Annotated in this window: 47 protein-coding genes (1 of these 47 running past the window's edge); 20 read left to right on the top strand and 27 right to left on the bottom strand. The window is 34.3% G+C overall.

The genetic code is table 11. The features are described from left to right. Window positions 1–2,007 (top strand): T9SS type A sorting domain-containing protein (locus RB618_RS09800; protein WP_308068577.1); only part of this gene is annotated, 2,007 nt, incomplete at its 5' end. A 219-nt stretch (window positions 2,008–2,226) separates the two neighbouring features. After that, window positions 2,227–2,748: a hypothetical protein gene (locus tag RB618_RS09795; protein WP_308068576.1), complete on the top strand. Its 522-nt coding sequence runs from the start codon at window positions 2,227–2,229 to the stop codon at window positions 2,746–2,748. Between the two features lie 81 nt (window positions 2,749–2,829). On the opposite strand, the gene RB618_RS09790 is transcribed toward RB618_RS09795, so the two are convergent. Continuing rightward, a complete protein-coding gene (locus RB618_RS09790; protein ID WP_308068575.1) occupies window positions 2,830–3,801 on the bottom strand; it encodes a TerC family protein in 972 nt (323 codons plus the stop codon). A gap of 217 nt (window positions 3,802–4,018) precedes the next feature. Next, complete coding sequence (locus tag RB618_RS09785) at window positions 4,019–5,035, bottom strand: glutamine synthetase beta-grasp domain-containing protein (protein ID WP_308068574.1); 1,017 nt, start codon at window positions 5,033–5,035, stop codon at window positions 4,019–4,021. A 429-nt stretch (window positions 5,036–5,464) separates the two neighbouring features. Here RB618_RS09785 and RB618_RS09780 point away from each other — a divergent pair, with 429 nt between their 5' ends. The 10 genes from RB618_RS09780 to RB618_RS09735 all read left to right on the top strand — a co-directional run bounded on the left by RB618_RS09780 (window position 5,465) and on the right by RB618_RS09735 (window position 15,419). Beyond that, window positions 5,465–7,654: a glutamine synthetase III gene (locus RB618_RS09780; RefSeq protein ID WP_308068573.1), complete on the top strand. Its 2,190-nt coding sequence runs from the start codon at window positions 5,465–5,467 to the stop codon at window positions 7,652–7,654. 419 nt (window positions 7,655–8,073) lie between these two features. Continuing rightward, window positions 8,074–8,919 (top strand): hypothetical protein, encoded by an 846-nt coding sequence (locus RB618_RS09775; RefSeq protein WP_308068572.1) that lies wholly within the window; start codon window positions 8,074–8,076, stop codon window positions 8,917–8,919. A gap of 68 nt (window positions 8,920–8,987) precedes the next feature. Next, complete coding sequence (locus RB618_RS09770) at window positions 8,988–9,509, top strand: hypothetical protein (protein ID WP_308068571.1); 522 nt, start codon at window positions 8,988–8,990, stop codon at window positions 9,507–9,509. 4 nt (window positions 9,510–9,513) lie between these two features. Next, window positions 9,514–9,918 carry a curli-like amyloid fiber formation chaperone CsgH gene (gene csgH, locus RB618_RS09765; RefSeq protein WP_308068570.1) on the top strand — a complete coding sequence of 135 codons (405 nt, stop codon included), beginning with the start codon at window positions 9,514–9,516 and terminating at the stop codon, window positions 9,916–9,918. After that, complete coding sequence (locus RB618_RS09760) at window positions 9,918–10,244, top strand: CsgE family curli-type amyloid fiber assembly protein (RefSeq protein WP_308068582.1); 327 nt, start codon at window positions 9,918–9,920, stop codon at window positions 10,242–10,244. Before csgH ends, RB618_RS09760 begins: the two co-directional genes overlap by 1 nt. A 17-nt stretch (window positions 10,245–10,261) precedes the next feature. Beyond that, on the top strand, window positions 10,262–10,666 hold the full coding sequence (locus RB618_RS09755; RefSeq protein WP_308068569.1) for a curli assembly protein CsgF: 405 nt from the start codon (window positions 10,262–10,264) through the stop codon (window positions 10,664–10,666). Window position 10,667: 1 nt separating this feature from the next. After that, a complete protein-coding gene (locus tag RB618_RS09750) occupies window positions 10,668–12,029 on the top strand; it encodes a CsgG/HfaB family protein (protein WP_308068568.1) in 1,362 nt (453 codons plus the stop codon). Between the two features lie 56 nt (window positions 12,030–12,085). Further along, complete coding sequence (locus RB618_RS09745) at window positions 12,086–13,570, top strand: carboxypeptidase regulatory-like domain-containing protein (protein WP_308068567.1); 1,485 nt, start codon at window positions 12,086–12,088, stop codon at window positions 13,568–13,570. Window positions 13,571–13,724: 154 nt separating this feature from the next. Further along, window positions 13,725–14,903, top strand: a complete 1,179-nt coding sequence (locus tag RB618_RS09740) for an AIR synthase related protein (RefSeq protein ID WP_308068566.1) — start codon at window positions 13,725–13,727, stop codon at window positions 14,901–14,903. Between the two features lie 159 nt (window positions 14,904–15,062). Further along, complete coding sequence (locus tag RB618_RS09735; protein WP_111378699.1) at window positions 15,063–15,419, top strand: hypothetical protein; 357 nt, start codon at window positions 15,063–15,065, stop codon at window positions 15,417–15,419. Window positions 15,420–15,533: 114 nt separating this feature from the next. Here RB618_RS09735 and RB618_RS09730 read toward each other — a convergent pair whose 3' ends face one another. Then, complete coding sequence (locus RB618_RS09730) at window positions 15,534–16,157, bottom strand: M949_RS01915 family surface polysaccharide biosynthesis protein (protein ID WP_308068565.1); 624 nt, start codon at window positions 16,155–16,157, stop codon at window positions 15,534–15,536. 136 nt (window positions 16,158–16,293) lie between these two features. Here RB618_RS09730 and RB618_RS09725 point away from each other — a divergent pair, with 136 nt between their 5' ends. The 3 genes from RB618_RS09725 (at window position 16,294) to RB618_RS09715 (ending at window position 19,534) form a co-directional block, all read left to right on the top strand. Next, window positions 16,294–18,633, top strand: coding sequence for a GH92 family glycosyl hydrolase (locus RB618_RS09725; protein ID WP_308068564.1), 2,340 nt, complete (start codon window positions 16,294–16,296; stop codon window positions 18,631–18,633). 6 nt (window positions 18,634–18,639) lie between these two features. Then, window positions 18,640–19,008 (top strand): hypothetical protein, encoded by a 369-nt coding sequence (locus RB618_RS09720; RefSeq protein ID WP_008462442.1) that lies wholly within the window; start codon window positions 18,640–18,642, stop codon window positions 19,006–19,008. An 82-nt stretch (window positions 19,009–19,090) separates the two neighbouring features. Then, a complete protein-coding gene (locus RB618_RS09715) occupies window positions 19,091–19,534 on the top strand; it encodes a hypothetical protein (protein WP_308068563.1) in 444 nt (147 codons plus the stop codon). 324 nt (window positions 19,535–19,858) lie between these two features. Here the strand turns inward: RB618_RS09715 and RB618_RS09710 are convergent, their stop codons facing one another. From RB618_RS09710 to RB618_RS09640, 15 genes are all read right to left on the bottom strand, one after another. Next, on the bottom strand, window positions 19,859–21,715 hold the full coding sequence (locus RB618_RS09710) for a peptidase M61 (protein ID WP_308068562.1): 1,857 nt from the start codon (window positions 21,713–21,715) through the stop codon (window positions 19,859–19,861). A gap of 110 nt (window positions 21,716–21,825) precedes the next feature. After that, window positions 21,826–22,104 (bottom strand): DUF2805 domain-containing protein, encoded by a 279-nt coding sequence (locus tag RB618_RS09705; RefSeq protein WP_308068561.1) that lies wholly within the window; start codon window positions 22,102–22,104, stop codon window positions 21,826–21,828. A gap of 122 nt (window positions 22,105–22,226) precedes the next feature. Then, window positions 22,227–23,054, bottom strand: a complete 828-nt coding sequence (locus RB618_RS09700; protein WP_274255947.1) for a sterol desaturase family protein — start codon at window positions 23,052–23,054, stop codon at window positions 22,227–22,229. Window positions 23,055–23,179: 125 nt separating this feature from the next. Next, window positions 23,180–23,419: a GlsB/YeaQ/YmgE family stress response membrane protein gene (locus RB618_RS09695; protein WP_129748455.1), complete on the bottom strand. Its 240-nt coding sequence runs from the start codon at window positions 23,417–23,419 to the stop codon at window positions 23,180–23,182. A gap of 40 nt (window positions 23,420–23,459) precedes the next feature. Next, on the bottom strand, window positions 23,460–24,167 hold the full coding sequence (gene aqpZ, locus RB618_RS09690; protein WP_160782335.1) for an aquaporin Z: 708 nt from the start codon (window positions 24,165–24,167) through the stop codon (window positions 23,460–23,462). A 25-nt stretch (window positions 24,168–24,192) separates the two neighbouring features. Continuing rightward, window positions 24,193–24,549, bottom strand: coding sequence for a DoxX family membrane protein (locus RB618_RS09685; protein WP_308068560.1), 357 nt, complete (start codon window positions 24,547–24,549; stop codon window positions 24,193–24,195). A gap of 87 nt (window positions 24,550–24,636) precedes the next feature. After that, window positions 24,637–25,536 (bottom strand): DMT family transporter, encoded by a 900-nt coding sequence (locus RB618_RS09680; RefSeq protein WP_308068559.1) that lies wholly within the window; start codon window positions 25,534–25,536, stop codon window positions 24,637–24,639. A 223-nt stretch (window positions 25,537–25,759) separates the two neighbouring features. Then, window positions 25,760–26,884: a peptidylprolyl isomerase gene (locus tag RB618_RS09675; RefSeq protein WP_308068558.1), complete on the bottom strand. Its 1,125-nt coding sequence runs from the start codon at window positions 26,882–26,884 to the stop codon at window positions 25,760–25,762. Window positions 26,885–26,913: 29 nt separating this feature from the next. Then, complete coding sequence (locus RB618_RS09670; RefSeq protein ID WP_308068557.1) at window positions 26,914–27,990, bottom strand: peptidylprolyl isomerase; 1,077 nt, start codon at window positions 27,988–27,990, stop codon at window positions 26,914–26,916. A 16-nt stretch (window positions 27,991–28,006) separates the two neighbouring features. Next, a complete protein-coding gene (gene gldI, locus RB618_RS09665; RefSeq protein ID WP_308068556.1) occupies window positions 28,007–28,663 on the bottom strand; it encodes a gliding motility-associated peptidyl-prolyl isomerase GldI in 657 nt (218 codons plus the stop codon). Between the two features lie 8 nt (window positions 28,664–28,671). Then, window positions 28,672–29,676, bottom strand: coding sequence for a bifunctional oligoribonuclease/PAP phosphatase NrnA (locus tag RB618_RS09660; RefSeq protein WP_308068555.1), 1,005 nt, complete (start codon window positions 29,674–29,676; stop codon window positions 28,672–28,674). 100 nt (window positions 29,677–29,776) lie between these two features. Then, on the bottom strand, window positions 29,777–31,033 hold the full coding sequence (locus RB618_RS09655) for a voltage-gated chloride channel family protein (protein WP_308068554.1): 1,257 nt from the start codon (window positions 31,031–31,033) through the stop codon (window positions 29,777–29,779). A 134-nt stretch (window positions 31,034–31,167) separates the two neighbouring features. Beyond that, window positions 31,168–31,551, bottom strand: a complete 384-nt coding sequence (locus tag RB618_RS09650; RefSeq protein ID WP_308068553.1) for a RidA family protein — start codon at window positions 31,549–31,551, stop codon at window positions 31,168–31,170. Between the two features lie 150 nt (window positions 31,552–31,701). Next, window positions 31,702–32,007: a chaperone modulator CbpM gene (locus RB618_RS09645; protein ID WP_308068552.1), complete on the bottom strand. Its 306-nt coding sequence runs from the start codon at window positions 32,005–32,007 to the stop codon at window positions 31,702–31,704. Then, the gene (locus RB618_RS09640; protein WP_308068551.1) at window positions 32,004–32,921 is read right to left on the bottom strand and encodes a J domain-containing protein; all 918 of its coding nucleotides are present in this window, start codon (window positions 32,919–32,921) and stop codon (window positions 32,004–32,006) included. The genes RB618_RS09645 and RB618_RS09640 overlap by 4 nt, the downstream gene beginning before the upstream one ends. A 282-nt stretch (window positions 32,922–33,203) precedes the next feature. Between RB618_RS09640 and RB618_RS09635 the strand changes: the two genes are divergently transcribed. After that, on the top strand, window positions 33,204–33,917 hold the full coding sequence (locus RB618_RS09635; protein ID WP_308068550.1) for a hypothetical protein: 714 nt from the start codon (window positions 33,204–33,206) through the stop codon (window positions 33,915–33,917). Window positions 33,918–34,021: 104 nt separating this feature from the next. Here the strand turns inward: RB618_RS09635 and RB618_RS09630 are convergent, their stop codons facing one another. Continuing rightward, window positions 34,022–34,549, bottom strand: coding sequence for a hypothetical protein (locus tag RB618_RS09630; RefSeq protein WP_308068549.1), 528 nt, complete (start codon window positions 34,547–34,549; stop codon window positions 34,022–34,024). A 219-nt stretch (window positions 34,550–34,768) separates the two neighbouring features. Between RB618_RS09630 and guaA the strand changes: the two genes are divergently transcribed. The 4 genes from guaA (at window position 34,769) to RB618_RS09610 (ending at window position 40,842) form a co-directional block, all read left to right on the top strand. Next, on the top strand, window positions 34,769–36,298 hold the full coding sequence (gene guaA / locus RB618_RS09625; protein ID WP_026729125.1) for a glutamine-hydrolyzing GMP synthase: 1,530 nt from the start codon (window positions 34,769–34,771) through the stop codon (window positions 36,296–36,298). Window positions 36,299–36,361: 63 nt separating this feature from the next. Then, window positions 36,362–38,275 carry a LysM peptidoglycan-binding domain-containing protein gene (locus tag RB618_RS09620; protein WP_308068548.1) on the top strand — a complete coding sequence of 638 codons (1,914 nt, stop codon included), beginning with the start codon at window positions 36,362–36,364 and terminating at the stop codon, window positions 38,273–38,275. A gap of 93 nt (window positions 38,276–38,368) precedes the next feature. Continuing rightward, window positions 38,369–40,441: a LysM peptidoglycan-binding domain-containing protein gene (locus RB618_RS09615; protein WP_308068547.1), complete on the top strand. Its 2,073-nt coding sequence runs from the start codon at window positions 38,369–38,371 to the stop codon at window positions 40,439–40,441. Then, window positions 40,441–40,842, top strand: coding sequence for an OsmC family protein (locus RB618_RS09610; RefSeq protein ID WP_111378679.1), 402 nt, complete (start codon window positions 40,441–40,443; stop codon window positions 40,840–40,842). Before RB618_RS09615 ends, RB618_RS09610 begins: the two co-directional genes overlap by 1 nt. A gap of 482 nt (window positions 40,843–41,324) precedes the next feature. On the opposite strand, the gene RB618_RS09605 is transcribed toward RB618_RS09610, so the two are convergent. The 8 genes from RB618_RS09605 to RB618_RS09570 all read right to left on the bottom strand — a co-directional run. After that, window positions 41,325–42,704: a Gfo/Idh/MocA family oxidoreductase gene (locus RB618_RS09605; protein ID WP_308068546.1), complete on the bottom strand. Its 1,380-nt coding sequence runs from the start codon at window positions 42,702–42,704 to the stop codon at window positions 41,325–41,327. 41 nt (window positions 42,705–42,745) lie between these two features. Next, a complete protein-coding gene (locus RB618_RS09600) occupies window positions 42,746–44,065 on the bottom strand; it encodes a DUF3472 domain-containing protein (RefSeq protein WP_308068545.1) in 1,320 nt (439 codons plus the stop codon). 345 nt (window positions 44,066–44,410) lie between these two features. Then, window positions 44,411–46,270, bottom strand: a complete 1,860-nt coding sequence (locus RB618_RS09595) for a hypothetical protein (RefSeq protein WP_308068544.1) — start codon at window positions 46,268–46,270, stop codon at window positions 44,411–44,413. Between the two features lie 93 nt (window positions 46,271–46,363). Beyond that, window positions 46,364–48,547, bottom strand: a complete 2,184-nt coding sequence (locus RB618_RS09590; protein WP_308068543.1) for a M1 family metallopeptidase — start codon at window positions 48,545–48,547, stop codon at window positions 46,364–46,366. A 21-nt stretch (window positions 48,548–48,568) separates the two neighbouring features. Next, the gene (locus tag RB618_RS09585) at window positions 48,569–51,664 is read right to left on the bottom strand and encodes a DUF5107 domain-containing protein (RefSeq protein WP_308068542.1); all 3,096 of its coding nucleotides are present in this window, start codon (window positions 51,662–51,664) and stop codon (window positions 48,569–48,571) included. Window positions 51,665–51,926: 262 nt separating this feature from the next. Further along, window positions 51,927–54,974, bottom strand: a complete 3,048-nt coding sequence (locus RB618_RS09580) for a glycoside hydrolase domain-containing protein (RefSeq protein WP_308068541.1) — start codon at window positions 54,972–54,974, stop codon at window positions 51,927–51,929. Between the two features lie 80 nt (window positions 54,975–55,054). Then, window positions 55,055–56,392, bottom strand: a complete 1,338-nt coding sequence (locus RB618_RS09575; protein ID WP_308068581.1) for a Gfo/Idh/MocA family oxidoreductase — start codon at window positions 56,390–56,392, stop codon at window positions 55,055–55,057. Window positions 56,393–56,509: 117 nt separating this feature from the next. Next, on the bottom strand, window positions 56,510–57,197 hold the 3' portion of the coding sequence (locus tag RB618_RS09570; RefSeq protein ID WP_308068540.1) for a DUF3472 domain-containing protein. 635 nt of this gene lie beyond the right edge of the window; only the last 688 of its 1,323 coding nucleotides appear in the window; its start codon lies off the right edge, out of view — the gene reads right to left on this strand; the stop codon is at window positions 56,510–56,512.

Genomic DNA, 57,197 nt, shown 5'->3' with positions numbered 1-57,197 from the left:
GCGTGCGCCTATGCCGATCAGGCCGCATTGGATGCCGCATTTGAGACATTCAAATCAGGCTTTAAAGTGAGCGGAGGATGCGATGCGAAAGGGGAGATCCAAGGAAATCCTGAAGCTCCAAAATTATGCGATGGAGGAACAGTGACAGTGACCTATAAAGTGACCGACAAATGCTACGAGACCACCATCAGCAGAGACTTCACCATTACCGCTCCAGCAGCTGTAGTTCCTGTGTCACCGAATCCGTTTAGTGCCTCGGCTTGCGCTTACGCCGATCAGGCTGCAATAAATATTGCTTTTGAAATCTTCAAACAAGGATTTAGTGTAAGTGGCGGTTGTGATGCAAAAGGTGCATTTGTAGGTAATCCAGTAGCGCCAAACTTATGTCAGGGTGGAACTACTAGTGTAAGTTATATGATCACTGATAAATGTTACACCACTACAATAAGTAGAGACTTCACGATTACCGCTCCTGCAGCCGTAACGCCAGAGGCTCCTGCAGCAGTAAACGCTTCTGCTTGTGCCTATGCCGATCAGGCTGCATTAGATGCTGCTTTTGAAATTTTCAAAGCAGGCTTTAAGGTAAGTGGCGGTTGTGATGCTAAAGGAATTATCCAGGGCAGTCCGGTTGCGCCAAAATTGTGCGAGGGAGGAACAACAACAGTTACCTATAAAGTGACCGATAAATGTTACGAAACTACAATCAGCAGAGACTTTACCATTACTAAAGTTGACTTGCTTAATGTTTTAAGTCCGCCAAATAAAACAGTTGTTTGTGGTGAAGATGCAGATGCAGCATTTGTAGCATGGATTGCTGGATTTAAATTCACAGGAGGATGCGCTGGAAATGTTCAGGCTACAGATTTATCTCAATTTGTGAAACCTCAGATTGGAACGGCATTAGTTATAGAATATGTTGTTTCAAACAATTGTGAAACGATTAAAAAAGTTTCAACATTTTTGATTACTCCATGTACGACTCCTATTTGTACTTATACTCAAGGTGCTTACGGAAATGTTGGAGGTATGGCCTGTGTTGGAGGACAATCTTACACAACCAAAGCTCTTATTGCGAAAGCATTAAGTGCTTATCCAGGCGGAACAATGACAATTGGTTTAGTTGGTAAATCTGTATTAGTATCTAATAATCAGGCTGATATTAATGGTGTGATAGCGGTTTTACCAGGAGGGGGAGCAAGTAAAGTGCTAGCAAATGGAAATCCTCATATTAGTGCATTGCCTGCGTCATACCTTAAAAAAGGGAAACTTGATAATACCTTATTGGCTCAAACTATTACTTTAGGACTTAATTTAGGTATTGATAGTGAGTTGAGTAAATTCAAATTGCAGGCAGGTGTATTAGCAATTGCTCGACCTGAAGGCGGTTGCGGATCTAAAACTCCAAAAGTACGCTCTTGTAATCTTGACGGAACAGTAAGTAATGAATACAAATATTACACTATTCCGAACAATGTGGTTAGTAAACTAGCTGGCGATAAAACTGTCGGTGGTCTGTTTAACTTGGCTAATCAAGCATTAGGAGGCGGAAACACTTATGGACTTTCTCTTTCTGATATTGCAAGCTTGGTAGATTTGATAAACAATGCATTTGATGAATGTAGAATCGCAATAGGATACAATATTCAGCCACTTGCTTGTGGAACTACTCAACAATCAATAGTTACTCAGACACCTACTACTCAGGAAACAACTGTAGTGGAAAGCAGTGCAAAAGAAAGTAAAAAACCTGGTTTTGATGCTTATCCTGTTCCATTCAAAAGTTATATTACCATTCGTTATAACTTTGATTATGCGACCGATGTTAAAATTGAATTGTTTGATATATCTGGAAAATTGTTATCTTCAGAAACAGATACAAATTCTTATTTAGGAAAAGAATATAACTTTAATATTGATTTCTACGTAGGTAAATTCCAAGTTTACATTTTACAAATTACGACTAATAAAGGCAGTAGCACTAAAAAAGTTATTTCTGCCGGTAATTAAATTAATTTATAAATCTTATTTAAAGCATCCGTTAAAAGCGGATGCTTTTTTTTTGAAAATTATTTTTTTTGTTTATCCTTTAATTACGAGTATTTTACGGCTATAATTATTTAGTAAAAGGAAATGAGATTTAAAAAAATAGAGGGAAAATCATGTTTTTCTTTTTTTTGGTTTAATTTTTGGAATACCTTTATAGTATAATCCTTAAAAAAAATAATTATGAAAAAGATACTTACCTTATTTGCAGTTATCGGTTTAATTGCATTCTCTAGCTGTGAAGGACCAGAAGGGCCTCCGGGACCTCCGGGGGAATCAGTAGCTGCTGAAGTTATTGATGTAAATAATGTTTCATTTGATGCCAATGGAAATGGTGGTGTTAGATCTTTTGGTTTTACACTTTTTCCAGGTGATGTAGTTTTGGCTTACAGAGCAGATGGAGTAAGTGCGGGACGTACTGTTTGGGTGCAAATTCCAGAATCACATTATTATAATGATGGGACTTTATTTTTTACATACAAATTTAATTTTACTCTAGTTGATTATGAACTTTATTTGCAAGGTTTTGAATTAAATGAAGTGCCCGCTGATTTAAGAACTGGACAAAAATTTCGTATAGTAGTTGTTCCAGGTAATGATCCTGTAAACACTAATAAATCTGTTAATAAGCCAGATTATTCAGATTACTATGCTGTAATTAAAAAATATAACATTGATGATAGTAATGTTAAACAAGTAAATTAATTTTTGAAGTTGATTTAAAATATAAAAAAAAAGGAAATCTTACGATTTCCTTTTTTTTATGAATATATGTTTTGTATCTAATTATTCTTCGCTTGACGAATCATTTAAAACCTTTTCTGGCCCAAATTTAAGAGAAACTAAAATTCCTACTAGAAGAGATAAAGCAATAAATCCTAAAGAAGCCCATTCTGGAACATGGAAGAAATCGTGTAAAAGCATTTTTAATCCCACAAAAGCTAAAATTGCTACTAAACTGTATTCTAAATAACTGAATTTTGCCAGCATATTTGCTAAGAAGAAATACATAGAACGTAAACCAAGAATAGCAAAAATGTTCGAACTGAATACTAAAAATGGATCTTTGGTGATAGCAAGAATCGCTGGAACACTATCTACAGCAAACAAAACATCCATAACTTCAATAACAATTAAGGCTACAAATAATGGAGTCGCCGCTTTTTTTGCAGTTTTGGTTGAAATGAAAAATCTTTCCCCATCCATTTCAGATGTAATTGGCATAATTTTACCTAATGTTTTGTAAACAAATGAATCTTTTGGGTGAAAATCTTCTTCCTCGCCAGAAAAAAGCATTTTTATTGCAGTAAATATTAAGAAAACTCCAAATACGTAAGTTGTCCAAGCAAATTTATTGATTAGCATTACTCCGAAGAAAATCATTAATCCGCGGAAAACAATAGCCCCTAAGATTCCCCAGAACAAAACACGGTGCTGGTATTTTTGAGGAATTTTGAATGAAGCAAAAATAATAGCAATAACAAAGATGTTGTCGACACTCAGCGAAAGCTCGATCAAATAACCTGTTATAAATTTCATCGAAGCGACTGATGGTTTTAAATCATCTGGGTTTGCGATATAATCTGTGGTGTACAGCCAATAAATTACTCCCGAAAAAAGGAAAGATAAAGTAACCCAAACCAAAGTCCATTTGCTGGCTTCTTTAGTGCTTATGATATGGGGTGTTTTATTAAAGACACCTAAATCTAAAGCAAGAATAAAAACTACAGCAAGTAAAAAGAGTGACCAGACTATCATAATGATTTTTTTTAATGATTTACAAAGATAAGTTTTGATGTTTAACTTAAAAATTAAATTTATCAGAAACTTACTTTTAAAATTATAAGTTATGAATTATGAGTGAACTTTGTCAAAGTTTGAAACTTTGACAAAGTTGAATTTGCGAAGATTGTTTCAAAAAAAAGTGCCATCAAACAAATGATGGCACTTTTTAGAATATATTGTAAGCTTTAAATTATATTGCTGAGTTAACAGTTTTGATAATTCTAGCAGCAATTTTGTAAGGGTCTCCGTTTGAAGCTGGTCTTCTGTCTTCTAACCAACCTTTCCATCCTTTTTGAACAGTCATTAAAGGAATTCTGATAGAACATCCTCTGTCTGAAACTCCATAAGAGAAATCGTTGATAGAAGCAGTTTCGTGTTTACCAGTTAAACGCTGATCGTTGTAAGCTCCGTAAACCGCGATATGTTCAGCAGTAACAGGACGGAAAGCTTCGCAGATTTTTTCGTAAACTTCTTGAGAACCACAAGTTCTAAGAACTGTGTTAGAGAAGTTAGCGTGCATACCAGAACCATTCCAGTCTGTATCTCCTAGAGGTTTTGGGTGATATTCGATATAGTAACCATATTTCTCAGTTAAACGGTCTAATAGGTAACGAGCAACCCAGATTTCGTCTCCAGCTTTTTTAGCTCCTTTAGCGAATAATTGGAACTCCCATTGTCCGCAAGCAACCTCTTGGTTGATTCCTTCAAAGTTGATTCCAGCAGCGATACATAAGTCAGCGTGCTCTTCAACTAATTTTCTACCGTGTGTGTTTTTTCCACCTACTGAACAGTAGTACATCCCTTGTGGAGCAGGGTATCCTCCAACTGGGAAACCAAGTGGAAGTTGTGTTTTAGTATCCATGATGAAATACTCTTGTTCGAAACCAAACCAAAAATCATCATTATCATCATCAATTGTAGCTCTACCGTTAGAAGGGTGTGGTGTTCCGTCAGCGTACATAACTTCGCACATTACTAACCATCCGTTGATACGAGTTGGATCTGGATAAATTGCAACAGGAACTAATAAACAGTCAGAAGATCCTCCTTCAGCTTGTCTTGTTGATGAACCATCAAATGACCAATTTCCAAGTTCTTCTAATGTTCCTTTGAAGTTTTCGTGCTCTTCAACTTTAGTTTTACTTCTAAGATTTTGAGTTGGTTCATATCCGTCTAACCAAATGTACTCTAACTTAATTTTAGCCATAATAATATAAATTAATTTTTTTGTTTTTTTTCGTTGGGTCAAATATAGATTTATTTTTTCAGTCCCAAAAATTAGGGGGCTATTTTGTTTTATGAAGTATAATTTTTTGGATAAGCATAATTTTGATAGGGGTATATTTAAAAAAAAGCAATTTTGGTAACCTTTAAAAAACAAATTCGTAATAATTACGGCACATTTTTGAATTTCTGAGTTAAGGAATTATGAAAAAATGTTTATTTAATCAATATTGTCGTACAGTTTTGTTATATTTCTGTGATTTGAATTCATTATTCTTTGAAAAAAGCATTTTATATTGAGAAATTCTATTTCAAAAATCTAAAATTTATATTCCAAATAGGTTTTTTAATTGTTTATATTTGCTGATCATTTTTTAATGAAAATTATTACGAATTTAAAATATATATAACCATGTCAACATTACGTTTCCAAGCTTTACAAGAAGCTTCTAACAGAAAGCCGGTGCACTTTGAAGAAATTGGCCGAAAATCTAATCTTTTTGGTTCAAATGTGTTTAATGAGAAAGCAATGAAGCAATATTTAACTTCGGATGCTTTTAGAGGAGTAAGAGATGCTATTCAGCACGGTACAAAAATAGACAGAAAGCTAGCCGATTATATTGCCATGGGAATGAAAGAATGGGCTTTGGCAAAAGGTGTGACACATTATACACACTGGTTTCAGCCTCTTACAGGAACTACTGCAGAAAAGCACGATGCTTTTTTTGAGATTTCTTATGATGGAAGCGATCCTGTTGAAAAATTTGGCGGCGCGCAATTAGTACAGCAAGAGCCAGATGCATCTAGTTTTCCGAACGGGGGAATCAGAAATACATTTGAAGCAAGAGGTTACACGGCTTGGGATCCAACTTCACCTGCTTTTATATATGGTACAACTTTATGTATCCCGACAGTATTTATTGCTTATACAGGTGAAGCTTTAGATAATAAGATTCCTTTATTAAGAGCATTATCTGCTATTGATGAAGCGGCTACAGAGGTTTGTAAATATTTTGACAAAAACGTAAAAAAGGTAACAGCAACTTTAGGATGGGAGCAAGAATATTTTTTGATTGATAAAGCGCTGGCAAATTCTCGTCCTGACTTAATGATGACAGGAAGAACATTATTAGGACATACATCTGCAAAAGGACAGCAGTTAGACGATCACTATTTCGGATCTATTCCAACTCGTGCTCTTACTTATATGAGAGATTTAGAGCAGGAATGTATGTTATTAGGTATTCCGGTAAAAACGCGTCACAATGAGGTAGCACCAAATCAGTTTGAATTGGCTCCGATTTTTGAAGAAACCAATTTAGCAGTTGACCACAACTCTTTATTAATGGATGTAATGCAGAGAGTGGCTGAGCGTCATGATTTTAAAGTGTTATTTCACGAAAAACCATTTAAAGGAGTAAATGGTTCAGGAAAGCACAACAACTGGTCATTGGCTACAGATACAGGAGTTAATTTGTTGAGTCCGAGCAAGACGCCAATGAGCAATTTACAGTTTTTGACTTTCTTTATTAATACAATAAAAGCGGTAAACGATAACGAAACTTTGTTAAGAGCTTCTATTGCAACAGCAAGTAACGACCACAGGTTAGGAGCAAACGAAGCGCCGCCAGCGATTATGTCGGTATTTATTGGAGCTCAATTGACAAAAGTTTTATCTGAGTTGGAAAGCGTAACAACAGGAAAACTTTCGCCAGAAGAAAAAACAGATTTGAAATTGAATGTTGTTGGCAAAATTCCAGATGTATTACTTGATAATACAGATCGTAACAGAACTTCGCCTTTTGCCTTTACAGGGAATAAATTTGAATTTAGAGCGGTAGGCTCAAATTCAAACTGTTCAAATGCAATGACAACTTTAAATGCAATTGTGGCAAAACAGTTAATTGACTTTAAAAACGAAGTAGAGAATTTGATTGAAAATAAAGACATGAAAAAAGACGATGCGATCTTTAATGTCTTAAGAGAATACATCAAACAATCTAAAAAGATTCTTTTTGAAGGAGACGGTTATAGCGAAGCTTGGGAAAAAGAAGCTGCAAAAAGAGGTTTGAGCAATTTTAAAACAACTCCAGAAGCTATAAAAGCTAAAGTTTCTAAACAAGCGTTAGACTTATTTGAGCAATTAGGAATCTTTAATCATGTTGAAGCTGAAGCACGTTACGAAATTGAATTGGAAGAATACACTAAAAAAATCCAAATTGAAGGACGTGTTTTAGGTGATATTGCGAGAAACCATGTTATTCCGACAGCAATTCGTTATCAAAATACTTTAATTGATAATGTAAAAGGACTAAAAGAAATTTTCGGAAAAGATTTTGAAGCTTTAGCCAAAGAGCAAATTGTTTTAATTAGAGAAATTTCAGGCCATATTGAAGGAATCAATTCTAAAGTATTGGCAATGACAAACGAAAGAAAGAAAGCCAATCAATTGACAGATGCTCAAAAAATGGCGGAAGCGTATTGCAATAACGTAAAACCTTATTTTGATGAAATTCGTAATCACTGCGATAAATTAGAATTATTAGTAGATGACGAAAGCTGGACATTGACTAAATATAGAGAATTATTGTTCACGAAATAATAATCTAGAAAACTAATTTTTAAACCTGTCTCAAAAAGACAGGTTTTTTTATGCCGAAATAGTAAAAATATCCCTATATAATTTTTGTTTTATGCCCTCTACAAGTACTTCAAATGTAAGTAAAATGTGATAAGTCTCTTTTTTCTTATAAAAATTTCTTACACAAAAGGCAGTTCGTCGAGATAGTTTTGCATTTCGTCGAAAATAGGTTAACTTATTGTAAAATAGGTATTTATACTGAATTGGTTTATGGATAAGTTTTCTAATTTTGGACATGAGGTTGAGAAAATAGATTTTGATGTCTATTCTCATATGATGAATGAAGTTATGAAGTCCCCCTTCTTATCTTCCCCAAATTTTTAAACCTGCATATCGCCTACATAATAAGTTGTATTAATAACCAATTAAATATATTTATTATGAAAAAAGTAATTTTAAGCATCTCAGCGATGCTGTTTGTGGGTGTAGCAGCTTTTGCTCAAGGTAACACATCATCAGTAAACCAAGTAGGTAATTCGGACACTGGTATTGTGAACCAAAATGGTCAAACTAATGATTCTAAAATTGATCAGTTAGGAGATTCAAACAAATCTGAAGTGTATCAAGGTATTCAGCCAGCAAGTTACAATGCTAAAAGCAATTTAGCAGATGTTAAACAAAAAGGAGACGGCAATACTGCATTTGTTTCTCAGAGCAATCATGACAACAAAGCTTATCAAACTCAGACTGGAGACCAAAACAGTGCAACAATCTGGCAAGATCAAATTGCAGGTCCAAATTCAGCATTAGGAGGATGGGATAAAGCAACTCAAGTGCAGACTGGTAAAAAGAATACCGCTACTATTGACCAAGGTACAACTGGTAACGAAAAACCAACTGGCTTACCATTTACAAGTGCACAATTATTGCAAGTTGCTGGTGTAAATGTTCCGTTTGCTCCTCATAGCCAAAATGATGCGACTCAAACACAAAAAGGAGATAATAACACAGCTTATGCAAGCCAAGGTGGTGTTCAAAACAAATCTACTCAGACCCAAACTTCTCCTAACGGTACTTCAGCATCAGATGGCAATAAATCAAATCACTATCAATATGGTGACAAAAACGAGGCTACTTTAACACAAAATGGTACTAAGTTAACTGAGAACACATTGCAAATAGGTAACTTAAACAAAGCTACTGTATCTCAAACAGGATCAGCTCATAGCAGTGTTAATTTTTCTTTTGGAAATTCAAACGTAATTAGCGTTACTCAAAGCAACTAATTGCATAAAATTAAAATGTGATAGCCGTAGAACGGTTATCACATTTTTTTAATTTAAAATTTCTAGAGATGAAAACTTTCATTGTATATCTACTATTGCTATTCTTTTATGGCCCTGTATTTCATGCCCAGGAAAAAGAAGAAGGTTCGCAATTTAAAAATTATAGCTCATCGCTTTTCAATTCAAAAGAGAAAGCCTTTAGCGTTGTTTCACACCTTGATAAAAAAGATCGAAACGAGTTAAATTCGAGAATTCAGTCAGGTGTCCAGATACAGCAGATAGGTGATTTTAATAAGGTATATGCATCTTTAAAATCAAATGATACAAAGGTTGCAGTAGATCAAAAAGGCGATAATAATGCGCTTGCATTAGATAAAAATGCAAAAACTATTACTCAGAGTGTTATTCAGCAAGGTGACAATAACAAAATTTCTGATTTTACATTATACACTAATCATAATGTAAATATGGAAATAATTCAAAAAGGGGATAATCAAAGTGTTCAAAATATAGGAACCAATTCTCTGTCAAAAAATATGAAAATTACGCAGACAGGAAATGGCGCTTCCGTTATTCTAATAAACAAATAAAAACATGCAATTTATAAACAGACATATCACAATCTTTTTATTGCTCTTTTCTTTTCTCATTTACGGGCAAGTTCCGCAAGATAAGATAAAGGCAAAAATTGAAATAGAAAGAGTAGAAAACAGCGTAAAAATTACGGGTACCGCCGAAAACTTGACAGAAGTAATTCGGAGTGCGGCTTATCGTTTGTCTGTTATAAAAAATAATAATAAAAGTAGTAATCAGTCTAATAATGATCAAGTTGGCATTTTTACTTTACAGCCCAACGAAATTCAGAAATTATCTACTTCGCAAATTAATCTGACAGCAGATGACGAAGTAATAGTTTTGCTTTTGTTTTATGATGAAGACAAACAGATCATAGCAAAAGACCGTGTGGTTTTGGGTGAAGAAAAAAAAAAGATGATGTAATAGTTCTTCCTGTTGACGGATTTGTTTTAAAAGGTATTATTACCGATGATACCAAGACAAAAATGGGAAAGGATTTTTACGACAGATATTATTACAAATACAATGATATTGGAATAAATGCCGAAAAAATAGTAACAATAGGTGAAGAATACAGTTTTGCCAGGAATACAGCCATATCTATCACTATAGATAATGAGGTTATTTATGAGTTTTTGGTCAGACCAGACGACGAATTTTTAGAAGCAGTTGCAGAAGAAGCTGTAAATGCCACTTTTACCTATTTGAAAGAAAAAGAAAAAGAACGCAAATATTTCACTCAGTATTAATTTTTATTATTAGAGACATGAAACTTATTCTAGCACTTGCAGTTTTTCTGCTTGTACCTCCATTTATACATGCTCAAGCATTGGTTTATAAACCTGTAAATCCTGCATTTGGCGGCGATACTTTTAATTATCAATGGCTTTTAAGCAGTGCTGAGGCGCAAAATAAGCAAAAGGATAAAACAGCAGAAACCAAAACCCAAACTGATTTAGAACGATTTAAAGCCAATTTAAATTCACAGTTACTAAGTCAGATTTCAAGTCAACTTTATAAACAGCAATTTGGCACAGATGGTATCAAGGAAGGTTCCTATACTTTCGGAAGTTATTCGGTAGATGTTTACCCATCAGTAGACGGATTAACACTTAATATCTTAGATACCAACACAGGAGAACAAACCCAAGTAATCATCCCAAATCAATAACATGCGCTTTCATTACTACCTATTTATTGCATTTGGATTTCTTTTCACAGGCTGCGGCGCTTACTATAATCAACCCACAGGAGTACAGAAAGCTGTTTTGGGTGAGGGAACGCCTGCGACTTCTTTATTAAAAGATCTGCCAAAACCAAAAGAGCAAGTTGTTGTTGGGGTATATAAATTCAGAGATCAGACAGGACAATATAAACCTCAGGAAAACGGAAGCAGTTTTAGTACCGCTGTTACTCAAGGTGCAACTTCTATTTTGATAAAAGCACTCGAAGATTCAAAATGGTTTGTACCAATTGAGCGTGAAAATATAGGGAACTTATTGCAGGAACGAAATCTTATTCGCGCCACACGTCAGGAATATGTCAAAAATGCAAATCCAAACGAACCTCAATTGACGCCGCTTTTATATGCTGGAGTTCTATTAGAAGGAGGTATTGTTTCCTATGATTCCAATATTATTACAGGCGGATTCGGAGCTAGATATTTTGGAGCAGGAGCTTCTGTAAAATATCGTCAGGATCGTGTAACGATTTATCTTAGAATGATTTCTACATCCAATGGAAAAATTTTAAAATCAGTTTATATCTCAAAAACAATTTTATCTCAGGCAATTGATGAGAGCCTTTTTAGATATGTAAATTTTAAAAGACTTCTAGAAGTAGAAACAGGGTACACAACCAACGAACCTGTGCATATGGCTGTAACTGAAGCCATAGAAAAGGCAGTAGAATCATTAGTTTTAGAAGGAATAAAAGATAATATTTGGGAAGCTGATGCACCAAAATGGCAGGTTGATAATTTGCTTAAAGCTTATGCTGAAGAAACTAAAACTGCAGACGTAACAGGACTTTATGATAGAGTTTTGGAAAACAGAAGAAGCAAATTTGCCATAGAACTTTCTGGAGGAACTACTTTAATGGACGGAGATTATCAAGATCCGCTGTTGAGGCCTTTTGGGCGTGGTGCTTTAAAATGGATGATTTCTCCAAGTTTTACCGCTAGTGCTTCTGCTAATGTTGTAAATCTCGCTAATAAAAATTTACTAGATGTTGGGTACATTACTTATGATCTCAATATGGAATGGATTATTCTCCCAAAAGATCGGCTTACTCCTTATTTGTATGTAGGCGGAGGATACGGAATGAATAGCAAATTTGAAAATACATACGGTAAATTTCAATATGGTGCAGGATTAGAATATATGGCATCAGATAGGATAGGACTGAAATTATTTGCCGAACAAAATATCAATTTCAGTGATAATATCGATTATATCGTAGCAGGAACACGTGATGATTACTATTATAAATTCGGATTAGGACTAACGTATTATTTCGGTAAAAAGAAAAAATAGAGGTTATAAAATTCGAAAATAGAAGACACACGTTAAAATCTTAAAGCAAGCTAATCATGAAGAATTTATATAAATTAATAAGTGCAATTTTTTTATTGGTTTTAGTTTCCTGCAGTGAAGAAAAAATTGGAGAATCTGAGTTTGGAACTGTAACGGGAAAAGTAGTCAGCAGTGAGACTTTTGAACCAATGGAAAATGTGAAAATATTGTCAAGTCCTACAAGCAGTACCGTTTTTACAGATGCCGAAGGAAAATTTACTGTTTCGAATGTGAAAGTCGGCGAATATTCTTTTCAAGCTCAAAAGGAAGGTTTTGTAGCAAAATTTGAAGCGACTACCGTAACCGCAAATAATTCTTCTGAAATTGTATTTGAACTTAGTAAATCGACAGCAAATAATAAACCACCGACAGTTCCAGTTTTGGCAACTCCGGCAGATAATAGCTCAAATCAGCCTGTAAATGTAGAACTCACTTGGACCGTTACTGATCCTGATAATGATGGAATGACGTATACAGTAAATCTGCGAAATGATAAAAATAGTGAGATAGCTGTTTTTTCAGACCTAAAAGATAAAAAACTAGCGCTTGCCAATTTATTGTACGGAGCCAAATATTACTGGCAGGTTTCGGTATCTGACGGAATAAATTCAGCTGTTTTAAGTACAATAAGTGCATTTTCTACAGTGGCATTTCCGGCAACACGACATTTATTTGTCAAAAACATAAATGGAAACAACGTGATTTTTACGGCAGACGATGCTGGAAAACAATATCAATTGACAAGTTCTGAAAAGAATTACTGGCGTCCGAGACGAAATAATCAGGCTCAAAAAATAGCATTTATAGGAACAAGCGGTTCGCAAAATGATATTTATACGATGAATTTTGATGGGACAGACATAAAAAAAGTAACCAGTTCTGTTCCTATTGCAGGATTTAATGCAGATTATTTAGGATACTCTTGGAATGCTTCCGGAAGTGAATTTATTTATCCAAATTTTGATAAACTATACAGAGTAAAAAGCGATGGAAGCGGATTAACTAAAATATTCCAAACGCCAAATGGGAAATTTATTTCTGAATGTGATTGGAGCGCAGATGGAAGCAAAATAGCGCTAAAAGTAAATGATATAAATGGTTATAATGTTGAGATTTACGTTATAAATCCATCGGGTGTTGTTGTGACACCTGTATTGGCGGGGGAACCTGGCGCCGTTAGTGGCTTGAATTTTTCTGTTTCAGGTTTGAAATTAGTTTACACAAAAGATGTGTCGGGATTTGAGAGTTCAAATTACCGTCAGCTGGATTCTAAAATTTTTGAGTATAGTTTTCTTCTCGGAAATTCATACCAATTGGCTACAGAAAAAATAGCAGGAACAAATGATTTTGATGTTCGATATTCTCCTAATGAAGCAGAGCTAATTTTTATGAATACTTCAAATGATGGCATTTCTGTAAAAAGCATTGTAAAATGCGGTATTGGAGTTGCCAATTCGCGAACTGCATTATTCACAGGAACATCGATGCCTGATTGGGAATAAAAATAAAGAGTCAAGAGCTTGATAACCAATTTTATTTCGGAAAATCGGCAGAAATGCACTTTCTGCCGATTTTTTTTAGAATCAAATAATCGAATAAGTCAAAGAATTAAAAAAAGGGATTATCTTTGCAGCACATCAACACAAACTAATTTTCATGAGTTCAGATTCTAGCAAAAGATATGCACAAAGAGGTGTTTCGGCATCAAAAGAAGACGTACATAACGCTATAAAAAATATTGACAAAGGTTTATTTCCGCAGGCATTCTGCAAAATTGTTCCAGATTATTTAACGCAAGATTCAGAGCACTGTCTCATCATGCACGCTGACGGAGCCGGAACTAAGTCATCTTTGGCGTATATGTATTGGAAAGAAACTGGAGATCTTTCTGTTTGGAAAGGAATCGCTCAAGATGCCTTAATCATGAATATTGACGATTTATTGTGTGTTGGTGCAACAGATAATATTCTGCTTTCTTCAACTATTGGAAGAAATAAAAATTTAATTCCGGCTGAGGTTATTTCTGCAATCATCAACGGAACAGAAGAATTAATCAACGAATTAAAATCATTCGGCGTTACCATTCATTCAACAGGAGGAGAAACTGCCGATGTTGGAGATGTTGTTCGTACAATTATTGTAGATTCTACAGTAACAGCTAGAATGAAACGTTCAGATGTTGTAGATAATGCAAACATCAAAGCAGGAGACGTTATTGTTGGTTTGGCTTCTTTTGGTCAGGCAACTTACGAGAAAAGTTATAACGGCGGAATGGGAAGTAACGGATTAACTTCTGCACGTCATGACGTTTTCGGAAAATATTTAGCTAAAAAATACCCTGAAAGTTATGATGCAGCAGTTCCTGAAGAATTAATTTACTCGGGACAAGTTAATCTTACTGATGAAGTTGAAAATAGTCCAATAAACGCTGGACAATTAGTGCTTTCTCCAACTAGAACTTACGCTCCAATTATCAAGAAAATTTTAGATAAATATACTCCAGAAGATATTCACGGAATGGTGCATTGCAGTGGTGGTGCACAAACTAAAATTTTACATTTCGTAAAAGATTTACACGTTATAAAAGACAATTTGTTTCCAGTACCGCCATTGTTCAAGTTAATTCAAGAACAATCAAAAACAGATTGGAAAGAAATGTATCAGGTTTTCAACTGCGGTCACAGAATGGAGCTTTACGTTCCAGAAAATATCGCACAAGATATTATTGAAATTTCTAAATCATTCAATGTAGACGCACAAATTGTTGGTAGAGTAGAGGCTTCAGATGCTAAAAAACTTACCATAACAAGTGAATACGGAACATTCAACTATTAAAAAAATAACCATATAAGTGATATAAGTTCAGTTTAAACTGGCAGATTTGATTGTCAGGCTGAGCGAAGTCGAAGCCCTTATTTTGATTTGACAGCTTATTTCATTCAGAAAGAATTTATATTTTCTTATATCACTTATATGGTTTAAAAATATTTAACTATGTACGAATTACTTTTTTGGAAATATCTAGACGAAATTTACCTGAACAATCAGGAAGTTTATGAAGCGCTTGTTGAAAAACAAGAAGTTGAAGGTCTGGCTGAACTACAAGTTGAAGTAATTGTAAATAGAATCAATTCTGTCTTTTCGGATTGGGAAAGAGTAGATGAAAACAGCTGGAAAAATCCAAAAGGGAAAGGCGCTTTTCAAGTAATTACCACTCCGCAAAGCATAAAAATTGACTGCTACGGAACAGAAGGAAAAACCATGAACAAATTAGTTGATATCATGGAAGAATTCAAATGTCCGCTTTACGATCCGCAAGTTCCGGAACGTTACGATGAAATGAGCGAGTAGTTTTATTGTTTGAAGTTTCAAGTTTCAGGTTTCAAGTTTTTCCACAAAGTTTTGGAATTTGGAATTTAAAAAATTGGAATTTATAATTCACCATTAACAATTTACAATTAAATCTTATCCGTTTTTCAAAAGCACATTCTGTTCTTTTCTCATTTTTTCAGTCAATTGATTGATATACGTTTTTATTTTCTGCGGAAGCGTGTTCCAATTTTGATCCTTTTCAAGACTTCTGCAATTATCGAAATCACATTCAACTGCGCGAATAACATATTTTTTCTTTTTATAAACCGTAATAATTTTTACGCGTCTTATATAGCCATCTTCGTTGCGAGTTCCATAAACAATAACAGGTTCAATGTAACCGTCGCCATCAATATCTTTTGTGCTGCAATATTTTGTCCAGAACCAGATTTTTGTTTCTTTCGGGAGAGTATCTTCAAGCAAATCATTAATTTTCCATTGATCTAAAAATCCGCCATGATCATTAATCACACAAACTGCTTGTATTTTTGTATTTAAAGTATCTTTTTTAGAGATTGTTTTTTGATTTTCGCCCAAAACCAATTCATACACACCGCCTTTATCACTAAACTCAAATGCTCTATAAATAGGAAAATCAGTTAGATTTTCGAGTTCTCGTTGCGCAATTTCCTGTTTCGTTAACCTACGACTTTCAATTTTTTGAGAAAAAATAAACGACGAATAAAAAGAAAGTAAAACTAAAATATATTTTTTCATGTTTTGGTTCGGCTTTTAGTATACCAAAGATATTTAAACCTTTTGAGTCTTGCTAAATTTATGTTTTTTAAAAATAGATTTTGTTGTACTTTTCTAAATTAAAACGGCAGCAAATATTTCAACAAAAAACTACAATATGACTAAGATAAACTATGTCAAATTTCTTTTCAGCATAATGGTTTTAGTGCTTTTTTCTGACACTATAAATGGACAAAAAAAAGCGGAGCAAAATCGAAACCTAATTCAATATGTTGATCCAATGATTGGAACAGCAAAAATGGGACATACTTATCCCGGAGCAACAGTTCCTTTTGGGAGTGTACAATTAAGTCCAGAAACTGATACAATTGCTTATAGTTTAAACGGAAAATATAACGGAGAAGTCTATAAATACTGTGCTGGTTATCAGTATGAAGATAAAACTATTGTTGGTTTCAGCCATACCCATTTCAGTGGGACTGGACATTCAGATTTAGGCGATTTCTTGATTATGCCAACAACTGGCAAACTGCAATTAAACCCTGGTGTGGCATCAAGACCATTATCAGGTTATAGATCGGCATTTTCGCATTCGACAGAAAAAGCAGAACCAGCCTATTACAGCGTTTTTCTAGAAGATCATAAAATAAAAGCAGAAGTGACGGCAACAACTCGTGTTGGAATGCATCAATACACTTTTCCAAAATCTGATGAAGCACACATCATTTTGGATTTAACTTCAGGAATTTACAATTATGATAAAAAGAATGTTTGGACATTTGTTCGTGTAGAAAATGACACTTTGATAACTGGATATCGCCAGACAAATGGCTGGGCAAGAACCCGAACAGTTTATTTTGCAATGTCATTCAATAAACCCATTAAAAGTTACGGACAAGCTGCTCAGGAAAAAAGTGTTTATAGAGGTTTTTGGGGAAGATTCGATCAAACGAAAAACTTTCCGGAAATGGCAGGACAAAACTTAAAATTATTCTTTGATTTTGATACGAATGAAGGTGAAAAAATCAAAATTAAAATGGCTTTGTCACCTGTGAGTTCTGCTGGCGCATTAGAAAATATGAAAAAAGAAACGCCAGATTGGGATTTTGAAAAAGTGAAAAAACAAAGTCAGGAAGTTTGGAATAAAGAATTGAATAAAATTCAGGTTGAAACCATTCAAAAGGAAGATTTGGTTAATTTTTATACTGCAATGTATCATGCATTTTTGGGACCAACCGAATACATGGATTTAGACGGAAATTATAAGGGTCTGGATATGAATGTTCATAAAGCCGAAAACTTTACCAATTATACCAGTTACTCGCTTTGGGATACGTATCGTGCTTTGCACCCGCTATTTAATATTGTACAGCCCAAAAGAAATGGAGATATGGTGAGTTCCATGCTGGCGCATTCAGATCAGAGTGTTCATAAAATGCTTCCAATTTGGTCGCATTATGCCAATGAGAATTGGTGTATGATTGGATATCATTCGGTTTCGGTTGTAGCAGATGCAATTGTAAAAGGCAATATTAGTTTTGATGCCGAAAAAGCGCTTCAAGCTTGCGTAAATACTGCAAAAGTGCCGTATTATGATGGTCTAGAATTTTATATGAATAAAGGATATGTTCCAGAAGACAAAAGTGGAGCTTCGGTTTCTAAAACTTTAGAATATGCGTATGACGACTGGGCAATTGCGCAAGCGGCAAAGAAATTGGGAAAAACAGATATTTATAATGAATTCATCAATAGATCGAAAAATTATAAAAATGTCTATGATGAAAAAACAGGTTTTATGCGTCCGAAATTGAATGACGGAACATTTAAGAAAGAATTCGATCCACTAGACACGCACGGCCAAGGTTTTATAGAAGGAAATTCATGGAATTATAGTTTATACGTTCCGCAAGATCCTGCCAATATAATTCAATTGATGGGCGGAAATGAAAAGTTTAAAGTTCGTTTAGATTCATTATTCAACATGCATCTTCCAGACAAATATTTTGAAAAAACAGAGGATATTACAAGAGATGGAATCATAGGGAATTATGTTCACGGAAATGAGCCTTCGCACCATGTTGTGTATTTATACAATTGGACAGATTCACCTTGGAAAGCGCAAGATAAAATTAGAATGATCTTGAAAAAAATGTACAGAAATGGTGCTGATGGGTTAGGCGGAAATGACGATTTCGGACAAATGAGCGCTTGGTATATTTTCAGCAGTTTAGGATTTTATCCAGTTGCTCCAGGTTCTGACGAATATGCTTTAGGAAGTCCGTTACTGAAAAAGGCTACTTTGAATTTAGAAAACGGTAAAACGTTTGAAGTCGAAACGATAAATCAATCTGATAAAAATGTTTTTGTGAGCAAAGTTTTATTGAATGGAAAAGAACTTTCTAAGCCTTTCTTAAAACATGCAGATGTTATGAATGGTGGGAAAATTACATTTTACATGAGCAGTAAACCGAATAAAAAGAATTTTATTGGTAATTAATTTCAAATGGAAAAGGAAATTATAATTGAAAATGTTGGTGTTTGGATGGATGGGGGAACTGTCACATTAAAAATGAAAAAAGATAATTCAATTTTTTATGAAATTGATTTTGTGCAAAAAGTCATTTTAGAAAAAAGTAAAAGACAAATTGAAAATAGTTTAGTTCCTGGGAGCCTTTTGCTAAACAGAAAGGAGGTTGAGATACGATCATCATTAGAGAAGGAAATACTTTCAGAAATTAAAGTTGCTAAATTCGGAACAAACATATCTCAAAGTGAAACAGATGCCTTGAATCGTATAATTTTAGAAGCTATAAAATTTGTTGAATCAGAAGATTATATAACAGTTGCTAGAAAAGTTGGACGTATTAAATAATTAATTTTTTAATAAAAATAGAAATGTGTCCAATTTTATAAAAACTTCACGAAATTTGCACTTCAAATAAAGAAAGATAAATATGAAAATAAATCTAAAATCAGGAATTGATAAATTGCTTTTCGGAATGAAACAAAACGATGTTACAGCCGTTTTTGGAAAACCTGATAAAAATTATAAAGACGAAGATGATAATGTGATTTTTGTATACAATGCACACAAAATCAGATTGACATTTTATGAAGAAGAAGATTTAAAACTTGGTTATCTTGTAGCTTCAAGCAATGCTTTAGAAGTTTTCGGATTCAAATTAATCGGAAGAAAAATTGCGGATGTAAAGAAAGATTTCGCCGCAAAAGGAATTACTAAATACAATCAAGAAACTTTTGATACTTTCGAAAATTACTTCAACGAAGATAACTGGTTTATCCTTCAAACTGAATTTGATGAGGTGGTGAAATTTGAAATTGGAGCGATCATCAATAGTAAAGATGAGTTTGACTGGAAATTTCCTGTGAAGAAATAGTTTCGCAAAGATAGTATTTGATACGCTAGGTAAAATTTGGATAACCTCCAGCTTTAGCTGGAGGTTATAAATAAAGAGAAGTAAAAGGCTTTAGCCAAACAATAATTATTTGGCTAAAGCCCTCTCTGAGACTATAATTTATTCATCCAGCTAAAGCTGGACGCAATTCGAAAAACGTCATTTCGAACGAAGGATCACACAAGAAGCTCCGCAAAAGTATGTCAGACAATCTTTATCGATTTACGTATGTGATTCTTCGTTCCTCAGAAAGACATAAAAAAAACCGACAATCACTTGTCGGTTTTTTTATATCATAAAAAGAAATTATCCTTTTAACCATGCATTTTTAAGTTTCTCTTTTGAAGCATCAGTAGCTTTAAAAGTTTCAGCTTCTTCAAATGGCAATTTTACAGTTCCTTTAATAGTCTCTTCTTTTCCGCCACGTTTTACTTTAAGTATGATTGGGTCATTATCTTTCCAGTTTTCACTTTCAGTAATCAAATCATAAATGTTATCCAAATTGTATGATTTATTATTTACAGCTAAGATTTTATCACCACCTTTTAAATTTAGGTTTTTATAGAATTCAACAGATTCTGAATCTGGACGAACAATAATTTCTTTCGTCGCTTTATCAACAGTAATGTATGGAGTTTGTCCTTTGATAAAAGGATTTCCAGATTTTTTCTCAGTTGCTTTTGTTACACCAACTTTAGCTAAGTAGAAATCGTAAGGAATTGGAGTGGTTCCAGCAACATATTTGTTCAAGAATTCTCCCACTTCAGGATAAGTTAATGAAGTGATTTTTGCAAATAATTCATCATCATTAAATGGTTTTTCAACACCGTATTCATCAGATAATTTGTGCATTAAATCAAGAATTCCTCTTTCTCCATTGCTTTTTTCTCTAATGATAATATCGATGCACATTCCAATTAAAGCTCCTTTTTGGTATACATTTAAGTATTGGTCTTTATAAGGTTGTTCTAATACATTTTTACTCATTACCGTAAATGACATTGTATCATTTAAACCTTTAGCTTGCTCAATTTTATCAGCAATACGAGTATAGAATTCAGCTTCACTAATCAAACCTTGATTGATTTGGAAAAGATTAGCAAAGTATTCTGTCACACCTTCATACATCCATAAATGTTCAGACATTTTTGGAGCATTGTAATCAAAATACTGAATTTCTTTTGAGTGGATAGTTAATGGAGTAACAATATGGAAGAACTCGTGAGAAACGACATCTTTCATAGATTCTACCAATTTTTCTTTCGGCATAGATTCTGGTAAAACTACTGTTGTAGCAGTTGGATGCTCTAAAGCTCCAAAACCATGCGCATCATCTTTTGCCATGCTTGACAAGTACAATAACACGGTATATTTTTTAGTAGAATTTACTTTTCCTAAAAAGTTTTTCTGTGCTGTCATCATCGTTTTCATCTCTGGAGTAATGCTTTCAGCAGTATATTTTCCAGTAGGAGAGTACACAGCAATTAAGATATCCATTCCGTTTACATTAAAAGTTGTGTAATCAGGTTTAGAATACATAATTGGATTTTCTACCAAAATAGCATAACGAGAAGTCGTGAACACATCAGAAGTAGCGCTTGCATCCTGATCTGTCATAGAAGTTGCTCCCCAAAGTGTTTCAGGATGTGTGATAGTAACTTTGTACGGCACATCTAATTTATCTTTAAAATACCCTACAAATCCATGAGTATTAACCATGAAATTTTTTCCTGCATCAATATTTGTTCCTGCTGGAGAGAAAACATCATCATTCCCAAATCCAGTTCCTTTTTCTGTATCGAAACTATCGTTTACCAAATAAGTGATTTTTTTCAGTGCTTTTGCGTTTGAAATAGACCAAGAATTATCGTCTAATCTCTTTACTGTAAGCGGATTTCCTTTAGCATCAAATGCTTTAAAATCTTCCGAAAATTTTCCGTAATTATCTGTTGAATAAGTACCTGGGACTGTTTTCGGTATACTGTAAACAATTTCGTCAGCTTTTATGGCTGGCGGAGTAACCGTTACTAAAACTTTATCGTCTTTAACATCGGTTAAATTGATATTAACTTCAACTATATTGCTTTTTGCGGCTCCGGTGCTCCCTGTTTTACAGCTCCAAAAAGTGACCGCTAGAGCTAAGGTGTAAAGTATTTTTTTCATTTCTATATGTTTAGTTAATTGTATTTGACACAAAAATCACCAAAAAGTTACTAAAAAATCATATTAAATTTAAAGATAAAAAAAAACTCCTGAAAAACAGGAGCTTTATGTTAGTCTAATTTATTCTTGATATAATATTTTCCGTCCAAATCTTCATCAAAATCATCTATTTTTACTGGTTTTGGTTTTGGCTTGTTTGCAATTGCCTTCTTCTTCCACATCTCAAATTTTTCAAGAGGCATTTTCTTTTTCATAATGTCCAGGACTTCTTTTTCTGCCAATCCAAACTCTTTTTTTATAATTTCAAATGGATTTCTTTCTTCTAAAGCTAACGAAACAAGTTTTTCAATTTGTTCCGGAGTCAATTCTTTGCGGCTACTCTTTTTCATCTCGTGAAAATTAATTCAAAATAGGGTGTTAATTATTAATAGATTGATTTTCAATTCTAGTATCAATATTAAAAAAAAAAATAATAAGTTGGTTCAGTAAAGTGTACTTTTTTTTGGAGAATTTAGCTGTTTTTAAAGGATCTTGATTTTTGAAATGGAATTTTTAACAGATTTTTCAATTCATTGTTTTCTTCAGGAAGCATATGAGTATCTACACCGTATACAAGTTGATCTTTGGGCAAATAGGTGAATGTTCTAAAAAGTCTGTCCCATACAGAAAAAATATTACCATAATTACTATCTGTATAAGGCAGCACATAATGATGGTGAACTTTATGCATATTTGGAGAAACAATAAAATAGCTTAAGAAAACATCCAGTTTTTCTGGAAGCGAAATATTGGCGTGATTAAATTGTGAAGCAATAACGGATAATGACTGATAGAGAAAAACCATCCACATTGGTGTTCCAACGATTAAAACGCCCAAAGTGGTAAAAACAAAACGAACAACACTTTCTCCAGGATGATGTCTATTGGCTGTCGTAGTATCGATCCAAGTGTCGGTATGATGCACCAAATGAAATTGCCATAGAATTTTTACTTTGTGTTCTACCAAATGGGCTAAGTAAGCCCCAATTAAATCCAAAAGCAATAAACCAATTATGGTATATAGCCAGATAGGCATTTGTGGAAGCCACTGCAGAATTCCAAAATTATTTTCGATTGTCCAAGCGGCGGTTTTTATTAGAATAAAGGCAAGAATAAAGTTGACAACAATTGTAGTGAAGGTAAAAAAGAAATTTATACCTGCATGAGGCCATTTTTTGTATTGCATTTTAAACAAGGGAAAACTATTTTCAATAAGCCAGAAAATAGTAATGCCACCAACTAGAATAAGGCTTCTATGCGATGATGGAATCGTACTGAAGTAAGAAATGATTTCGTTCATAATACATACATATTTGAGTTGAAATAAAATTTTCTTGCCGATTTTATCCAAATAAAAAGAGAAAATCAAATATAAATATATCAGATTTTCTCTTTCAAATTAAATTATGTACTAATAATTGCGTATTATTTTTTGATGAGGCTTATTATAAATAATAAAACCCAAGCACCACCTACGGCAATCAGAATCTGCCATAGAAGGCCTCCGCCTCCAATACCAAGTTTTCCGGCAATCCATCCTCCGATAAATCCGCCTATGATTCCGACAATGATATTGCCAAGTAATCCAAAACCAGAACCTTTCCAGATTTGACCGGCTAGCCATCCAGAAATGGCACCTATAAGTAAGAAATATAAAAATTCCATATTTTATTTTTTTTTGATGATCTGTTGACTTTTTTCTCTTTTATGCTTCTGCATGATTTTGCAGCAGTGTCTTATAAAGGAAGCCAGCTGCTAATGCACCAAGAATAGGGGCTACCCAAAATAGCCAAACCTGAGATAATGGTTCTCCGCCAACAAAAATAGCTTGAGATAATGATCTCGCTGGGTTTACAGAAGTATTTGTAATTGGAATACTGATTAAATGTATTAACGTTAAAGCTAAACCAATGGCAATTCCGGCAAATCTGCCATTTGCAAATTTATCAGTAGCTCCTAAAATCACTAATAAAAAGAATAAAGTAAGCACAAATTCTGCAATAAAAGCAGACTGTAACGAATAACCATCAGGAGAAAAAGCTCCAAAACCATTAGATGCAAAGGCTCCAGCTTTTGTATTGTCTATTGCAAAACCAGCTTTTCCAGAGGCTATTGTGTATAAAGTTCCTGCCGCTGCGGCAGCTCCAACACATTGCGCAATGATATACGGAATAAGATCTTTGGCAGAAAATCTTCCGCCTGCCCATAAACCGAAAGAAACGGCGGGATTAAAGTGACCGCCAGAAATATGGCCAACAGCGTATGCCATTGTAAGTACGGTTAAACCAAATGCTAGTGCAACACCAGCGAATCCAATTCCTAAATCAGGAATTCCGGCAGCAAAAATAGCGCTTCCGCATCCTCCAAAAACAAGCCAATAAGTCCCAAAAAACTCTGCAAATAATTTTTTCATAATAGAATAATTTAATGGTTAATGTTTAGAATGTATATTGGTAAGCCCAATAAATTAAAACAAATTGTAAGGGCAAACGTACAAATAAAATCCATCTTGGTAAACTAAAACCTGCTTTTTTATTTTGAAACATGTACAAATTGGCAGGGAAAACAGCAAGTAATAGCACTATAATTCCCCACGCGGCATAATTTGATGTAAAAGGCAGGACTAGAAAGATGCCTAGAATAATCTCGGCGGCACCACTTAAAATATTTATGAATTTGGGGTTTTTAAATGCGGGCGGAATGATTTTTATGTACATTCCAGGTTTTCTAAAATGATTTAGCCCAGCAAGAATATAAAGGAAAGCCATTAAATACAAATGCCAAGGTAGAATCATGATATCTAATTGTTTATCACGAATTTATAAAAAAATTAACAATTATTGCATTACAGATCTTCTTTTTTTGAAAGTATGTATTTTAAGTTATTTTTTTGACTTGAAATTTACATTCATAATAATTATGGCTAGAATAATCAATACAATGCCGACCCATTGAGAAAAGATTACCTTTTCATTTAATAAAACATAGGCCATCATTACAGAAACCGGCAATTCAAGTGCAGAAACAATGCTCCCTAGTCCGATTCCCGTTAAAGGAAAACCAGCAGTCATTAAAAGTGGCGGAATAATAGTTCCGAATAATGACAATACAATTCCCCATTTTAGGAAGATTTCTAGATTGAAAGCAGTTACCTGTGTTGCAAAAGCAAATGAAAATACAATAACAGCACCGCCTAGAAGCATGTAAAGGCTTCTTTGTGCAGATGAAATTTCAGTTGAAACGCTATTTGCAGTAAACATAGTAGTTGTAAAAGAAGCGGCTGCCAGCATTCCCCAAACTAGACCTCTCCAGTCTAGTTCGATATCATTATTGATGATATTGGTAGCTAAAACAGTTCCGAAAAGTACTATAAGTACAGCAATTACCTTTTGTTTTGAAGGCAGTTTTTTTTCTAAAATCATTTCCAATAAAACACCCATCCAAACGGTTTGCATCAATAGAACGATTCCAATAGAAACTGGAATGTATTTTACAGCCAAATAGTAAAACAAGCTTGTCATTCCTAATGAAGTTCCTGCAAGCATTAAATTGAAAATGTTTTTAGGAGATGCTTTTACGGCTGTATTTTTGTTTTTAATACGCTGAAAAAGATTGATCATAAGAATACCTAGAATTCCGTAAATAAACTGTGAGGTTGTGACTTCTGCAGTTGTGTATCCTTCAGAATAGGCCATTTTTACAAAAGTAGCCAACATTCCGTAAGTGGTTGCTCCCAAAGCAACAAGAAAAACACCTTTTAATACATTATTTTGCGACGTCATAAATTATCTGTTTTTAAAAAATTAAGCCGGCAAAGGTAAGCTATTTTATTTAGGATTCTATTGTACTATGTTGAAAATGGTAATTTAATGATAATAAAATTTAGTTTTAAAATCTATAATTATGAATTCTTTAAAAAATGAAAATGCTAGAAAACAGAAAAGCCATCAAAAATAATTCTGATGGCTTTGTATGTTTATAAAGAAGGAATCTTCTCTTTTCTAATTATTTAGGCTGATTTGTATATGTTTCAATTTCAAAAATCAGAGTTGCATTTGGAGGAATTACACCGCCAGCTCCTTTTTCTCCATAAGCTAAATTTGAAGGCAAGAAGAAAGTTGCTTTTTCTCCGTCTGTCATCATATCAAGAGCTTCAAGAAAGCCAGGAATCATGCCTTCTTTTTTACCAACTGTAAAAGGAAATGCTTTGTAGCCGCCTTGTGCGTCTCTGTTTGCATCATATTTTCCGTAAGTTTTTGTTACTGGAGCCATGCTGCTGTCGAATAAGCTTCCATCCTCAAAATATCCAGCGTAATGGAAATAGATTGTAGAACCTTCAGCACCTTTAACGCCAGTGCCTTTTTGAGTAATTACGTATTTTAAGCCTGTAGAAGTTGCTGTTGCTTTCGCTTTTAAGTCTTTAAAATAGGCAGCTTTGGCAGCTACTACTTTTTTTGCTTCTTCTTTTTTAGCAGCTTCTTTTTTTACATCATCGCTAAGAGTTTTTAAAGCATCAAATTTCTTTGCTGCTGCACCTTTACGAGTAATAACAATTTTTGTCATTACGTCGTCCTGAACAATTTTGTTTACAATGTCCATTCCCGAAACAACATGGCCAAAAATAGTGTGTTTTCCGTTTAACCAAGGCGTATCTTTATGTGTAATAAAAAATTGGCTTCCGTTTGTTGCTGGGCCAGAATTTGCCATTGCTAGAACACCACCTTTTTCGAATTTTAAATCGTCTGCAAATTCATCTTTAAAAGAAAATCCTGGACCTCCAGTACCATTTCCGTCAGGATCACCACCTTGAATCATGAAATCATTAATGACTCTGTGAAATTTTAATCCGTTATAAAATGGTTTTCCTTTAAGAGCCCCTTTAACATTAGGATTTGTGCCTTCTGCCAAAGTAATAAAATTTGCTACCGTAACAGGAGCTTTTACATATTCTAAAGAAAGAACGATATCTCCTTTGGTAGTAGAGATTGTTGCAAAAATTCCATCGCCAGGATTTGCCGCAGCAGTTGCTACCGTTGCAGGTTTTGCCGCTGGCTTTGCCGCAGGTTTTTTAGTCTGAGCTTGAATATTTACTATTGCTAAGCAAAATAAAAACAGAAATTTAAATTTCATTGCTTTTTAATTTTAAGTCTATAATTCGATTACTGTTTATCTGAAATTTGGATTTCGAAAATGATATTAGCGTTTGGCGGAATTACTCCTCCTGCACCTGTTGCTCCATAAGCTAAGTGAGACGGTATAAAAAGAACCGCTTTATCTCCATAAGACAATTGCTCAACTCCTTCAATAAAACCAGGAATCAAACCGTCTTTTTTTCCAGCCTGAAATTGAATTGGTTGGTAGCCGTTTTGTGCTGCTCTTGCAGGATCAAATTTTCCGAATTGTTTTGCAACTTCTTCAATGCTAGCGTCAAATAAAGTTCCGTTTTCAAGGAAACCAGCGTAGTGAATGTAGATTGGATTTCCTGCAGCAGGTTTTTTGCCGTTTCCTTTTTCTGTAATTACATATTCTAAACCGCTCGTAGTTTTTGTTGCTTTTGCTTTTAAAGCAGCATAATAATCTACTTTTTCTTTTTGAACGCCGGCATATTTGCTTTGTTCTTTTGCGATGTCAGCAAAATAATCGTGAAATACTTTTACGGCATCAAATTTCTTAGCTGCTTCACCATTTCTGATAATTGTTACAGATACGATATTGTCGCCTTGAACTACTTTGTTTACTACTTCTTGATCTTTCGCACTTACCACGTGACCAAAAATAGTATGCAGGTTGTCTAACCAAGGAGTTTCTACGTGAGTGATAAAAAATTGGCTGCTGTTTGTTCCTGGACCATTGTTTGCCATTGCTAAAACTCCAGCTTTATCAAATTTTAAATCTGAGAATTCATCTTTAAATTTATATCCAGTATCTCCAGAACCAGTTCCTAATGGATCACCACTTTGGATCATAAAATTTTCGATTACTCTATGAAATTTCAAACCATCAAAAAAAGGTTTGTTTTTTAATTGTTCGTGTGCTACAAACTCGTTTTTACCTTCAGCTAAAGTCACAAAGTTTGCAACTGTTATAGGAGCTTTTTTGTAATCAAGTTCTACAATGATGTGGCCTTTGTTTGTCTCGATATCTGCATATAATCCATCTGGCAGGTTACTGTGGTCGTCCTTACAAGAATAAAATGAGCTTACGGCTATTAGTAATAATAAAATACTCTTTTTCATTTTTTAAGATATTGTTTTATTGAGTTAATGTGTCTTTATTTGCTTGTACTGCAGGTTTAGCCACAGTAGGTTTTGGTGTTGCGGTTTGTAGCGATTTTGTAGTTGGTTTTGCTGTTTGAGCCGTTGGATCCGGAACAAAATTTCTAAGTGTAACAGTAACGATTAGAGGTTCGTTTGTTCCAATTTTTTTGTTGTCTCCATGATATCCATATGCCATATGTGATGGAAATAAAAACGTAACCGTTTCATTTTTATGCATTCTTTTAATTCCGTCACGTAAACCCATCATAATGTCCTGTTTGTCTACATAATAGGTTTGCGGACCAAGATCAGATTCAGAGTAAATAATATTGCCTTTAATATCTTTTACTTCCATGTTAAAGTAGGCAATATCACCTTTTCTAGGAGCTAGAGTTTCTGCATCATTCTTTTCTTCATAGCAAAACCAATAGCCTTTTGGAGTGGCATAATATTTTACTTTCGGATTGTTTTTGATTATCTTTTTAATGACGTCTTCTTCGTTTGCCACCAGCTTTTTATTTCGGTCAGCCGACTTCTTCATGAACGTTCCTGAAGTTCTAGAGATAGGTTTTCTGGCCTCTTCATGATGCTTGCAGCTGCTTAATAAAACAGTAAAAAGCAAAGTATAAATGGTAAGTTTTAGGTAATTCATGATTTGGATTATAATTTTAGTTTTTTGACTAAATCTTCAAATTTATTTACTGTTTCTTCCATAGAAGCTTCAGATCTTCCTCCGGCAGCATTGACATGTCCGCCTCCGTTAAAATGGTCTCTTGCAAATTGGTTAACATCAAATCCTCCTTGAGAACGGAAAGAAATTTTAATGATTTTTTCTTCTCTGTTTTCAATAAATATGGCTGTAAAAACAATTCCGCGAATGCTTAATCCGTAGTTTACAATTCCTTCGGTATCACCTTTTACATAGTTAAACGAATCAAGTTCTTCTTGTGTAAGGGTCATGTAAGACGTTTTATGGTCTTCAAAAATTTTCATATTTTGAAGTGCACGGCCTAATAACTGCAAACGGCTAAAAGAACTATTATCGTATAGTAAAACCGGAATTTGAGTGTTTTCGACTCCTAAATCAATCAATTCGGCAATAATTCTATGTGTGTTTCCTGTAGTTCCTGGAAAACGGAATGAACCAGAATCGGTCAAAATTCCAGTATAGATGCAAGTTGCAATGGTTTTATCAATATCTTCTTTTTTGTTTAAAAAGGCAATAAAATTGTACACCATCTCACAAGTGGATCCGTAAGAAGTGTCTGAGTACGTATAAGCAGCATAATCATGAGGTTTTTCATGATGATCAATCATGATAAATGGAGCGGTAAGTTTGGCTAGAGTATGCTCCATTTCGCCAGTTCGATGGAAAGCATTAAAATCAAGCGTAAAAATAAGCTCGGCTTCTTCTAATATTTTAATGCAGTTTTGAGTATCTTTTTCATAGATTTTTACTGTTTCTGAACCTGGGAGCCAAGCTAAAAAATCAGGAAAATCATTTGGAGAAATAACGGTTGGCTGATGATTATTTTTAAGTAAAAAATGGTACAAAGCTAGAGTAGAGCCCATGGCGTCACCATCTGGTCCTCTGTGCGGAATTATTGCGATTTTCTTTGGCGCAGCAAGCAATAACTGAATCGCTTGAATATCTTGTATTTTCATAGTTTGCGAATTTACATTTTTTTAATGTAATGCTGAAAATAATTTTAGTTTTCAGTCGCAGTCTCAGTTCTCAATCCAGTTTGGAATTTGGAATTTTACTTTATAAATTCTGTAGTTCTTTCTTTTGAAATTTTTGATACAGTTTATATTTCGCACCTTTTACAATCTGAGATTTGTAAATTCCAACAGAACCAGAAGAGAAATAAGCGATTGTGCAGGCGATTGCGATGAAGATTCCAGGAGCAATTCCGAATAATTCCATTCCCATTATGGTGCAGGCAATAGGAGTGTGGGTTGCGCCAGAGAAAACAGCCACAAATCCGATTCCTGCTAAAAGCGCAATGGGCATCGGAATTACGATTGATAATGCGCTTCCTAAAGTCGCTCCAATAAAAAATAAAGGTGTTACCTCTCCGCCTTTAAAGCCAGCTCCAAGTGTAAATCCTGTAAATAAGATTTTAAGCAGAAAATCGTACCATTGATTCGGATTTGAAAATGAATCGACAATTACAGGAACGCCTAATCCTGAAAATTTTGTAAATCCTAAACCAGCAATGGCAATAGCCAAAACTACTCCGCCAATTACAGGACGAAGCGGTGGATATTTTATGTTTTTTGAAAAAAGGGAACCCCAGAAATGTGTACTTCTAGAAAATAATAAAGCAGCAAACCCAGATAAAACTCCAACAATTAAAGTAAAAATAATATTGTTTAAACTAAGTTCTGGAACAATAGGAATACTATAATGTGTATGTTTGATTTTCCAAAATTCTACTGTAAAATAGGCTGCGTAAGCAACTAAGAAAGAAAGCAAAATGCTTTTAAAATTAATTTTACTGAAATATAAAACTTCCAAAGCGAAAATTGCACCGGCTAAAGGCGTTCCAAACACAGAAGCGAAACCGGCACTGATCCCGAGAATGATTAAAATTCGGCGTTCTGAATTATCAAGATTGAAAAACTTGGTAAACTGATCAGCAATTGCGCCTCCCATTTGTACCGCAGTTCCTTCTCGTCCTGCAGATCCTCCAAATAAATGTGTTAATAATGTTCCTAAAAGAACTAAAGGGGCCATTTTAAACGGAATGACTTTTTTAGGATTTTCGTATTCTTCGAGCAAAAGATTATTTCCTTTTGTAACCGATTCTCCCCAATAATAATAACTCAACCCGACTAAAAATCCGCCGAAAGGCAAAAGCCAAATAATCCAATCGTGCTGAATTCTAAATTGTGTTACCCATTCTAAAGAAACTAAAAAGAAAGCAGATGCAGAGCCTGAAAGTATGCCTATTAAAACACAGATAAGAATCCATTTTGGAAGAGAAAATAGGAATTGTTTTAGATTTTGGGAAGTCATTAAATGTAAAAATTTGCCACGAATTTCACAAATTTTCACGAATTAGAAGTTAAAAACAATCTTTTTTTACTCTTTTAATCTGTGACAAAAGAAAATAATTAGTGAAAATTTGTGTAATTCGCGGCAAAAAAATATTACTGAACAACAGCTGTAAATTCGATTTCAACCAAATATTCTGGAGCAACCAATTTACTGATTCCGTAAAATCCTGTAGTTGGTTTTATATCTTTAAAGAAAGCAGAGTGTGCTCTAGCCACTTCTTCGAAAGTAGAAACGTCTGTTGTGAAAATCCTTGTTCTTATAACGTCTTTCATGCTTACATTTAAATCTTCTAAAACTTTTTCTACTCGTTCTAAAATATTATACGTTTGAGCATAAGCGTCATCAGCTTTTACCTTATCCCCGTCAACAATGGCTACAGTTCCAGAAACTTCAACAATATTGCCAATTCTTACGGCACGGCAATATCCCATTTTGTCTTCCCACGGAGATCCAGTCAAGATGTTTTCTCTTTTCATTTTTTTATAATTTTTGCGAATTTGCCGTATGGTTTAAAAAGCAAATTCAGGTTGATTAAAGATGCTGCAATTTAAGAATTATGGTTTTGACAGCGATAAAAAAAAGCTTGAAATCAATTCAGAAATTCAAGCTTTTTGTGATATTAATCGTTATTCGGTTTCTTTTTCTTCGTACAGTCGAAGCTTGTTTTGTATCGTATTTAAATTTTGCTGCAAGGTTTCAATCTTATTTAGTAAATGTGCAATAGCATCAATCCCTTCCAGATTTATTTTAAGATCGTAGTGCATACGAATCATTTTTTCAACCGTTGGAAGCTGTTCGGGTTCAAGAAATTCGTCATTTTCTTCCGTTATAATATGAATGAGTCCGTAATTATTAAGTTCGGTTATAAAAGTATTTTCAATTTCGTGGTAAATACAAAACTGTTTGATCTGGATTAAATTTTTGTTTTTCATGACTTTCTTAGTTTTGCTAATTCTTCAAATAACTCTTTTTCTTTATCCGACAGTTTTGTTGGAACTTTTATAGTGTACGTAATGTATAAATCGCCAAACTGATTCTCTTTTTTATAAACAGGAAAACCTTTTCCTTTTAACTTCACTTTTGTTCCCGGTTGTGTTTCTGCTGGCACTTTGATTTTTACTTTTCCGTCAAAAGTATTGATGTAAGTTTCTCCCCCTAAAATTGCCGTGTACAAGTCAATTGGCGCCTCGGCATACAGATTATTGCCTTCACGTTTAAAATCAGAATTGTTAGAAATTATAAAGGTGATGTACAAATCGCCATTTGGCCCGCCATTAACACCAGGCCCACCATGATTTGGAATTTTGATAATCTGTCCGTTTTCTACACCAGCAGGAATCGTAATTCGGATATTTTTTCCATTTACGGTTAAGTTTTGTTTGTGTGTTGTATATGCGGCTTTAAGATCTAATTCCAGTTCGGCATTAAAATCCTGTCCTCTATATTTAGCCTGCGATCTGTTTCTGCCTCCGCTTTGGCCATACATCGAATTGAAAAAATCTGAAAAATCACTTCCAGAAAAGTCTCCTCCACCTCCAAAACCAGAGAAATCGCCTTCAGAATATTGATAACTGCTTTGCTGTTGATTCGGATCGTAGCCTGCTTTTTCAAATTCGTCAGCATGTTTCCAGTCTTTCCCGTATTTGTCGTATTTTTTTCGATTTTCGGGATTGCTTAAAACTTCGTTGGCTTCATTTATTTCCTTGAATTTTTTTTCGGCTTCTTTATCATTCGGATTCAAATCGGGATGATATTTTCTTGCCAGTTTTCGATATGCTTTTTTGATGTCTGCTTCGGTTGCAGATTTGGTAACATCCAATACTTTATAATAATCGATATAATCCATTTTATTGAGATTTTAAATGGTAAAATAAAGTCTTCAAGTTAAGAATAAGTTGTTAATAATCAAAATCATATTCGTCGCGTTTTGGGATTTGGAATTTTTAATTTGGAATTTGTTTTTGTAGAAAAACTATATTTTGGCAGGTTTTTTGCTTCCAAAAATTAGCTTAATTTAATGTTATAAAACTCCTAAAGTTGTAGCAAGTAAGTAAATTATACTATTTTTGTGAAGCTGGACTTTTGTTTTAAATTAATTATAAAAGGCGATTCGATAATACTTTTTTAAATGAAGCACATTTTATTTTTCATATTATTTTTTACTGCCATGTCTGTATCAGCCCAAATTGAGTCTAATACAAAATTCAAAGCTATCCCGGGCGCAAAGTTTACTGCAAAGCCTAAAAAAACTCCGATTCCTCAGGTCAAAGATCCACTGGCAGAATTTAATGATATGCCTGCGATTAAAACTCCAAATGTTTTTGAAAATACTACTATAACTCCGAAATCAAAGTTTCAGATTGGAGAAGAGAAAAGTAAATTTACCATGTCTACAGAAACCGATTTTGCCAATCCAGGCGATCGATATGTGGCAAAAATGGAGAAAGATCTAGATAAATCTTTAAAAGATGCTGGTTTAAGAGAAGGCCGCGGCGTTTTGGTAAAGAAAAATATTTCGTTGGGAGATTTTAAAACTAAATCGGAATACTTCATTGTTAAGTTCCGTGATTTTGGGGCAATTGATGGAGATTTAGTAAAAGTTTCTTCAAATGATTATGTCATTAGAGATCGAATTTTGCTGGATTCCAATTTTCAGCAAGTAAAAATCAATCTTACTCCAGGCTTTAATAAATTAGATTTCGAGGCTTTAAATATAGGTTCACTAGGAGGAAATACTGCAGAAATACAAGTCTACGACGATAAAGGCAATCTAGTAACAAACGATTATTGGGACAACCTTGCTGCAGGATTTAAAGCTTCTATTGTTGTAACTAAGGAATAGTGCTTTTAGCATTAGGTTCAAAGTAACAAAGGTTCAAAGGGACAAAGTTTTTACGCTTCGTTACCTTTGAACCTTTGTCGCTTTGAGCCTTTGAACCTCAAAAATTAGAACGGATCCGCAGTCACTTTAAACTTCATTTCTGCTTTTACCGTTACATCTTGCGTTAAGGTTTCTTTTAAAGTTACTTTAGTTCTAATTTTGTAACTATCTGCTTTAATATATTCATCTAATCTTTTATCAGTACAAATTAAATCAACAGAATTGCTTGATACATTAATATTGTCTGCATATGCTAATTCGATTTCTTCAGAATTTGCTGTTGAGATATATAAATGAACCGATTTTAAAAAAGTAAATGTTTTATCTGAAGGGTCAGTAATGGATAATTTCAGTGATCTGATTTTAACATCTTTTACTAAGCTAGCTTTTGTTTTATTGTTTTCAAATTCGGCAGAAGAATTGGTTGTTACTTCAGGTGTTATAATCTCAGAAGGCAGATTAATTGGCGAAGTGCTTTGGATTTTTATCGAAGCGCTATTCGAGATGGTAAATGTCAATAAATCATCGACAGTATTACAAGACGAAAAAAAGATTGACAGAAAAAGAGTCAGGGCAATAAGTTTTGATTTCATAGTTAATTTTAAATTGGGTTTTCGTTAGATACGAATTTTTGGATTGTTTGGATTTTTTTTGAGGTTCAAAGTTACAAAGGTTCAAAGAGACAAAGAAAAAAAACTTTGAACCTTTGTAACTCAGAACCTTTGAACCTAAAAATCGGAACGTAGAAAAAAAATATTTATTTTTTCAACGTTCCGATTTTTGAATTTCGAATATAAAAAGTACTTTTGCGCATGCAACACAACGTACTTATTTTAGATTTCGGGTCGCAATATACTCAGCTTATTGCGCGTAGAGTTCGCGAATTAAATATATTCTGCGAAATTTTTCCTTACAATCACATTCCAAGTGATTTATCAAGTTATAAAGCCGTAATTTTAGGAGGAAGCCCTTTCTCTGTTAGAGGAGAAGATGCACCACATCCTGATTTATCACAAATTAGAGGTAAAATGCCTTTGCTTGCCGTTTGTTATGGAGCTCAATATTTAGCTCATTTCAGTGGTGGAGAAGTGGCTGCTTCAAATACTAGAGAATACGGTAGAGCTAACTTGTCTTATATTAAAGAAGGCGAAACTTTCTTTGAAGGAGTTTCAGAAAACAGCCAAGTTTGGATGAGCCATAGCGATAGTATCAAAGCGCTTCCAACAAATGCTGTAAAATTAGCTAGCACGCATGATGTAGAATACGCAGCTTACAAAATTGAGGGCGAAACTACTTATGCAATTCAATACCATCCAGAGGTTTACCACTCAACAGATGGAAAACAGATGTTGGAAAACTTCTTAGTGAAAATTGCTGAAGTTCCTCAAAACTTTACTCCAAATGCTTTCGTTGACGAAATGGTAGCAGAATTAAAAGAGAAATTAGGAAACGATAAAGTAGTTCTTGGTTTATCTGGAGGAGTAGATTCTACAGTAGCAGCAGTTTTATTAAACAAAGCAATCGGACAAAATTTATACTGTATCTTCGTTAACAACGGGCTTTTACGTAAAAACGAATTCCAAAATGTATTAGACCAATACAAAGGAATGGGATTAAATGTAAAAGGTGTAGATGCTGGAGATCGTTTTCTTGGCGAATTGGCAGGAATCAGTGATCCAGAAACAAAACGTAAAACAATTGGTCGTGTATTTATCGAAGTTTTTGATGACGAATCGCACTTATTAGAAGACGTAAAATGGTTGGCTCAAGGAACTATTTATCCAGATGTAATCGAATCTGTTTCGGTAAAAGGACCATCTGCAACTATTAAATCGCACCACAATGTGGGTGGATTGCCAGATTACATGAAATTAAAAATTGTAGAACCGCTTAGAATGTTGTTTAAAGACGAAGTTCGTAGAGTAGGAGCTACATTAGGAATAGATCCTGAATTGCTAGGAAGACACCCTTTCCCAGGACCAGGATTATCAATTAGAATTTTAGGAGATATTACTCCAGAGAAAGTTAGAATTTTACAAGATGTAGATTCTGTATTTATCGAAGGATTAAAATCTTGGGGATTATATGATAAAGTTTGGCAGGCTGGAGCAATTTTGCTTCCTGTAAACAGTGTTGGTGTTATGGGCGATGAGCGTACTTACGAAAAAGTAGTAGCGCTTAGAGCGGTAGAATCAACAGATGGTATGACTGCTGACTGGGTTCATTTACCTTACGATTTCTTGATGAAAGTGTCTAATGATATCATCAATAAAGTAAAAGGCGTGAATCGTGTAGTTTACGATATTAGTTCAAAACCACCTGCAACAATTGAGTGGGAATAGTAGCATAATTTAAAATTAAGGTCTTACATTTGTAAGGCCTTAATTTTTTATAACCTACTATTTATGAGAGAACTTTTAACAATTTCTCTTGTCTTTATTTTGTCTTTTAACAAAATAACTGCGCAAGATTCAATTATCGAGCACAAAATTCAAAAAGGTGAAACCGCTTATTTTATTGCCCAAAAGTATAAGGTTTCTATCGATGAGATTTATAAGCTCAACCCCGAATCGCAAAACGGAATCAAAGACAATCAGGTTTTAAAGATTCCAGTTCACAACTCAGAAAACGCAACTTCAAAGCAGCAAACTCATATTGTTGCACCAAAAGAAACGCTGTTTGGTTTATCAAAACAATATCACGTTTCTGTAGAAGCTATTCAGAATGCCAATCAGGAAATTTTGGCCAGCGGACTTCAAATTGGTCAAGAACTAATTATTCCTCAAAATTCAGATTATTCTTCAAAACAAGAAATTGCTGTTTCTTCAAAAACAACACATCAGGTTGTGGCTAAAGAATCTTTGTTCAGTATTGCCAGACAATACAATGTTTCAGTTCAAGATTTAGAAAATTTGAATAGAGATATTTTGATTAATGGTTTGCAGATTGGCCAGACGATTTCCATTCCAAACAAAAGAAAAACTTTAGATGGAAGGGTTCGCGTTATCAATCAAGAAACCGTTTTTTATATAGTTGAACCCAAAGAGACCAAGTTTTCGATTGCTAAAAAATACGGAATCTCAATTGATCAATTAGAATCTCAAAATCCTGAAATTGTAAACGGATTAATTGTTGGGAACAAATTAGCGATCAATACTTCTGCAATAAAACCTGCAAATGAGAGCGAAGAATTGATGCTTGCTTTGGCTGAAAAACAAGTTGTCGTAGAAAAAACAAAAGCTAAAACAGTTGAAATTGAAGATTTAAAAGACCGTTTGGTTGTTCAGAAAGAAATGAATCAGAAAATTATAAAAATTAATGATTTGAAAGTGAATCTGAATGATATGAATGGTTCTAAAGAAAATTCGGTAGAAAAACTGCGTCTGGTTTTAGAAGCCAATAAAAATGTGCAGGATGTTTTAATGGCAAAATTAGATTCGCTTGTCAATTCGATGAATGATGATTTGAAAGAACTGAAGCGAATGGAAATTTTGAATGTTGAAGAATCAAAAAGGCTCGAGAGACAATCTTCTGAAGGAATAAGTAAAACAAATGAATTATCGTCTCAACTGAAAAAAGAACTGGCAGAAAACAGAAAAGTATATGCTGGTTTAATGAACAAAGTAGAGAAAATTGCGGTTGAAGAAAATCAGGAGTATAAGAAGAAAATTCGCGAAAGCGAGAAAAAAGCCAACACAGAACCTTTACAACAGCGTTTGTCTTTAGAAGAGATCAAACGTTATAAAGAAGATCAGCAAAAAGGAGATGAAAAAAATCAGCTTTTGATTGCTAAGATTGATTCGCTTGACAATCAGAAAAAAATTGAAGTAAAAAGACATATCAGTAAAGCTTCCTATTACAGCATGGAAGCTCGAAAGTTTGATGATAAACTAGCTTTGGTAAAACTGAAAAAATATCAGGACGAAGCAGTCAAAAAACAGAAAAAGAATAATACTGTCGAAAATTCAAAAACAATTTCACTAGAAGAAATGAAACAGGAATTGAAAGACAATCCATTAAGACGTGATAAAACAGTAAAAGTAGAAGTTTATGATAATCTTAGAGAAGTTTCGAACGGGTATTACTTAGTTTTGGGTATATTTACAGACGCAGTTGACCGAGATAAGCTTATTATGAAACTCATTGATTCTGGCGATTTTAACGCTAGTTTCTTTTTCAATATTAATAGCCTTTCTTACTATGTTTACAGCGATAAATTCGAAAACATGGAAGAAGTGCTTTATAAATGCAAGAAAAAAGAAGAAGATGAGTTATATAAAGAAATCATAATTGCCAAAGTAGAAATCGATTTGAGATGATTTTCGATTGAAATAACAAACGGCTCGAATTTTGCTTTGAGCAAATTTGTGAGATATTTTTAAATTAGAAATTAAATTGTTTTAAGCCATATTATGAAGTACTATTTAACATTATTGTCTCTTGTATTCTTTATTAGTTCAAGTGCTTTTTCTCAGGAAAAAGTGGTGAAATATAAAGTGTCAAGTGGTGAAACTATTAATCAGATTGCCCAAAAATTTAAGGTTACGCCTTATGATATTTATAAGCTGAATCCAGATGCTAGAACAGGTTTAAGCCCAAACACAGTATTGTTGATTCCTACGACAGGAGAAGCAAAAAAAGAAGTTTCTGAAACTAAAACAGCTGCTTCTTCAGGAAAAGAAATTATTCATGAGGTGCAGCCAAAAGAAACGTTTTACAGTATCGAGAAAAAATACGGAATCTCTGATGAAGCTTTAAAAGCGGCAAATCCGTTTTTGGAGAAAACAGGTGTTCAAATCGGACAGAAATTGGTTATTCCTGCAAAGGGATCGACTCCGAAAACTGCTGCAAAACCTGCTAAAGAAAAAGTTGCTGAAAAATATGTATATCATGATGTTCAGCCAAAAGAAACAAAATTTGGTATTGCAAAACAGTACAATATGACTGTTGACGAATTGGAAAAACGTAATCCGGATATCGTTAATAGTTTGCCAGTTGGTTATAGACTGACCATAAAAGGAACAGCTCCAAAGACTGAACATGTTGCAACAGAAACAGCAAAGCCTGCTGAAAATAAGAAACCAGCTGAATCTTCTAAAAAAGCGGTGACTTATATGGAGTATCAGGTAAAACCGAAAGAAACTTTTTATAGTTTGGGAAGAGTTTTCCATTTATCGCAAGATGAATTAGTGGCATTAAATCCGTCACTTTCTGAAGGGGTAAAAGAAGGAATGGTTCTGAAAGTTCCTGCTGGATATATTGCACCTGCACCAATTATTGCAGCGCAAGTTCCTACTGAAAAACCAGCAGATTCTTCAGTAAACAAACCTGTAGAAAGTACTGGAAGCGGAATTAAAATCGTTGATAAAGTAAAATCTACTGAAAACGAAAATGCAGAAATTGTTGAATTAACCAAAAAGAGAGGTGTTAATGAGCGTAAAAAAGTAGTTTTACTGCTTCCTTTTAATATGGCAAAAATACAAAGTGATACGTCTGGAACGGCTAATAGAATTAAAAATGATAAGTTTTTAAATATGACTTTAGATTTTTATTCTGGAGCTTTGATGGCTATTGATTCTGCAAAAACATTGAAACTGCCAATTGATGTTGCTATTTATGATTCTCAAGAAACCAAAACAACTTCTAATGTTGTAGGTTTAACTCCGAAACTTCAAGATGCAGATGCTGTAATTGGGCCATTTTACCAAACTAATGCAGAAACAACAGCAAACATGTTACGTTCTTATAATGTTCCTGTAATTTCACCTTTATCAAAAGATAGTGCCAATCCGATTGACAATTTATACCAAACAATACCTTCAAATGACGTGATTAAAAATTCTATTTTTGATTATATGCGTTCTAAAAATGGAAATATTGTAGCGGTAGTTGATAAGAAAAAAGAATCGGTTATTAATTACATCAAACAAAACCAAAAAGGAGTTGCATTTGCTTCTTTAACAGAAACAGGAGGTTTGGATGTGGCTAATTTAAAAAGCTTATTGATCCCAAACCGTATGAATTATGTAGTAATGGAAACAGGTAATACTGCTATGGTTAAAGCTACGATTAAAGCTTTGCTTGATTCTCAGAAAACTTGTCAAGTTCAATTGGTAATTCTAGAGCCAAACAGCACATTAGATACAGATGAAATTAGTTTTGATAATTTAGTGAAATTGAAATTAATGTATCCTTCTGTAACGCGTGAAAGTGACGAACAGTCAGTTTTAATTTATGAAAAACAATACCGTTTGAAAAATAAAGCAAATCCGACTACTTATGCAACTAGAGGATTTGATGTGACGTTTGACACGATGATGCGTTTGGTGCAGGGAAAAACATTTCAGGAAACTGCTGATTTGATGACGACTCAGCAAGTAGATAATAAATTTCAATATTATAGAAAAGAAGATGGCGGACACGCTAATAAAGGTGTTTACATCTTATATTATGATAGTGACTTAACTTTAAAAGTAGCAAATTAATGACATCAAAAGTAACCTATTTAGGAGATTTAAGAACAAGTTCAATTCACGTGCAATCAGGAAGCGAAATTATTTCTGACGCACCAGTAGATAATAACGGAAAAGGGGAAGCATTTTCTCCAACAGATACAGTTGCAAATGCTTTAGCAAGCTGTATGATGACCATTATGGGAATTAAAGCCCGTGATTTAGAAGTTGATTTTGTGGGTTCGACAGCAGAAGTAACTAAGATTATGAATGCCGAGCCAAGAAGAATTGGAGCAATCGAAATTGTGTTTCAAATGAAAAGCAATGCTGATGAAAAAAGTAAAACTATTTTAGAGCGTGCTGCAATGACATGCCCAGTATTTCTAAGTTTAAGTAGTGAAATAGAAAAGAAAATTACTTTCAACTGGAATTAGTTTTTGACTGAATATTAAAAGGGGCTGTCTCAAAAGGACAGCTTTTTTTTTATAAGCTTCAGAGAAGCGAAATATGTATAGCAAAAAATAATATTTACAATATAAAGCTCCAGAGGAGCGACATGTTATGTATCGTAAAAAACATGTCACTCCTCCGGAGCTTTCTAAAGTTTGTCTTGTTAAGATCTATAAATATTTTGCTCCTCTGGAGCTTCTTTTCATTGTATTATCGAAATTCTATACATATTTTGCCCCGCTGGGCTTTGCAATATGTTTTTATATAATGTTGTCCATTTAAAGGAAATCTCTTTTTACAAGCTTCGGAGAAGCTAGATATTTATAGCAAAGAATAGGCATTTACAATGTAAAGCTCCAGAGGAGCGATATTTTTTGTACAATGTAAATTTTACGAATTGTCTAAAATAGACAAGAGAGCAACATCTACTTTGCCCTCTTGTCCCTTACTAACTAACCAATATTATTTATTCTGAAAACTCTAATTTTTTAAGTTTGTTCCATCCTCCACGTGTAAAATCTGGAATTTCAACAGGAGCAGAATTATTGTCAAGAGAAATCTCTGTTAATGGCCCTAAACAAGACCATTCGGCTAAATCATAAACATCCATATCAAGAGGAAGTCCTTTTTGCAGACAGTGAATTAAACGATAATCCATAATGAAATCCATTCCGCCGTGACCGCCGACTTTTTTCGCTTGTTCTTCAATTCCTTTAGCAATCGGGTGTTTGTATTTTTCCATTAATGCTTTTTTAACTTCTTCAGGAACAAAAGAGTGTGCACTCAATTTTTCATGGTTTGGTTTTACGTCATCGCTTAACTCTTTTCCGTCCAAAGCATAACCTTCAAGCGGATATTTATTAGCAAACCCTTTTGTACCGCTTAATTGATACATTCTGCTGTACGGACGAGGAGAAGTAACATCGTGCTGAATGTGAATTGTTTTTCCGTTTTCAGTACGAATCATAGTCATGGTATGATCTCCGTTTCTAAAATTTTTAATTTCCTGTCCTGATTTTTCTTTAATGTAAGCAGGATTTCCTACGGCTTTTGTATCCATAGAAACCAAGAAATTCATTTTGTCACCACGGTGAATGTTTAGTGCCTGACACGCTGGCCCCATCCCATGCGTCGCATAAACATCACCGCGGTGTTTTATGTTATAATCCATTCTCCAGTTGTTCCAGTATTCTCCCCAGAAAGGCTGTAAACCGTGAATGTAAGAACCTTCAGCGTGAAGAATTTCTCCAAAAACACCTTGCTGTGCCATGTTTAATGTTGTTAATTCGAAGAAATCGTAAACACAGTTTTCTAATTGCATGCAATGCTTTCTCGTTTTTTCTGAAGTATCAATAAGTTCCCAAATTTCTTTCATAGTCAAAGCTCCCGGAACTTCAATTGCAACGTGTTTTCCATCTTTCATTGCCTGAACTCCGATAGAAGCATGATGAAGCCAGTCTGTAGCAATATACACTAGATCTACGTTTGGCAAGGCTGTAACTTTTCTCCAAGCATTTTCATCGCCATAGAATTCCTGTGCTTTTGGAAAACCAGCTTTGGTCAAAATTTCATTTGATTTTGCAGTATTTTCCTGAGTCATGTCACACAACGCCACAATTTCTACACCTTGAATATGTGTCATACGTTCAACCGCGCCCGGACCGCGCATTCCAAGTCCGATGAAGGCTACACGAACCGTTGGAATTGGATCTGCAGCCATTCTTAATACGTCTTGCTGTCCTTTCGGGCGTGCAGGTGTTTTGGTCTTAATCATTTGTGCAGAAGCAATCGTCCATCCAAACAAAAGAAAAAGAACAATTGCCGATTTAAAAAATGTAGTTTTCATGAGTAAATTAATTTGTTTTTTGTTGATCAATACTTCATCATTTATGGCAAAGCATCAAAATTTATTTCTGGTTTTTTATTGTTTAATGGTCTTGTAAATATTGCTTTTGGTGTGGTGAAATTGTCAAAGAAACCACCATCTTTTAAGTAAAACGAATCATTTTCCAGTCCGCCTGCGAAGTCCATTCGATATCCTTTTGTTCCTGTATTGTCTGTTGTAAAACGAGCTGAATTAACTTCAGTCCAATTCCCTTTTTCATCGCAAACCCATTGATTGTTGAATAGAACTTTTCGTGATAAATTACCTTGTTCCGGAATGAAATTTTCTAAAAAGGAATGAAATCTTTTTAAATAAGTATATGTTTGCGGACGATTAAAACTTGCAATTAATAACCATTTTTTTAATTCTGGTGCATAGAAATAAGCAGTATAAGTTGTTGAATTATTGTTTTCAGGAAATCCTCTTAACAAAAACTTATATGTTGTTCCGGGTTTCCAGCTGTATTTTAAATAGCTCTGTCCGCCAGAACCTTCGCTTCCAAATTCTCCTGCATGTACATTTTCTCCTTTTTTGAGCATTTTGATTTTTTGCGAATCAGGAATACTTTTTGGATCGTCTGTTTCAAAGGGACTCCAAACCGAAAACAAAATTCGTCTTTCAGTCGCCGAATTTACTTGAATTCCGAAATAGCCTTCGCCAAATCCGTTTGCCATAAAATAAGAACCTATTTTGTCTTCATTTTTAGGAACAGTAATTTCGTTGTAATACCATTCTGCATTGACATTTTCAGGAACCTGATAGTTTAAATGAACCGAAGGCCCGCGACGTCCCCAATGATAAAAGTTACCTTCATTATTTGGCACATAAGATATTTTTCCATCAAAATCTTTGCTTGAAATTTCTAAACGATTTATAGAAGGAAAACGATCACCAGTTTTACTGATTCCTTTGATCTTTAAAGCAACATAACCTTCTTTTTTTATTGTCCAAGTTCCAATGGAAATTGCTTTTTTTGAATCTGTGAACGTTACTTTTTTAGATTCGTTATTTATAGAAAATTCAACTTCTGATTTTCCAAAAACTTCGACAGATTCTTCAACTGTAAATTGAAAAATTCCAGGTTTTGAAATCTTAAAATATAAAGTGAAAAACTCATTAGGGTTTGTCCAATTTTCAATGCCATTGTCTGTAATTGTATTGCTTCCGTCAATATGTATCGAGCTAAATGCATTTCCTGCAAGTGGCAGTGAAATTTTTGTTTTAGGGTCTTCTATTGTGTTTCTTTCAACGAAAGAGGCGTCTTTTATAGGAGAAAAAGAAATTAATGCCAAAGCAAGTAATAAGTATACAATTTTTTTCATTTGATTGCTGAATTCGTTTCTTTTTTTGAATTGCCTCTGTAACAAACCGAATTAGAGAGGTTTTAAAAATCAAAAACGTATGTTTTAAATCTAATTATGTTTTTTAAATACTTTGTTTTTTATGTTGTAATCTGTTAATGAGGTGGTTATGGTATTTTGAGATAACAAATAAAACAATGCTTACTTTTAATTATTTAACGAAACTATTGAATATATTTTGATTAAACAAGAAAAAACAGAAATATGTGCTCGAACACACTAATTTTGTGCTCGAGCACATGGTATAAACGATTTTTATCGCCTGGCTATAAAAAATGTATATTCTTTTTAAATTCGAAGTAGAATTTAATTTGGTTTTGCTATCTCAACACTTAATTCTGTATTCTGTAAGTTTAGTTCCGTTGGTTGCATTCCTTTCAGAAGAATATTTTTTCCTAATACATCTTTTTCAATTTTGTTTCCGCTAATTTCTACATTTTTGCAGGCTTCAATTCTAAAGTTGTATTTCTCTGGATACCAAGGAGTAAAAGCATAACTACGTTTGATCGAATTGTTTTTAAAACTTAATCCGTCTACAGAAACGGCGTAAAGAATAGGGTAGTCTGAAGGGTTAAAACTGTTATTTTCTATTTTTATATTTTTATGAAATGGTTGCAAAGCATTTGGTGACGGAATTTCAGGATAAATGCTGATAATTGCTTCACAAAATTGATAATAAGAGGAATTACATGGAAATCTAAATTCATTGTTTTTGATGGTAATGTCTTTTACAGCACCGCTTTCGAACCAATAATTTGCATCTCCCGCTATAAGAATGGCCGAGCCACTGGTTTCGAAAATATTATTAGATATTACCACTTTTCCTGGAGTGGATATTAAATAACCACGTGCACGATTGCTACCCACAAAGCAATTTGTAATTGTAGCATTTGGCGTCCAACTTAGATTTTCCAGAACAAAATTGGCATCTATATCGGTCGGAATTTTTTCTTTGAATCTGATAATAAAATGATCTACATCTAACGGTTCAAAACTTGAAACAATTCCGTAAGACATCGTGTTCATTTCTTTTTTCTGAATAAAGCCAACTTTATCTCCAGCGACAGCCCATAATAATCCGTGAGACATATTTTGTCCAAAGTTGCATTTTACAGAATAGTCGTCTATTTTTTGCATTACCGGCACGTAGGTTCCATGAATGTTAATAGGATCATCCATTAGGCCTTGTGCGTCGCAATTGTCTATTATGATTTCGCCCTTGCATCCCATAAAATGCAAACCATCATCGTGTCCGCTGAGATATCGATTTTTTTTAGGATTTGGAAGCATATTTACTTTTCTCATCTCAATATTTTCGCAGTATTGAGATAGAATTCCTAATCCGGAAGTATGGTAAACATTAATATTCTCCAGTTTAGTGTTTTTGCTATGAAATAAAAACATTCCGGCGTGATCACGTTTTCCGTGTCTTAATATTACAAAGTTTCCAACGGCGGGTGTTTTGGTAAAATTTCCTTTCATTACTACCAATCCTGGTTTTACTTCGCTGTAAATTACATTTTTTAAGTCTCCTTTTACACAACCATTATCACCTGTATTTGCTGGGATAATATGGTTTTTATCAAATTCAATTAACCACGAACCTTCAGAGAGCGCCCAGTTTTCATTAGCATTTTCTCCTATAAAAGTCAAACCTTTTTCATGGATTTTGTAGGGAGATTGAGCTATATCAATTTTCATTAGAATGTGATTTTCATCTGCTTCAATAATTTCGGCTTCAGATGTTAGAGGAACATCCCAATCGATGTTTACATTTTTGATTGTGATGTTTTCTGCATTATCTAATGTAAAAGGCTGAATGTGCTCATGATACACAAAATCAGATTGCTGAGCATCAATCGTAATATTCTTTTTGTTTTTTATGAGAATGGCCAGTTTTCTGGTATCGGCATCATAAGTATTGCTCTCATAATAAGTTCTGTAATAATTGGCATCAGGATAGAAATCATAACGTCCTTTCGGAAAAATTATTTGTACAGATTCGCTTCCCAATCCTTCAATAAGCTGATTAACTTTTGCAGTTAAATTTTCTTTGGTATTAGCCATAATACCATAATCTTTTACGTTTATTTTTTTAACCTTGTTTTGAGCAGTGCTAATGGTTAACAGAAAAAATAAGATGGATGTTAAAAAGAATTTTTGCATTTTTAGTTGCGATTTTTAGTTAAAAAATAACCTCTCTAATGAACCAAATTAGAGAGGTTTTCAAAAACAAAACAGATTCTAGGATTCTTATAATTATTTTTGACTACTAAATTTTTTCATTAATGGCGTTACATGTTTTTGTGTATCGTCATCCAATGAGGACAATGCTTTATCTGCTTCGGCTGGCGCATATTTTGTTAATCCTGTTAATCCAGCTGCAATTACGTTATATGATTGTTCTTTAATACTTTCTGCCATTAAATTTTTATAAGAAGCATCGCCTGTAGATGATAATTTTACAATAGCATTTGCTCTTGCAATGGTCTTTTTATCATTTTTAGCAATATCAAGAAGCATTTTTAAAACCTGATCTTTGGTTTGTTTTTCATTTAAATCAATTGCTTTGATGCTCAGTACTCTTAAATCTTCCTGTTGATCTTTTAAACCTTCTAGTAGAATAAGCTGTGACTCCTGACTTCTGTCTTTTGAAGCAAATTTTATAGCTTCAATTCGGTTGTAATAGGATGGTGCATTTTTATATTGATAAAGATAATCAGCAGCGGTTTTTTTATCTACATTAACTTCACCAACTAGGATTTTATCTGGATCTAAATCTATAAATTCAGGTTTTGAGGGAAGGTCAAAACTGAAGCTTTGCTGTCTTTTATCAATTAAAATCTCCTTTCTAATTTTAGTTCCGTTTACGTAAAAATCAACTTTTAAAGGCAGTGTAAAGGTTTGCACCGAACTATCCTGAGATTGACTTACTGTAATGGTAATTTTTCCGTTAGCGTATTTGTAGTTCACATCCAGAATTGGACTTCCAGCATTATAATACCATTGTTCAAAATAAGGCAACCAATCTTTTCCTGTCACTTCTTCCATCGATAAACGCAGTTGATGCGGTTCGCCAGATTTGTACGCATTTGTAGTTAGATAATGATTTAATCCCTTAAAAAAGGCTTCGTCACCCATTTGGTTTTTCATGGCATACAAAATAATCGAACCTTTAGAATAGCTGATATTATCAAACATATCGTCTGCGTTTCTGTAATGAAAACGAGCTAAAATAGGACTGTCGCCATTTTTTTGAGAACGTAAATAATTCTGCAATTTTTCATAACGAGATCTGTCTTCACCATCTTGTCCTGCATCGTGCCCGTGCCATAAAACTTCTCCAAAAGTGGCAAACGATTCATTCATGGTTAAGTTTGACCAAGACTCAGCCGTTACATAATCGCCAAACCATTGGTGAAAAAGCTCGTGAGCAATGGTACTTTCTTGATTATCATCTAATAATTCGCGCTCTGTTTTTTGCACATATTCACCATGAACGGTTGCCGAAGTATTTTCCATCGCACCTCCAAAATAGTCTTTCACCACAATCTGCGCATATTTCGCCCAAGGATATTCTACGCCAAGCATTTTGCCGTAAAAATTCATCATATCTGGCGTTTTATAAAAAATCTGTTTGGCATAAGGCGCATATTTTGGCTCTAAATAATAGCTGACTTCTTTACCTTTATAAGAATCTTTATAGATTTTAAAATCACCAACGGCCATCATAAACAAATAAGGCGCATTTGGCTGTTCCATCTTCCAGATATCTGTTCTTGTCCTGTCTTTATTTACTTTTTGCGAAGTTAATTTGCCGTTTGAAAGTGTGGTATATTTTGCCTCAACGGTCATAGCAATTTCAGAAGTTGTTTTCTGATTTGGTTTATCGATTGTTGGGAACCAGCAAGAAGAAGCCTCCGTTTCGCCTTGCGTCCATATTTGTGTTGGTTTGTCACCTTTTCCGTCAGGATTAATAAAATACAATCCGTTTGAATTGGTAATCGATTCGCCAGCTTTGCTTTTCAGTTCTGCTGGTTTTGCAGTATAATTAATGAAAATCGTATACTTTTCTGTGCTTTTATATTTTCTGTTTAAAGCTATTGAAAGTTCCTCATTATCATATTTGTATTGCAACGGAATACTTTTTTTGCCATCAATAATAGCAATTTCTTTAAAATCCATTCCTTTCGCGTCCAACTTAAGCGAATCAGTTTCGTAGAAATGAGGTTTTAAAGTAATCCATTCTTTTCCGTACAAATAGCGTTTTCCATAATCGAAAGAAACTTCCAGTTTGGTATGAATTAAATCATGCGTTTTTAAAGGAGTAGTACGATAAATAGATAATTCATCTGTCTTTTCTGCTTTGTTCTGTGCTTCAATTTTTGGAGCCATCAAAAGGACAAGACCAAAAAAAGTATATTTTAAAAAATGGTTTTTCATTTTTATTATTTTGAAAGTTCTTTACAATTTTTCGATAATTCTGACTTCGCCGTCTTTTTCATCTTCACTTAAAATATTCGATGGCTTTTTGGTGTAAGACAATAAAGTCCACTGCACTATTTTATTTGTAGGATATAAATTTGCCTGAGTTTTAATCCATTTTTCAGCTTCCTGAGCAGAAGACTTTTTCTCAATCGCCCAAGCTGAAACAAGGTTGTTTGCCGGAAGGAAGTTCATAACTGTATTATCCACTACAGGACGAAAAGCAACAATTTTATCTAAAGATTTAGAAGCCATTTCTTTATTTCCAAGACTGTTATAACATTGATAATCCAGCCAATTTTCTAGTCTTTCATCTATGTTTTCGTCATACGGTTTTCCAACGCCTAAATTCTCTGGAAACAGTTTGGCATCAGCAATAAATTGTAATGCTTTTTTGTACTGCTTGTTTTTGATTTCTGCTAAAGCCTGCATCAATTTAGCTTCATGATACAATTGTCTTCCTGCTGTTGCGCCTTCAAACGGAAGGATTTGCAATTTGGTTAAGAACGAATCGGCTTCACGGTATTTTTTGTTTAGCAATAAAGTTTTAGCGTAGAGCATTCCAATCAAATAATTGTCTTGATGTTTTTTATAGAAAGACTCAGCCGTTGTAAGCGCTTTATCAAATTGTTTTTGAGCGATGTAATGTTCTGCAAGCATTTTATGATATCTCCAGCCTTGCGGATCTAATTTTATAGCCTGCTGTAGACTTGCCAATACTACTGAAGCATCATTTTTGAATAAAGAAGCTTTAGCTCCATAAAACGCAGGATCATTTGGTTTTGTACCGCATTGCAAAAACAATTCTTTAGCTTCTGAAATGCTGTTGCGATTCCATTCAATTAAACCTAAATGATATTTTAATTGGTATTGATCATTTGTTTTAATTAAAGATTTTAGGATTTCTGCGGTTTCATTTCTAAAAGGAAAACTTGTTCCTGGTTTAATTTTGCTTACATCAACTGGTTTATTTTCTAAAAAGGCTTTCCAATAAATAATTTCAGCACTTGGTTCTGCAATAGAAAACACTTTTAAAGCTTCTTCTTTTCGACTGATATTATTATACCAGATTCCTAATTCAAGAAAAGTCTGTTCTGGCATTTCGTTTTGAATGGCAGCAACAAATGCATTTTTTGAATCGTTTGAATTGTTCCAAAGGTATTTTTCAAAATCAGCAAAATGATTCAGCGGATCTAATTTTGTAATGGTTTTTAAAACCGAATTTGCTTTATCTGTATTATTCTGAAGACGATATAAAACAGCTAAAACCTGTAGACCTTCTATGTTGTATTGATTGTATGTTAAGCTTTTCTCTGCATATTCGATTGCTTTCGAAAGATCGTTTTCTGCTAAATAAATTTTGCTTAAAGCGGTGTAAGCAGGACTTCTAAATTCAACACTTGCAGCAGCAATATCAAAACCGTCTTTTGCATCGGTAGTATTTCCTAAATGGAAATTTGCCAAAGCATAAAAGTAATTACCTGCAGGATCATAAGTATCAATCGATAAAGCTTTGCTTGCGGAATTTACAGCTGCTTTGTAATCTAATTTTCTGATTTGCAAAGAAGCCAATGCGGAAAGGGCAGGAGCGTAGTTCGGATCTAGTTTCAAACAAGCATTCAATTTATCTTCAGCCAGAACATAATCTTTAAAGCTGATGTAATTTTTCCCCTGCAAATACAATCCGTAAATCGAATTATGATCAAAATCTTTTGGAATTTCTACAGGACGATTAATATTTCCATCTTCTGGCGCAGAATTCCAAACGAGTTTATTTCCGCCTAAAACAAATTTCAATTTATTAGAATCGACTTTTACCTGAATTGAATCTTTGAAAGTTTGCATTGTATTCAAAGCAATATCTTTAGAATATACTTTTTTATCGTTTTCAAAAACTTCAATTTTTTCATTTAATTTTTGAAGCGGAGAAAAATAGATTTTTAGCCAGCCATTTTCGTTTTTAATATTGACAGAGCCATAATTATTGGCTTTAACAAAACCTTTTGTGTGTTTTACAGGAAACCAATATTCTGTCCAGGTATCAGTCTGATAAGGCGCAAATGAACGTTGTTTGAAAGGTGTAAGGTTACTGCCTTCGCTCGCTTGATTAAACAATCTTCCGCTTTGCACTTCTACATATTGTCCGTCAGTATCTGTTAATAATTTTTCCCAGATCATTCCTTGCTGAGACAATCCCCAAATCCAGATTTTTTTGCCCGGTTTATCATCATGATTGCCATATCTTCCTATTCCGAAATCTTCGTCATGATAATATCCGCCAAAGAAATCATCATATTTCCCGAATACGTGATAGGATTTGTAACCGCCAAAATTGTTGTTTTTGTAGAATGACAAATCTTTGCCATTTTCTTTGTCAATTGGCCAAGAATTGTATTCTCCATTATGACCAATGTAAGTTTGTCCAGGATAAATGAACTGTAGATTTTCGGCTGCTTTTATGCCCGTATTCATCCAAGTGTAATAAGGCTGTTCGAATTCGGTTGTGTTAGACCAAAACGAATTTGTGGTAAAATAGGCTTTGTCTTTTGGCAGATTGATATCTAATTTCCAAGAAGTTCTCGTCAATAAATCTAAAACCCCAATGACACAGCTAATGCTTCCGTCTTCTCGGTTTATGATTTTATAATCGACAGGAGTTGCGCAGTTTGGCGTGTGGCCGATAATTCCGTAATTGCCTTCAACACCGCCACTTGTCCAAGGTCCGCGCATGGCAATGTCTCTAAATTTCACCACATGATTGTTGTAAACAATATCTTTTCCTGTAGATTTTTCTATAGCCGACCAGACTTTTCCGCCAATTTCTGGCAAGATCATCAATTTGATATAATCGTTCTCAATTTCGATTACTTTCCATTCTTTCTGAACGGGTTTATCGGTAAATCCATCAAAACGAAAATACGGATAAAACTTCGTATCAGGTTTCGGAATCGGATCGGGATCTGAGAACGGATATGTGGTAAATACTTTTTTGTATTCTTTTATAGTGGGGTTGTTTTGTGCAGTGACAAAAAGGCTTCCAAGGAGTAAAAAGGATAGTAATGGTCTAAATTTCATGATGGAGAGCTTGGTTATTTGTGGTTATTTTTTTGCCACAGATTAAATATATTTCAATGATTTAATAGGCATTAATTGGTATCGCTTGTTTTAAATGTGCCGTTAGGCACTAGATATTGGTAAAAAATCAGGTTCAAATACGTTGGCGTGCCGTAGGTACGCAATAATCGTTTTGTTGCGTACCTACGGCACGCTAATTTTTTTAATTCATGTTTTTCTACCGATATTTAGTGCCTAACGGCACAACAAAATATGGATTTTATTACTTCACAATCAACAACCATCCTTTTCCTTTAGGAACAGTTATTTCGTCTTTTGCTGTGAATGTTTTTGCAGGCTGGAAATTGGTAACTTCTGGAGCCGTAATAGTAGCTTTTGCAGGATTGATTCCTAGCTTTTTCCAGTCAATATTCAATTTCACATTTACATCAGCATCTGCCCAACTTGCAATTGAAATTAAAGCCGTTCCGTTCTTTTTATAAACTGTTGCTAGAACTTTTTCATTGTTTGTTTTTACAGGACAGTTTTCGCTCCAATATCCAATCATTTCAGAACCTTTAATTCCGAAAGAATCCCAAACTTTCCAGATGTTTCTTGGGTCAGCGCCATCGCTCCAAGGCAATCTGTTTGTCATTCCGTAAACCATTCCTCTCCACGGATTTCCACCATCTTGAAGCATTTCTCCCATTAATCCAAACGGAATTCCGCTTACCTCAGTCAAGAAAAAGTCAGGCTGATTTTTTTCGTAATCGAAATATTCTCCAAACCATAATTTATTGATGTACGGAAAGTGCTCCATGTATAAGTTGGCACTGTTATTAAATCCGTCGCTTTTGTTGTATTGGTTCGCGCTATGCAAATCGATAATTCCTGGATGTCCGTCTTTCGTCAAAACTCTTTTGATACGTTTCATCGTGATTCTGTCGAAAGCGACGTCGTCTAGATAAATTCCATCAATACCAACATTTTGAGTCAGCCAATTCATTCCTTCCACATAATAATTGTGCCAACGGTTCATACCACTGTTTACGATTGCCGCATCTTTGATTTCAGGAACAAACCAAGCAGCGATATAATCATCGCCAACGTGTTCTTGCAGCCAAGAGAATCCGCCTCCTTTTCCTGGAGAATAAATTTCATGACCTAAACTTCTTAATGCGAAAGTCTCATAAGCCTTGTTAGAAACCTCTCTAACTGTGTTGTAGATTTTTACTTTTAATCCTTTTTCGTGCGCTTCATCGATATATGTTTTCATCTTTTTAAATTCGATAAAAGGATAATTGATATAAGGATTAATTGCATTTGCATGGTGAATATTAATTACCGTTGCGCCAGTTTTAGCAATAGAATCGATTGGGCTGTATCTGTGATAAAACTTTGTATCCCATTGAAAATCTGTGTTAATTGTATGGAAAGGGGTAATTAACAAATTGAAATTATAGTACAACACTTCTCCTTTTTTCATTGTTCTAGCACCGCTGTAGGCATTTACTAAAACTGACTTTTGGTTAGGTGTAATTGTAATTCCCCCTTTATTTTCGTTACCCCAAGAAGTTGGCAATAACAAAGGTTTTTGTAAATAGAAATTGGTGTTTAATGGACGGCTGTATTTTTCATCTCTTAAAGAAAACTGCAATCCAGAATTTACAGCACCAATCCAAGCGCCATCTTGATTTTTATGCGCAACATCCCATTTCCAGTCGAAAGTTGCAGGACGATCTCCACCTTTTTGACCTAATCCCATCATGTATTTTGCAGATGTTGGTTGCATTGGCAATTGGAAATTAATATCATTAAAGGCAACATCTTCAAGAGCTGTAACTTTTACCGTATAATGCACAAAACCGTCAAATTCAATAGAAGCATTCACGTCCATCTGAACCGATTTTGAAGTTGAAGTATTTTCCCAAGAAACCGTTCCAGCTTCTTTTTTAGTGAATTTTACACCGCTGTTTTTCCATTGCACTTCTTTTCCTGATGAATCAACAAAATGAAAATCGATTGGTGAGCTTAAAACATCATTTGCTTTTGCTGTTACAGAAGTCATTTCTGGAGTAAAGAAAGTCTGAATTTGCGCAGGGAATCCGTTTGGAGCTACAATCAGTTTTCTTCCTAATAATGAAATTTCAAAATTGTTTACTGTTAATGGAGTATAAGGAGCAATAACTGTATTTTCCTGTGCTAATGTTGAGTTTAACCATTTTAGACGAGTCATTTTTTCTGGACTGTCGATGCCTCCGTTTTTCGTTACTTGGTTAGAAACCGTAATTTGAAGATTGATTTCTTTTGATTTTCCGTCAGCAATAACCGTTGCTTTTCCGTTGTACGTTCCAGCAGCAGCGGTTTGCGGAACATCGATGCCGCACCACATTGCCTGAATTTTTCCTTTTGAAACCGAAACAGTATTGGTGAAAGGAGTACCATCATATCGAGTTCCGTCAGTGTTGATACAGCTTATGTCTTTCGCTTCGATTGTTGCTCCAGTTGTACTTACTAAATTGGTAAAAGTTACTTTTATATTTTTTAAATCTTCAAGAGCGTAAACTCCCAATTGAAAAGCTAAATATTCACCTTTCATTGCTGTATCAGAAAAAGTGTTTTGAACACCTTTCTGAATCCATCTTTGCGGTAAATCAGATTTTAATTTGATAGAATGTTCTCTGTCTTCTGGGAAAACCAAGAAAGAGTTTCCGCTGTTTTTTGCCACAAGAGCTGAAGTTTCGGTAGCTGTCGCAATTACTTCCATCGGGTAAAAACTATTGAAAGCATTCACGCTCTGAATTTCTGTTACGGAAGCATTGTCTTTTAAGTTTGCTTTTACATTAGAAAGCCATTTAGCATCGGCTTTGTTTTCAGGTTTTTGATAAATTCCTTTAGGGTAATTTGCAGTTCCTTCGTCTACATAAGGCATGTAATAAACGTAATATGTTCCTTTTCCAGAAATGGGTTCAAAGAAAATAGTTCCGTTTTCTCTATTTATATTTTCGGTTTTTATGTTCTGAATTTCTTTTCCAGACGCATCTTGAACGATAATTTTTTTAAGTTCTGGATTTGTGTCTCTTCTTCGCCATTCGATCGTTGTTTTAGCAACATTTCCTGAGCCAGAAAAAGCAATTACAGCGCGGTGATTTCCTAATTGATTCGGATTCCAGCTGTCATTTCCGTCTGAATATTTAATTTGTGCAGTTAGAGGAATACTGATCGTGATAAAACACATTATCAATATTCTGCTTAAAGTTTGTTTGTTTTGTGCTAATGCTTCGGAAAATAAGCAACAAACGGCAAAAAGAGATATAGTTGTTTTTTTCATTGTATTATGATGAGATTTACTTGAAAAAGACAAGAGGACAAATATAAACTTGCCCTCTAGTCTTCCTAACTAACCAATATTTATTCTGAAAACTCCAATTTTTTTAGTTTGTTCCAGCCTCCTCTTGTGAAATCAGGGATTTCAACGGGTGCAGAATTATTGTCTAATGAAATTTCAGTTAACGGACCAAGGCAAGACCACTCTGCCAGGTCATAAACATCCATGTCTAAGGGAAGTCCTTTTTGTAAGCAGTAAATTAATCGGTAATCCATAATGAAATCCATACCGCCATGACCACCAACTTTTTTAGCCTGTTCTTCAATTCCCTTTGCGATTGGATGTTTGTATTTTTCCATTAAAGCTTTTTTAACTTCTTCCGGAACGAAAGAATGAGCATTCAATTTTTCGTGATTTGGTTTTACATCATCGCTTAATTCTTTTCCGTTTAAAGCATATCCTTCTAATGGGTATTTGTTTGCAAAACCTTTTGTACCGCTTAACTGATACATTCTGCTATATGGGCGAGGAGAAGTAACATCGTGCTGAATATGGATTGTTTTACCATTTTCCGTACGAATCATCGTCATAGTATGATCTCCATTTCTAAAATTTTTAATTTCCTGACCTGATTTTTCTTTGATATAAGCAGGATTTCCAACGGCTTTAGTATCCATAGAAACTAGGAAATTCATTTTATCGCCACGGTGAATGTTTAAAGCCTGACAAGCTGGTCCCATTCCGTGGGTTGCATAAACATCTCCGCGGTGTTTGATATTGTAATCCATTCTCCAGTTGTTCCAGTATTCTCCCCAAAATGGTTGTAATCCATGAATGTATGAACCTTCGGCATGAAGAATTTCTCCAAAAACACCTTGTTGCGCCATATTTAAAGTAGTCAATTCAAAGAAGTCATAAACGCAATTTTCCAATTGCATGCAGTGTTTGCGAGTCTTTTCAGAAGTATCAATCAGTTCCCAGATTTCTTTCATTGTTAAAGCTCCCGGAACTTCAATGGCAACATGTTTTCCATCTTTCATTGCCTGAACTCCAATAACAGCATGATGAATCCAATCTGTAGCTACATAAACTAAATCTACATTTGGTAAAGCAGTAACTTTTCTCCAAGCATTTTCGTCTCCGTAAAATTCCTGCGCTTTAGGAAAACCAGCTTTAGTTAGAATTTCATTAGACTTTGCAGTGTTTTCTTGTGTCATATCGCATAATGCAACAATTTCAACACCCGGAATATGTGTCATACGTTCTACAGCTCCTGGACCACGCATTCCAAGTCCGATAAAAGCAACGCGAACAGTTGGAATCGCTGGCGCCGCTAAACGTAAAACATCGGCCTGACCTTTAGCACGTGCAGGAGTTTTTGTCTTTATCATTTGAGCCGATGCAAATGTTCCCCACAACATAATGCATGTGGCTAAAATGAATTTTAAATTACTGGTTTTCATAGTTAATTTGTTTTAAATGTTTTGATAGTTTTTCAACTGTCGGAAATAACTGAATTTTTTATTTTTTGAAATAATTTAAGGTAAATTATTAAAATCTATTTCTGGCTTCTTATTGTTGAGGGGTCTGGTAAAGTTAGTTTTTGGCGTTGTATAATCATTAAAAAAGCCTCCATTTTTTAAGTAGAAAGAGTTGTTTTCTGTTCCGCCTGCGAAATCCATTCGGTATTCTTTAGCACCTGTATTATCATTGGTAAATTTGGTAGTATTAAGCTCTGTCCAATTACCTTTTTCATCACAAACCCATTGATTATTGAAGAAAACTTTACGAGAATAATCACCTTGTTCCGGAATAAAATTTTCTAAAAACGAGTGAAATCTCTTTAAATAAGTATTAGTTTCGGGACGGCTGAAACTAGCAATCAGCAGCCATTTATTCTCTTCCGGAGCAAAAAAGTAAGCGGTGTAAGTGGTTGTATTATTTCCGTTTGGCGTACCTTTTAGCAGGAATTTATAAGTTGTGCCGGCTTTCCAATTGTATTTTAAATAACTTTGTCCGCCGGAACCTTCATTACCGAATTCCCCTGCATGTACATTTTCTCCTTTTTTGAGCATTTTGATTTTATGTGATTCTGGAATGCTGGCTGGATCATCTGTATTGAACGGACTCCAAACCGAAAATAAAACTCTTCTTTCAGTTGGTGAATTGACCTGAATTCCGAAATAACCTTCTCCAAAACCATTTGCCATGAAATAAGAACCAATT

Origin of the sequence: Flavobacterium sp. LHD-85 (genome assembly GCF_030929595.1) — a bacterium.
In the GTDB taxonomy this organism is placed as follows: domain Bacteria; phylum Bacteroidota; class Bacteroidia; order Flavobacteriales; family Flavobacteriaceae; genus Flavobacterium.
The sequence above is the reverse complement of the archived record's forward strand: the minus strand, read 5'-3'. Positions and strand labels throughout refer to the sequence as shown.

Bases quoted from the DNA above. Each gene is read 5' to 3' on its own strand.
- RB618_RS09710 (WP_308068562.1), bottom strand. From the start codon at position 21,715: ATGAAAAAAATACTTTACACCTTAGCTCTAGCGGTCACTTTTTGGAGC.
- RB618_RS09685 (WP_308068560.1), bottom strand. From the start codon at position 24,549: ATGATTCTACCTTGGCATTTGTATTTAATGGCTTTCCTTTATATTCTT.
- RB618_RS09680 (WP_308068559.1), bottom strand. From the start codon at position 25,536: ATGACGTCGCAAAATAATGTATTAAAAGGTGTTTTTCTTGTTGCTTTG.
- RB618_RS09730 (WP_308068565.1), bottom strand. From the start codon at position 16,157: ATGAAAAAATATATTTTAGTTTTACTTTCTTTTTATTCGTCGTTTATT.
- RB618_RS09600 (WP_308068545.1), bottom strand. From the start codon at position 44,065: ATGAAAAAAATTGTATACTTATTACTTGCTTTGGCATTAATTTCTTTT.
- RB618_RS09740 (WP_308068566.1), top strand. From the start codon at position 13,725: ATGAGTTCAGATTCTAGCAAAAGATATGCACAAAGAGGTGTTTCGGCA.
- RB618_RS09580 (WP_308068541.1), bottom strand. From the start codon at position 54,974: ATGAAAAAAACAACTATATCTCTTTTTGCCGTTTGTTGCTTATTTTCC.
- RB618_RS09660 (WP_308068555.1), bottom strand. From the start codon at position 29,676: ATGAAAATACAAGATATTCAAGCGATTCAGTTATTGCTTGCTGCGCCA.
- RB618_RS09615 (WP_308068547.1), top strand. From the start codon at position 38,369: ATGAAGTACTATTTAACATTATTGTCTCTTGTATTCTTTATTAGTTCA.
- RB618_RS09645 (WP_308068552.1), bottom strand. From the start codon at position 32,007: ATGAAAAACAAAAATTTAATCCAGATCAAACAGTTTTGTATTTACCAC.
- RB618_RS09655 (WP_308068554.1), bottom strand. From the start codon at position 31,033: ATGACTTCCCAAAATCTAAAACAATTCCTATTTTCTCTTCCAAAATGG.
- RB618_RS09770 (WP_308068571.1), top strand. From the start codon at position 8,988: ATGAAAACTTTCATTGTATATCTACTATTGCTATTCTTTTATGGCCCT.
- RB618_RS09700 (WP_274255947.1), bottom strand. From the start codon at position 23,054: ATGAACGAAATCATTTCTTACTTCAGTACGATTCCATCATCGCATAGA.
- RB618_RS09715 (WP_308068563.1), top strand. From the start codon at position 19,091: ATGAAAATAAATCTAAAATCAGGAATTGATAAATTGCTTTTCGGAATG.
- RB618_RS09605 (WP_308068546.1), bottom strand. From the start codon at position 42,704: ATGAAAACTACATTTTTTAAATCGGCAATTGTTCTTTTTCTTTTGTTT.
- RB618_RS09640 (WP_308068551.1), bottom strand. From the start codon at position 32,921: ATGGATTATATCGATTATTATAAAGTATTGGATGTTACCAAATCTGCA.
- RB618_RS09780 (WP_308068573.1), top strand. From the start codon at position 5,465: ATGTCAACATTACGTTTCCAAGCTTTACAAGAAGCTTCTAACAGAAAG.
- RB618_RS09785 (WP_308068574.1), bottom strand. From the start codon at position 5,035: ATGGCTAAAATTAAGTTAGAGTACATTTGGTTAGACGGATATGAACCA.
- RB618_RS09705 (WP_308068561.1), bottom strand. From the start codon at position 22,104: ATGAAAAAGAGTAGCCGCAAAGAATTGACTCCGGAACAAATTGAAAAA.
- RB618_RS09650 (WP_308068553.1), bottom strand. From the start codon at position 31,551: ATGAAAAGAGAAAACATCTTGACTGGATCTCCGTGGGAAGACAAAATG.
- RB618_RS09610 (WP_111378679.1), top strand. From the start codon at position 40,441: ATGACATCAAAAGTAACCTATTTAGGAGATTTAAGAACAAGTTCAATT.
- aqpZ (WP_160782335.1), bottom strand. From the start codon at position 24,167: ATGAAAAAATTATTTGCAGAGTTTTTTGGGACTTATTGGCTTGTTTTT.
- csgH (WP_308068570.1), top strand. From the start codon at position 9,514: ATGCAATTTATAAACAGACATATCACAATCTTTTTATTGCTCTTTTCT.
- RB618_RS09695 (WP_129748455.1), bottom strand. From the start codon at position 23,419: ATGGAATTTTTATATTTCTTACTTATAGGTGCCATTTCTGGATGGCTA.
- RB618_RS09745 (WP_308068567.1), top strand. From the start codon at position 12,086: ATGAAGAATTTATATAAATTAATAAGTGCAATTTTTTTATTGGTTTTA.
- RB618_RS09720 (WP_008462442.1), top strand. From the start codon at position 18,640: ATGGAAAAGGAAATTATAATTGAAAATGTTGGTGTTTGGATGGATGGG.
- RB618_RS09670 (WP_308068557.1), bottom strand. From the start codon at position 27,990: ATGAAAAAGAGTATTTTATTATTACTAATAGCCGTAAGCTCATTTTAT.
- RB618_RS09575 (WP_308068581.1), bottom strand. From the start codon at position 56,392: ATGTTGTGGGGAACATTTGCATCGGCTCAAATGATAAAGACAAAAACT.
- RB618_RS09630 (WP_308068549.1), bottom strand. From the start codon at position 34,549: ATGAAATCAAAACTTATTGCCCTGACTCTTTTTCTGTCAATCTTTTTT.
- RB618_RS09635 (WP_308068550.1), top strand. From the start codon at position 33,204: ATGAAGCACATTTTATTTTTCATATTATTTTTTACTGCCATGTCTGTA.
- RB618_RS09755 (WP_308068569.1), top strand. From the start codon at position 10,262: ATGAAACTTATTCTAGCACTTGCAGTTTTTCTGCTTGTACCTCCATTT.
- RB618_RS09590 (WP_308068543.1), bottom strand. From the start codon at position 48,547: ATGAAAAACCATTTTTTAAAATATACTTTTTTTGGTCTTGTCCTTTTG.
- RB618_RS09675 (WP_308068558.1), bottom strand. From the start codon at position 26,884: ATGAAATTTAAATTTCTGTTTTTATTTTGCTTAGCAATAGTAAATATT.
- RB618_RS09735 (WP_111378699.1), top strand. From the start codon at position 15,063: ATGTACGAATTACTTTTTTGGAAATATCTAGACGAAATTTACCTGAAC.
- RB618_RS09775 (WP_308068572.1), top strand. From the start codon at position 8,074: ATGAAAAAAGTAATTTTAAGCATCTCAGCGATGCTGTTTGTGGGTGTA.
- RB618_RS09595 (WP_308068544.1), bottom strand. From the start codon at position 46,270: ATGCAAAAATTCTTTTTAACATCCATCTTATTTTTTCTGTTAACCATT.
- guaA (WP_026729125.1), top strand. From the start codon at position 34,769: ATGCAACACAACGTACTTATTTTAGATTTCGGGTCGCAATATACTCAG.
- RB618_RS09585 (WP_308068542.1), bottom strand. From the start codon at position 51,664: ATGAAATTTAGACCATTACTATCCTTTTTACTCCTTGGAAGCCTTTTT.
- RB618_RS09750 (WP_308068568.1), top strand. From the start codon at position 10,668: ATGCGCTTTCATTACTACCTATTTATTGCATTTGGATTTCTTTTCACA.
- gldI (WP_308068556.1), bottom strand. From the start codon at position 28,663: ATGAATTACCTAAAACTTACCATTTATACTTTGCTTTTTACTGTTTTA.
- RB618_RS09790 (WP_308068575.1), bottom strand. From the start codon at position 3,801: ATGATAGTCTGGTCACTCTTTTTACTTGCTGTAGTTTTTATTCTTGCT.
- RB618_RS09620 (WP_308068548.1), top strand. From the start codon at position 36,362: ATGAGAGAACTTTTAACAATTTCTCTTGTCTTTATTTTGTCTTTTAAC.
- RB618_RS09795 (WP_308068576.1), top strand. From the start codon at position 2,227: ATGAAAAAGATACTTACCTTATTTGCAGTTATCGGTTTAATTGCATTC.
- RB618_RS09725 (WP_308068564.1), top strand. From the start codon at position 16,294: ATGACTAAGATAAACTATGTCAAATTTCTTTTCAGCATAATGGTTTTA.